Origin of the sequence: Vibrio eleionomae (assembly GCF_009874545.1) — a bacterium.
GTDB lineage: Bacteria > Pseudomonadota > Gammaproteobacteria > Enterobacterales > Vibrionaceae > Vibrio > Vibrio nitrifigilis.
In genome coordinates this window covers 1-55,982 of record NZ_WEKT01000030.1, presented here as the reverse complement: position 1 = coordinate 55,982, position 55,982 = coordinate 1, and the positions used below count along the sequence as shown (strand labels likewise).

The following is a 55,982-nucleotide window of genomic DNA, read 5'->3' as shown; positions in this document are numbered from 1 at the left end:
CTTTTTTGTCGCTTTAAAAAACAAGGTATTAAAATTCAATCACTGTTACTTAACAAAACTTTCATGAAAAAAAGTTACAAAAAGTATTTTCATTTCTGAGCAAATGTTGTACATTATCTCTCGTAGGGTACAGAGGTAAGATGTTCTATCTTTCAGACCTTTTGTTTCACGTTATTGGATTAGGCTGATTCAGCCGCCCCAGTCAGTTTTTGACTGGGGCGTTTTTTATTGTGCGCTATACCTTGCAATATATAGCTTTCGTGCTACCTTCATTTTTGATTTTATCCCACACCGTTCTCTTATTTTCTTTTGTCTATTGATTAACCAAGCCACTATTGTGGTTGAAATCCTTTCCAATTGATTCAAATAATAAACTGAATGAATTTGACAGTTTTGTAATAAAGCTTCATTCACAGTTTTATTATTTATAGGCGCAAAGCAAGATGCTTAAAAATAGTTCGTTAAGAGTTTAAGTTGTTTAAATTCAGTATGTTAATGTGCTTTCTTTTGGTGAGTATGGATCAAATTGGAACATGAGAGTTATTGAAATTTATGATGATAGGGTCAATGCTATTAAGGCAATAGTATTAATATCTCAACATTCTCTCCCTTTTCCCCGCTTCGGCGGGGACTTTTATATGGATCAGATGCATATACCTACGTCACTTCAAAGTGCTGTTTCAGCGAGACTGTATTCTCTTTTAGACAAGACGCTGATTTGAAGACTTAGTTATTCTACGTTGAACATCAGTCACACAGTCTAGGAACGAATAAAGCTCTGAATCTTGAACCTTGAGGTCAGTTGGGTATACAGATATAAAAAAACCTACCAGAGCCGGTAGGTTTTTAGAAAATCGTGTTATCAGTTTACGCTTGAGAGTCTTCATTCCCTTCACTGATGTTTTCGTCTGTTTCAGATTCTGTTACTTCCAGCATTGGAGCGTACCATTCATCTAAGCGCTTACGCAGTACATCAACACCCAAACCATTTAACGAAGAGAAAGCATCAATTTGTACGTCTCCAGCAAATAGTGCGGCCGCATCTTTACGAACTTTGAGTACTTGAGCTTTACGAGCGCCACTTTTAAGCTTATCTGCTTTAGTTAATAGGACTTGTACCGGAATAGCACATTCAATGGCCCATTGAACTAATTGTTGATCGAGATCTTTCATAGGGTGGCGAATGTCCATTAGTACAACCAAACCTTTTAGTGATTGGCGTTGCTGTAAGTATTCACCTAAAGATTTTTGCCATTTCTTTTTCATCTCAAGTGGTACTTGAGCAAATCCGTATCCAGGTAAGTCAACGATGTGGCAACCATCGGTAACGTGAAATAAGTTGATAAGCTGAGTTCGTCCTGGTGTTTTACTTGTTTTCGCTAAGTTTTTTTGATTGGTCAATCGGTTTAAAGAACTCGATTTTCCGGCATTAGATCGACCAGCAAAGGCAACTTCAATGCCTTCGTCTGCAGGTAGGTGACGGATGTCTGGGGCACTTGTGACAAAATGCGTGTTTTGGTAATGAATTTTAGCGCTCACTCTGATTACTCCATCTTGACGTTTAACGTCAGTCTTTCTTTATGGTCGACTTTTACCGCAAACCAATAAATATAATTGGTTGAATTAACATAAAAAATATTTAGCTATTTTTGTGTTAGAGCAATAAATATGGATTGCTCCAACGCAGAATCGCGCATTATATCATGACTATTATAAGAAATTATATGTATCGACTAATTCGCGGTTCGTGTTTGATGGGGGGAAGGGGACTAAGAAATGGAATCGTTCTCTCGACCTGATTTAATTCGGAGGCTGAATATCAAACTTTCAATATATGCACATTGATTCTTAATTTACTCATCATACAGTGAATAAACTTACAGACCCAATTATGGAAATGATTCGAATTATTGGCATATCATTCTGATAAATCGAGATTAATGGGGTAGTTGGTCTTGTTGTACAGGATAGGGCGAATTTAGAGTGTGCCAGTAGCGCTTCACCGGTTTCTCGGACTGAACAGGGAGTATTAGAAATCGGGTTATTAGCTTTATCTTGATACCGCTTCACAGGAAGTGAGAACCCTAAAAAAGAGTCTGAAGCATCGACATTGAATCGTTGGATTTAATGTTAATCAGATATTCTATTTAGGGAGAACATAGGATGAATTTCATTACCTGTTCTAGCAAGATTGCAACACTGACTTATATTTTGAGTTCCACTTTAGCCTTCGCAAGTAATCCGATTGTTAAGCATATATATACAGCAGATCCGGCGGCAGCCGTGTTCGATGATACGGTGTACATCTACACTGGGCATGATGAAGCTGATATTGATGAAAGCGCTTACGTAATGGACGATTGGCACGTCTTTTCTTCGCAAGATCTCGTGAATTGGACGGATCATGGTGAAGCTTTGTCTCTGGATGAATTTAGCTGGGCATCTTCTGATGCTTGGGCTGGCCAAGTGATTAAGCGAGGAGATAAATATTATTGGTATGTTCCGGTAAATAATGACGATGATGGGTGGTTTGGTATCGGGGTCGCTGTGAGTGATTCACCAACCGGCCCGTTCCATGATGCTATTGGCCAAGCGTTAGTCACGGATAGCATGACCCCCAACGAAACCCTTGATATCGACCCTACTGTTTTTATTGATAAAGATGGTCAAGCTTACCTGTATTGGGGGAATGCAACAGATGACGGCATCATTAAGATGGCGAAATTGAAAAGCAATATGATTGAGCTTGATGGGGATATCGAGAGTATCGACACTGATCAGGTGCCTTCTTTTACCGAAGCGCCTTATTTACATGAGAGAAACGGAATTTACTATTTATCTTATGCTGCTAGTTGGCCAGAACGTATTGATTATGCGACTGCCGATAACCCGATGGGGCCGTTTACTTATCAGGGGACGATACTTGATGCCGATGATGTCAGCTCGCCTACAAGTCACCAGTCTATTATTCAATATCATGATCAATGGTATTTGGTGTATCACAATGCTGATTTACCAGATGGAGGAGAGTACCGACGCAGTGTAGCGATGGACAAGTTGTATTATGACGATGAAGGAAATATAGAAAAGGTTACACCAACAACAGAAGGTGTGGGAACTGCAGGATTGTCGGGAGAGTATTTGATTAAAAACGAGCAGACAAACTTATGCTTACAACCATTGCATTCCAATGGCTACGACGGTTCAGCATTAGTGCAAAAGCCATGTGATGACTCCTTAACTCAACGTTTTATTTTCCACCACACCTTAGATGATAAATATCAGATTGAACATGAGACAACCCACAAGGTATTAGATATGGGGGATGGAGCATCCAATAATGGTATGGGCGCTGTATTGTGGTCAAATCATGATAGCTTGAACCAATATTGGAATTTGAAAAGTCTGTCAGAGGATGAGTCTGTATATGCCATTAATAATGCGCAAACAGGGCAAACTTTAGTCTCTTTACCCGTTAAGAGCCAAAAGCATCAGACGCAAGGACATTCGCAGCAGCAATGGCGAATAGTCCGTGCTGATACGGTGCAAATTGAACCGCTGAATTATCCTGATACGGTTTTATCCTACCGAGCAAATGGTGTGTGGTTAGAGTCTAGTCCTGAACCTGTGACATCAAGTGAGTTTCATGCAGTCCCAGGGTTGGCCGACGGCAGTGGCGTGTCATTTGCTTCAGTGAAGTTCCCTGGTTATTACCTACGCCACCGTAATTTTGCACTCTACCTTGAGTATGATAATGGTAGCGATACGTTTACTGAAGATGCGACTTTCTATCGTCGAAAGGGGTTAGCTGATGACAGTGATGTATCTTATGAATCCTATAATTATCCTGGCTATTATATTCGCCATCAGTACTACCAATTGAAGTTAGATTCTGAAAGTGACATCTCAGATAATTCGGATGCGACATTTATTGAAGTAAAAGAGTAGATCGGATGTAAATACTTGCATAGCGGCAGTCTTTCTGCCGCTTTTTATCTATTTTTATATCAATTTTTGGGAATTTGTACGTAAACTCTCCACTCTAATTGCGATTTCTGGTATGTTTCGCATCCCATTAGAGGAGCTCAGCTATGCACACTTGTCCTTTATGCCATCATGAAGAAAGTCAGGCATATTTTGAAGATAAATCTCGGTCTTATCTTCAATGTCCTCGTTGTCAGCTGGTCTTCGTGGATCCCGAACAGCGATTAACGTCTGAGAGGGAAAAAGCGTTTTACGATTTACACGAAAATAACCCTGCTGATGCGGGGTATCGTCGTTTTCTATCTAGGGTAGGTGACCCGATGATAAAGCGATTAGAGCCACAATCGAGAGGACTTGATTTTGGCTGTGGCCCAGGGCCAACCCTATCAATAATGTTGGAAGAAGCCGGACATCAAGTTGCGTTGTACGACATCTTTTTCCATCCTGATAGAAGCGTGTTAAGCGAAACGTATGATTTTATGACTGCGACAGAAGTGATAGAGCATCTGCATGATCCTCACACTGTGTGGCAGCAATGGTTGAATTTAGTTAAGCCTGGAGGCTGGATTGGTCTAATGACCAAGATGGTCAAAAACGTAGAGGCGTTTGCTGGATGGCACTATAAGAGCGATTTGACTCATGTGGTGTTTTTTAGTCGAGAGACTTTCCAGTTCCTGGCCGAGCGGGACAAGCTCGAACTTGAATTTATTGGCAATGATGTAATTTTACTGAGGAAGCCCCAGTAATGAGTCGCTCAAAGAAATCCAGAAAACCTGGAATGAATAGTAGTGCAGAGATTATCGTAACCCGTAACCGCAGTGAAGCGGATGTAGAAGGTCGTCTGCGCAAGAAACAGAAGAAGCAAAAAGGTCTTAAAGCTGGTAGTCGCCACTCTGACGCTGTTGCACATAAAGATCAACACGGTAAAACGGTGCGAGATCCTCGTCTTGGTAGCAAGAAGAAGATTCCATTGGTGGTTGAAGCGAAGAAAAAACCGACCAAACAGCAACGTCGTATTTCAGCAGAACAAGAACTGGAAATGTTGGAAAATGACGCGCAGCTCAATGTGTTGCTCGATCGTGTTGAAAACGGCGAGAAGCTTGGTGCTGGTCTACAAAAATACGTGGATGAGAAACTTGATCGTATTGAAGTTCTGATGAAGCAATTAGGTCTCTTCGATGAAGAAGATGATACTGAGGTAGAAGAACCAGAACAGCCAAAAGCAACGACTCATCTTACTCACACTGATGAAGAGTTGTTGGCTCAGTTTGAAGACGTCGATTTGAATCAATATAAAGACTAAGGTGAAGTAATGAATGTAACCCTATTAGCCACTATTGGTGCCATCATCATTATCGGTTTAGCGTCTTACGCGGGTTACCTTCTGCTGAAGTTGAAGAGACAGAAAGCATTACAGGCACACCATCAAATGTTAGCGATTGAAAAACGCAACGCGAACATCTTCGATAGTGTGAATGTTCTTTGTATGGCGGGTATCAATGGTCAATGTGATCTCTCTGAAGCTTCAATTCGAATCTATTGCATTATGGATTATGTTCAAGGTGAGCAGAGAGTTGAGGACTTCGACCAAGCTTATCCCGCTCTTTCTGAGCTTTACCATACTGTGAAAGATATGGCGCGTGGTGAAGAGCGCCAAGCTTTGCCTAAGCGTGAAAGAATGCAGCAGAATCTGGCCCGAATGAAAGCGGAGTCGCGTCTCAATGATGCCATTGTTGAAGAGCTTAAAGGTCTTCAACAGCGCATCGCTCCGTTGAATAATCAGATTAATATCCAATTGGTGTAATTCATAATAGGGCTCAATGCTCTAGATTTTGTCTGATTCAAATTAAGGTATCGGTGACTTACCAATACCTTCTAGTTAGTGATCAAGCTAGCAAATTCGAACATTAAGTCCTCATTTCTCTAATTTGCCACCTGATGTATGCACGTCATGTGGCAAAATATTTTTGTCATAGTTTTTTAGCGGAAAGAATTATCATGTCGTTGTCAGTCGTGCCAAGTCAGCAGATCGTTTGGGATCAAGCCATTTTAGACAAGTACAACTACTCAGGTCCTCGTTATACGTCGTATCCAACGGCGTTAGAGTTTCATGAGGCGTTTACGATTGCTGAATATGATATGGCGTGTACTGAATACCCAGAACGACCTCTTTCGCTTTATGTACACATCCCATTTTGTCACAAGCTTTGCTATTACTGTGGCTGCAATAAAATAGTGACTCGTCACCCTGAAAAGGCTGATGAATATCTTGATATCCTTGAGCTAGAAATTCGTCAGCGCGCATCGTTACTGCAAGGTCGGGAAGTGACGCAGCTACATTTTGGTGGTGGTACCCCAACATTCCTCAGCAAAGCACAGATCAGTCGGGTTATGGGGATCTTGCATGAGGAGTTTAATTTCTCTGGTGATGCCGAAATCAGTATTGAAATTGATCCACGTGAAATTGAGCTCAATATTCTCGACCACTTATACGATGAAGGATTTAATCGCATCAGTATTGGTGTGCAGGACTTTAATAAAGAAGTGCAAAAACTGATTAATCGAGAACAAGATGAACAGTTTATTGTTGATTTAGTTGATCACGCTAAAGAACTGGGTTTCCGGTCAACTAACTTAGACCTCGTCTATGGCTTGCCAAAGCAAACGGCAGAAAGTTTTGCTAAAACGCTACAGCGCATATTAGAAATTCGTCCTGGACGTTTGTCTGTGTTTAACTACGCTCATATGCCAAATATTTTTGCTGCTCAGCGCAAAATCAAAGATGCTGACTTGCCTCACGCTGAAGAGAAAATGGCCATTTTGCAGCAAACGATTGAGACTCTTACCGATGCAGGGTATCAATTTATTGGTATGGACCACTTTGCACTACCAGATGATGAATTGGCGATTGCACAGCGTGAAGGTCGTTTACACCGTAATTTCCAAGGTTACACCACTCAGGGTGATTGTGACTTAGTGGGGTTTGGTGTTTCTGCTATCTCCATGATTGGCGATGCTTATGCTCAAAACCAAAAAGATCTGAAAAAATATTACCAGCAAGTCGATGAAATGCGTCACGCACTGTGGAAAGGATTATCTCTTGATGGTGATGACTTACTACGCCGTGAAGTCATTAAGCAGCTTATGTGTAACTTTAAGCTGGATAAGCAGATGATAGAGCGTCGCTTTAGTATTCGTTTTCATGACTACTTCAAGCAAGATCTAGCGCTATTGCAAACCTTTATTGATGATCAGCTCGTGACCGTGGATGAACAGTATATTGAAGTGACATTGCGAGGGCGCTTGCTGATTCGTAATATCTGTATGTGTTTTGATAAATACTTACGCGCTAAGGCTCGTCAGCAGCAATTTTCGCGTGTTATTTAATGTTTAATATTTATAAAAAACCAGCACAAGAGTGCTGGTTTTTTTGTTGTTGCAGAACACGTTAAGGTAATAAAGATAATGCCTTATTTGCGACCTCTTTAGCCGCTTGTCCCTTGTTTTGTTTTTCTAGCACCTGAGCAAGTAATGCGTAATCGGACACGCTAGAGCGTAAAGATAACGCCCGTTCTAGATGGTGTTGAGCTTCTGACCATTTTTGTTGCTTACTATATAAACGAGCAGCAGCACTATGAGCTTCCGCATTATTATCGTCACGACCTAATTGCTTTAACAACAGAGTTAATGCTGGTTTGATATGGGCCTCATCGAGGTCTGCTAGCAAAATATAAAGCTCAGAGTTTGGTGCCTTCTTGAGCTGTTTGGTCATGAAATCAAAGGCAGGTTGGCCATTGTTAATTTCCAATATATGCTTCGCCATGCAAACCGCAATGGCAGGCTCTTTTTGAGCTTTTCGAGGTATTTGCCCCCAATGATCCCAAAGGTCTTCAACCATATTATGGCGAGTTGCTACTTGTGCTATCAAGCCTTGGTGAGCCTGAACAGTCAACTGCTGTTCTTCTTGCTCTGGTAGGTTGGTATAGCGGTGTAGTTTAGGGAGTAATTCGACTAAAGACTGCCACTTGCCAAGTTGAGCGTAAATACGTTTGAGAAGATTTAACAGGATGACATTGTTTGGATGATCTGCTTGTAATGACTGCAAAACATTCATTGATTGTTCCAATTCACCTTCGTTAAACAGTTGGCGAGCTCGAGTCAATGCTACGGCGAGAGTCGAGGCATTTTGCTCACTGGCGAGCGCAAGATAACGGTCGCGCTTTTTACGATCGCCAATGTTTTCAGCCGCTTCTGCAGCGATAAGATAGCAAAGTAATGGGTTGTCATGGTGTTTTGCCCAACGTATGACTTTTTTCTCCGCTTGCTTATAGTCACCTTCTAATAATTTAATAATCCCTTCATTGGTGAGGCGACGAGAGCGGCGCATTTTTCGCACACTAAACCAGTTCCAAGTATTAAATGTTGTGCTTAAAAGCTTTTTAACGACATACTCAAAGACGAAAATAATCGCTAACAGTGCTATAAATACAATCACTAATGTTGTGACACTCATTTCAATCGTTTTGTGAGCTATTGAAATCAGGACATAACCTTGCTGGCCAGAATATTCAGTCCCGACGAACAATCCAGCGCCCAAAATAATGAACAGAAGAATGGCTTTAATCATTGCTTATCTTCTCCTGTCATTGAGGTGACTTCTCTACGTAGGCGCTCACGAATAATGTCGGAAAGTTGCGCTTGAGACGAAAGAGTCGTTGGGTATTTGACAGTGACTTTTTGTTTAGCAAGCTCAGCTACTGTTGCCCTGAAGTTTTGGACTTGTTTATTATCTGAGTTAAAAAAGGATTGCGTCCATGTATTGGCCGTTTCGAGTGAGTTAGTGAATACTTCTTGTTGACGGTCATAAACGGCACGAATCGCAGTTTCTAGTTTCGCTTTCAGATTTTCTCTTAAGTAGAAGTCTTGTTTCGGTGATAGCAGAGGTACCACATTTCCATCTCGGCTTCGGAATGTAATGAAATTACCCGCAAAGTCTTTAAGTGATGTCAGCAAATTATGTTGCCAATCGTTAATATTTTCAGATACCACATCGTGTTTCTCTTCTTGCGCATCTGGAAGAATAGCGTTCGCTAGCGGTAGCTGATCGATTTTCTGTTCTAAGCTATTTAAACGTAAAACTAAGCCATCTTTATCGATTAACGGAATACCATGTAAGGTCGTAATATCATCTGCCATTGCTTGGCGTAAATTAACCAAACTTGGATCATTTAGTGATGCGATACGCTGGTCTGCACTTTCCATTAACTGGGTTGCAGTTTCTGGGTCGTGCTCAAGGTAGAGTTTGCGGCCAGCCATTTTTACTAAATAATCAGCTTCGGCTAATAACCAATCATTAGGGCGACGACCTTTTACATCCGCGACGGCCATTTGTAGGCTTTCAATACTTTTTTGTTGCTGCTTTAACGCGGTGTCGGTTTTGGTTTTGAGTAGATTCTCCGTGTCATCTAATGACTGTTGGCCTTTGTCTAACTGAGCTTTTAAGGTTTGCTGGGTTTCAAACAACTTTGCCTGTAAGTGGTCGATACGATTTTGATATTGGTGTTGCTGATATTGTGTGTAAGCAAACAGGCTGCCACCGATGACAATCGAAATGGCAATCGCTATGATTCCTAAACGACGACCACTGGCGTTGTTCGTCGGTTCTTTCTTGGCTGCAGAAGTAGTCGCAGCAGAATATGACGGTGAAGATGACTCAGTCGAAGAAGGGGTCACCTCCTGCTGATTTTCAGGTTCTTTTTGCGGATTATTGTTGTTACTTGTCATTGCTAGAGTCCTGTCGGTTAGGGCTGTAGAGCCGCCACTAAATCTGAATTATGAGCACTTCCGGTTGAGATGACGTCTATAAACCCCATACTTCGGGCTTGTGTTGCAATACGTTCACTAGGCACTAATAAACGTTGCTGCCATAACCAATTTTGGTCATCTCGATTAACTTGTGAAACAAAAAACTGCAGTTGTTGACCACTGGTTATCACCAAAGTATTTACTTTGGCATCACGCCAAGCAGCCACGGCCTTATGACTATCAAAAGGGCGATCTGTTCGCCTATATACCTCTTTATAACTGACAATGGCACCGTGTTGCGTCAAGGTATCGTAAATCACTTCGCGTCCGCCGTTACCGCGCAAAATCAAAACTTGGCATTTTTCAGCATGTTGCAATTGAGATAATTGGAGCAAGTGTTCACTATCGCTAATCTCTGGGTAGTGTACTTTGTGTCCACTTGCTTTGCTTAAGCTGCTCGCTGTTTTTTGACCGACGGCAAGGTATTGACAGTGGCTAGGCCAACTTAGCTTATTCTGAATGAGGTATTGGTGACTGTATTCAACCGCGAATTGGCTCACTGCAATAACAATATGGCTTCGTTCTAGAGCTTGAGGCAGTGAGGAAAGGTCGGGCCCTTCTTCTATATCTATTAATGGATGATAGAGAGCTTGTATGCCTTGTTGTTGGAGCTGCTTACACAGCTCCTTGCCCGCTGGTTCTGGGCGAGTCACCAATACGGTGTTCATTTACTCGTGCTCAGTATAAAGCTTGGTGAGGATATCTTTAGCGCCTTGCTCTAATAATTGGTTAGCTAAAGTAATTCCCATTTTTTCAGCATCTTGGCGTTGACCACGAATTTCTCCTCGAACAATCTTAGAGCCATCTGGTTCACCAACTAAAGCTCGTAACCAAAGTTCATCTCCTTGGATTTCTGAGTAGCTACCAATAGGTACTTGGCAACCACCTTCAAGGGTAATATTCATTGCACGCTCACAAGTCACACGGTCTGCCGTTTCAGCATGATTTAACGGGGCAAGTAGTGCTCGCAACTCCATATCATCTAAACGACATTCAATACCTACAGCGCCTTGACCAACGGCAGGTAATGATTGTTCTGGTTCGATAAAACTACGAATTCGTTCATCTAACTCCAGACGTTGTAGCCCGGCTGTTGCAAGAATGATGGCATCGTATTCGCCAGCATCTAATTTGCCTAAACGAGTGCCCACGTTACCGCGAAGTTCTTTGATAATAAGATCTGGGCGCGCTTCTTTTAATTGGCATTGGCGACGTAAACTACATGTACCCACTGTTGCGCCTTGTGGTAGTTCATCTACGTTATTGTAGGTATTAGAAACGAATGCATCACGTGGATCTGCACGCTCACAAATGGTGACCAATCCTAATCCTTCAGGGAACTCAACAGGGACATCTTTCATGGAGTGAACCGCAAGATCAGCGGTGCCTTCTAGCATTGCAAGTTCTAACTCTTTTACGAATAACCCTTTGCCACCAACTTTTGCTAGTGGAGTATCGAGAATAACATCACCACGAGTCACCATTGTGACCAACTCAACTTCTAATCCTTCGTGAGCGGCTTCTAATGCGTCTTTGACAAAATTAGCTTGCCATAAAGCGAGTGGACTTTTTCGGGTTGCAATTCGAATTGGGGTCGTGCGTGTCATGAGTTATCCATAAATCTAGAGAAAATTACTCTAATCCTACCATTTCATCGACCAAAAACTCACTACTAGATTTTAGCTGTCCATTTTCAAGAGGTGGTTTGTTTGCAACAAACAAAATAATGTGATTTGTATCTCGTTTGAAATATGCACTATATTATATCCAAGTGTCTTTTAGATGTTGGCTCATAAGGCTGGGTTAGGTATCTTAAGGCAGCTTGACGGGATAACCGATCAGCGTCGTGACTAATGGACTTAAACGACTACTAAATTAGTGATAGCCCTTTGGTATAACTTCGCTCAACATAGCTTTACCGTGATTGATTAAAGTGTTAAATTGATCACGTTTTATTGGCGCGTTTGTTCGTTTTATGAACGATGTATGCTTTGTTTGATGTACCAATCAGGATATTACCTTGCGGTCTTACACAACGACTTTAATTCAACGAGTAGATAAGCTGAACCAGCAACGAACAGAACGTGCGCTGGCGCTTATGAATTTGCAGAGTCAGCGTGTTTTTCATCTTATTCCGCTTTTGCTGCATTACAATCATCCGCAGATTCCCGGGTATTTTGATGCGCAGGTTCCTTGTGGCATTTATCAATTTGATTTTAATGAGACACAGCAACAGTTCGTTCAAGACCTACATCTGACCGCCGACACTCCTCTAGACCCCGTTCTCAATTGCGATATTCTTGCCCTATACACTATGGGTAGCACTTCATCTATTGGCCAAAGCATTTCCAGTGATTTGGATATCTGGGTGTGTGTGTCGGCTGATATGTCGTGTGAGTTACGTGAAAATTTAAGTAATAAATGTTTATTGATTACTGAATGGGCGAAAGGTCAGGGCGTAGAAGCGAATTTCTTCATTATGGATGAAGAGCGTTTTCGTCATGATCAATCGGATGCAATGACAGGGGAAAACTGTGGGTCTTCACAGCACCTTCTGTTACTTGATGAGTTTTATCGTTCAGCTATGCGTCTTGCGGGTAAACGTCTGCTTTGGCATATGGTTCCTCCAGAAATGGAAGAGTGCTACGACGATTACGTTAATGAGTTGGTCCGTCACGGATACCTTGATCGAGATGAATGGATTGATTTCGGTAAATTGACCGGAATTCCTGCCCAAGAATATTTTGGGGCGAATTTGTGGCAATTGTATAAAAGTATCGACTCACCTTATAAATCGGTATTGAAAGCGATTTTGTTGGAAGCGTATTCGTGGGAGTACCCACACACTCAATTACTGAGTGTGGATACAAAACGGCGTTTTTTTACTCACGAACCCGATTTGTACAGTATGGATGCGTATTATTTAATGCTCGAAAAAGTAACCCGTTACTTGGAGCGTATAGGTGATACGTCACGATTAGAGTTAGTAAGACGCTGCTTCTATCTGAAAACCCATGAAAAGCTGTCTCGTGAGCCTGGCGTCGGGTCATTACCATGGCGCAGAGCCGTATTGCAAGAATTGACGGCACAATGGCAATGGCCTTTGGATGTGATTCAGCACCTTGATAATCGCCGTCACTGGAAAGTAGAAGAAGTTAAAGTGATGCACCATGCATTGCTGGATGCTTTGATGCAAAGCTATCGTAATTTGATTCAATTTGCTCGACGCAATGACATTACTTCTGCAATCAGCCCGCAAGATATTTCAATTTTAGCTCGTAAGCTTTATGCGGCATTTGAAGTGTTACCAGGCAAGGTTACGCTGTTAAATCCTCAGATTTCCCCAGATTTACATGAGCCCGACCTCTCTTTTATTGAGGTTTTACCTGGATGCGCCAATAAACCGGGGTGGTATCTTTATAAGCAGCCTTTAGTGGCTAAGCGCATGATTGGTCAGCGCTGCTTAGAACAAAATGAATATTTAAGTAAGCTGGTGGCTTGGGCTTTTTTTAATGGTTTGATTACTGAATCGACTCGCTTACATTCTGTGATTAAAGATGCTCATCTAGATATTGATAAGTTCTATCAGATGGTTAGCGACTTACGTAACACCTTTTCTCTTAATAAACGTCGCCCGACAATGCAAGCTCTGGCGAGTCCATGTGAAATTAGCCAATTGGCGATGTTTATTAACTTTGAAAAAGACCCTACGGCGGATTTACAAAATAAAGCCTTAAAAGTCGACCTTAAACATGTTGATATTTTGAGCTTCGGTGAAGATCCTCAAAGTTTGATTGGCAGTGTCGATTTGGTTTATCGCAACTCATGGCAAGAAGTGCGTACACTGCATTTTCGTGGTGAGACTGCGATGATTGATGCGCTAAAAACAACGTTAGGAAAGATGCATCAGGATGCGTTGCCACCCGAGTCAGTCGATGTATTTTGCTACAGTAAGAATTTTCGCGGTGTAATGCGTAATTTAGTTTATCAATTACTGGCAGAGTGTATTGATCTGCGTTTGAAGCCAATGGAACAAGAGCAACGTCGCCGTTTCAAAGCATTGCGTATCGGCAAACAGATGTATGGTCTGTTCTTTGAGCGTCGCGGTGTCTCCGTACAAAAACTGGAAAACTCTGTCGATTTTTATAGCAGTATTTCTAGTAGTAAGCTCAGTGGTTCACCTTTATTGATGTTAGATAAAGAAGACGATTTTCATTTACCGGATGTTGTGGATGGGTTCGCAAGTGAAGGGTTAGTGCAATTCTTTTTTGAAGATACCGATAAGGGATTCAATATCTATGTGTTAGATGAAGTCAATCGTGTTGAAGTTTATCATCAATTCAGTGGTGAAAAAGACGAAATGATTGCTGCTGTGAACGGGTTCTACACGTCGGTAAAAGATGATGACAATATTGCCGCTAAGTTTATTAACTTTAACTTGCCACAGTATTACCAGATAGTTCACCCAGAGGAGGGTGATTCTTATGTGGTGCCATATCGGAATGACTCAGCGGTTTATTCCAAGCCAATTAAAGCGGTAAGTGCATAGAAATTCATAATATATAAATAAAAAAAGAGCAATTTAATGCTCTTTTTTTTTTGGTTAATCTTCCCACTCAATATGTTCACCAGCATGCTTTTCGCATTCGGTTTTTACCATGGTGATAAACTCAATGCCTGTTTTTGTGCATAGCCAATTATTTCCATCGTAGCGGAAATGAAAGCCGCCAGCCCTTGATGCAAGCCAGATCTCTTTCATTGGTTCTTGGCGGTTGATGATGACTTGACTGCGATCTTCAAACTCCAATGTAAGCACATTTCCTACGCTTTCGTAATCGATATCAGCCCCTGAGTTATCTATCATTTCTTCTAGGGTTTCTAGTTGAGCATCTACCAGTTGATGAAATTCAGTTTCATTCATCTTGTCTATCCTATTGCTTTTCCTGACTGTGGTGCGATTATAGGGGGCATTGATGAAATAATCACGAATTGCAAAATGAAAAAGACCATCACCGCGCTGTTTTTGTTATCCACACTGGTATTGGCTGGCTGTGGCCAAACTGGCCCACTTTATATGCCGGATGACTCTCAGCAGAACTCACAAACACAGTAAATTCAATACTATAGAGAAAGGAAAAAAATTTGGATTACTTCAATTATCAGGATGATGGCCAACTTTGGGCTGAAAACGTTTCGTTGACTCAATTGGCTGAGCAATATGGTACGCCGTTGTATGTTTACTCGCGCGCTACTTTAGAACGTCATTGGCATGCGTTTGATAAATCGGTAGGTGAGCACCCACATTTGGTGTGTTATGCAGTGAAAGCCAATTCTAATATTGGCGTACTTAACGCATTAGCTCGACTTGGTTCAGGTTTTGATATCGTATCTGGTGGTGAACTGGAACGTGTTATCGCTGCCGGCGGTGATCCTGCTAAAGTTGTTTTTTCTGGTGTCGGTAAAACTGAAGCAGAAATGAAGCGAGCACTGTCGCTCAAGATTAAATGTTTTAATGTTGAATCCGAGCCTGAGCTTGAACGTTTGAACAAGGTTGCGGCAGAAATGGGTGTGATTGCACCGATTTCACTACGTATCAACCCAGATGTCGATGCTAAAACTCACCCTTATATTTCGACAGGGTTGCGTGATAATAAATTTGGTATCGCATTTGAACGTGCTCCTGAGGTGTATCAATTAGCTCAAAGTCTTGAAAACCTTGAAGTGAAAGGGATTGATTGCCATATCGGTTCACAATTAACGGCGATTGAACCATTTATTGATGCGACTGACCGTTTGTTAGCTCTGATTGATAACTTGGTTGCTCAAGGCATCCAGATTAAACATTTGGATGTCGGTGGTGGCTTGGGTGTGGTTTATCGTGATGAATTACCGCCTCAACCATCTGAATACGCGAAAGCGCTGTTATCTCGTTTGGAGAATCACCAGCATCTCGAATTAATCTTCGAACCAGGGCGTGCGATTTCTGCAAATGCTGGCGTATTGCTGACTAAAGTTGAATTCCTTAAACACACAGAGCATAAAAACTTTGCCATTATTGATGCGGCAATGAACGATTTAATTCGTCCCGTACTTTACCAAGCATGGCAAGATATCGTACCTGTATCTCCACGTGAAGGAGAGGCAAAAGAGTATGATTTGGTTGGGCCAATTTGTGAAACGGGTGACTTCCTAGGTAAAGATCGCTCTTTGGTTTTAGAGTCTGGTGATTTACTTGCAGTTCGTTCGGCTGGTGCTTATGGTTTCGTCATGGCTTCAAACTATAACACCCGTGTTCGTGCGGCCGAAGTAATGGTGGATGGCGATAAGTCACACTTAGTTCGTCAGCGTGAAGAATTATCTAGTTTGTGGGAACTAGAGAGCATTTTGCCGGAGTAAATGACACGATATGCATTTTCATTTTTCTAAAATGCACGGATTGGGTAATGATTTCATGGTTGTGGACTGCATTACCCAAAACGTCTTTTTTTCTCCTGAATTGATCCGTCGTTTGGCGGATCGACATACTGGAGTGGGGTTTGACCAACTATTGGTGGTTGAAGCTCCCTATGATCCAGAAACCGATTTTCACTACCGCATCTTTAATGCTGATGGTAGTGAAGTAGAGCAGTGTGGTAATGGTGCTCGTTGTTTTGCGCGCTTTGTTCGTATGAAAGGGTTGACCAATAAGTTCAGCATTAATGTGAGTACGAAAAAAGGCAAAATGGTTCTACACGTAGAAAATGATGATCAAATTACGGTTAACATGGGTGTGCCAGAATTTGAGCCAACCAAAATACCGTTTAGAGCGAAACAGTCGGAAAAAACATACATTATGCGGGTTGCGGAACAAACGTTATTCTGTGGCGCTGTCAGTATGGGCAACCCACACGTCGTGACCGTTGTGGATGATGTCGTGACTGCGGCTGTTGAGACGCTAGGGCCGTTGCTTGAATCTCATGAACGTTTCCCTGAACGTGTTAATGCCGGTTTTATGGATATTGTTGACCGCTCTGAAATCAATTTGCGTGTTTATGAACGCGGTGCTGGTGAAACACAAGCTTGTGGTAGCGGTGCCTGTGCAGCGGTTGCTGTTGGTATTGTGCAAGGAATCCTTGATGAGCAAGTTACAGTTCATCTGCCTGGCGGTTCCCTCGTCATTAAATGGAAAGGTCCGGGTAAACCCCTGTTTATGACAGGTCCTGCCGTGCATGTTTTTGATGGCCAACTTTCTTGTTAATGAGGAGCAATTTTGTCTCAACCTCAAGCGGATGCGCTGACGGCGCAAGTAGTCGAAGAATATTTACGCGATAACCCGGATTTCTTTAAAGATAAACCGGAGCTAATAGACCATTTAGCACTTCCTCATCAGCAAATGGGAGCGGTATCGCTTGTCCATGTACAGATGTCTCGTCAGCGTCAGCGTATTGAAGAATTAGAAGAAGAAATTACGGCCTTAATGTCGTTAGCGGCAAACAACGATAAAACCTTTCATGAGTTTATGGAGTTACAAGAGCAACTTCTTAATTGTGAAGCTTTGTGTGAAGTGGTTGCCGCGATAAAAGAAAAAGCGCAAGAGTTAGGGCTAACTGCCTATCTACGTTTGCTCGATCATCGTTATGAACCTTTGCATATTAGCCGGGATAACTGGCAGCGCTTTGCGACTAACCACTTTAATGGTAAAGATGCTTATCTTGGGCGTTTACGAAAAAGCGATTGCCAGCGATTGCTTGGCGAGCATGTTATTGCACCAGAGCTAGGTTCATTTGTCGTGTTGCCATTAACTAAAGGTCAGCCTCAAGGTGTCTTGGCGTTTTCTAGTGCTGATGGAGGACATTTTCAGCCTCATATGGATACCTTATTCTTGCGCCATTTAGCTCTTGTGGTGTCACATTTAATAGATACATTACCTTGGCAATTGGCCGATGAAGAACGATTTAGTCAACCCTCTGCCTAACGCGTTGCAAGCTCCTCTTAATCGATTTTATGAGTATTTGAGGAGTGAGAAGGGCCTGAGTTTACATACACAACGTAATTACAAGCAACAACTTGAAACCATGGGGCATCATCTGTGTGACCTCGGTGTGAATAGCTGGTCTCAAGTTGATGCTGCATGGGTGAGGCAACTAGCCAGTAAAGGAATGCGTGATGGTATGAAGGCGAGTAGCTTAGCGACTCGTTTGTCATCATTGCGCAGCTTTTTTGATTTTTTAATTCTTCGTGGTGAATTAACGGCGAACCCAGCAAAAGGGGTCTCAGCGCCACGTAAAAAGCGCCCTCTACCTAAGAATCTTGATGTGGATGAGGTGAGTCAGCTTCTTGAAGTCAATGAAGACGACCCTTTATCTATTCGCGATCGGGCCATGATGGAGCTTATGTACGGTGCTGGGTTACGTTTAGCTGAAATGGTATCTATCAATGTCAAAGATCTTAATTTTGGCGCAGAAGAAATTCGTGTTGTAGGTAAAGGGGATAAGGAGCGCATCGCCCCATTCTCGGGTGAGGCTAAAGAATGGGTATCTAAGTGGTTGAAACTACGCAATGGTTTTGCGCACCCCGATGAGAAAGCCTTATTTGTCTCTAAGTTAGGTGTGCGTATTTCACACCGTAATGTACAAAAACGCATGGCGGAATGGGGACAAAAGCAAGCCGTAGCAAGCCACATTAGCCCACATAAATTGCGCCACTCATTTGCAACTCACATGCTTGAATCCAGCAATAATCTGCGTGCTGTGCAAGAATTATTAGGGCACGAAAATATTTCTACAACGCAAATTTATACACACCTCGATTTTCAACATTTAGCGCAAGCATACGATCAAGCACACCCGCGAGCACATAAGCACAAGAAACCGAAGGAGTAGCCATGTTCATCTATCGTAATCTGTCACCAATAAAGGCTATGACCTTTGATTTAGATGACACGCTTTACGATAACCGTCCAGTAATACGTCGGTTAGACCAAGAAGTTCGGGCCTGGTTATACGAATATCACCCCGTGGCGGCAACGCAAGATGAACAATGGTGGGGGAAGCTAAAACTCCAGTTAGCGGCTGATAATCCGTGGTTAAAAAATGATGTTTCTTTGTGGCGCTTCACTCAAATTAAGCAAGGCCTGATTGTACTTGGCTATAGTGAATCTCAAGCAGTTGATGCGGCGGAACAGGTTATGGTGCAAGTTAATCATTGGCGAAATTTAATCGATGTTCCACATGAAACACATCGAGTGATGCAAGCATTAGCGCAAAAAATCCCCTTAGTTGCGATAACCAATGGTAATGTTAGTGCAGATAAGATTGGGATAAGTCACTATTTTAAGGCTGTATTACGAGCTGGGCCTGATGGTTTTGCCAAGCCCCATCAAGATTTATTCGATAAAGCTCAAGGCATACTGAATGTGCCCAGGTCATCTATTTTACATGTTGGTGATCATCCAGTAACGGATGTCGTTGGGGCAAAACAAAATGGATTGCAGGCATGTTGGTTTAATGACCAATCGCAATCTGCGTTTGATACCACGCGTTTACGTTTGTTACCTGATTTAGAAATTCACCGTTTGGAGTCGTTATTGCTGCTAGTTAATTAATGTTCAGCTAATTAGCCTTAACGGATTTAAGCCATCGACGCTGAGACGGATAGAAAGATGCTGACAACTTCATTTGTTATTGAGTCCGATGCAACTCATCGTGAACTGCATAAAGCTTTGAAAGAGATATCTATCGCGGCCGATTGCGAGGTTCTTGTTCAGCTATTCTCAAGTCAAAGTCCCAACATTGTGCAGTCGATGGCAAACATCATTCTTGCCGTTTTCCCTCGTGCACATCTCATCGGTATGAGTACCACTCAGGTGATCCATCATGGCGATATCTTTAGTAATCAGACGTTAGTATCCATTAGTCAACTGCAGCAGACGACTTTAACCAGTGCGAAAGTATTGTATGGTCGAGACCCTGTTAGAGATGGTTATGATCTGATGAATCAGCTCGAACTAACGGATGATTCAAAATGTATTATCAGCTTTGCTGATCGAATGAATAATGAGAGCTATGAACGGTTTAAGGTTTTTGATCAGCGGGAAAAAGTTGTCCCTATTACGGGGGGGACATCGGTGCCTACTGAATACGGCCAATGGGTGTTATTCGGCAATCAATGTTATCAAAATGCCATTGTCGCGATTGCTCTCACGGATAAAACGCTGTTTTTTGAAGTGGGTGGCTATAAGCAATGGAATCCTATTGGGCGTTCGTTTCGAGTAACGAAAGCAGACGGTAACTTTGTTTCAGGCATTGATAATAAACCAATTGAAGACTTATACCGTTATTACCTCAATTACGGTGAACAGTTAGATTGCCAACTGTTAAAAAGCTTTCCTCTAGTAAAAGAAGGAAAAGAAGACCAAGACGTATACATTCCGCAAGTTTTTCGTGATGGGGCAATCCAATTTAGTAATCGATTGATGATTGGCGATGAAGTTAGGTTTTGTTTTGACCATCCGTCTTTGACATTGGAACAGGTGAAAATGGGTGCTCATCGGCTGAATGAACAAACTCCCGAAAAAATCTTTGTGTATAATTGCATTACCCGTCTGCGTTTTATTGAACACAATAAAGAGCTACAACCTCTGCAAGGTGTCACTAATATTTGTGGATGTTATTGTATGGGGGAGTTTTGGCATGATGGCTCTCATCAGCGAGTGATGCACCATAGTATGACGTACTTGGCTTTACGAGAAGGTGATGTGCAGCCTCACAGTGACAAACAATTCTTATCTGCCCCAAGTCGAGGAGTCACCGCTCCGCTGTTCAGTTTAATTCGGAATGCCTTTTCCGATATCGATATGCTCAATAAAGGTTTAGAGCAAAAAATACAGCGTCAGGCATCATTGCTGACAGCCAGTTATCGGATTGATACTCGAACCGCATTACCGAACCGCTCTGTATTGCAAGAGCATTTAAGTGGTATTCGTGATCATGAGCACTTACTCACTTTGAAAGTGACTAACTTCAGTCAAATCAACGAAAAATATGGTTATAAAGTTGGCGACAAGCTGTTATTAGATTTGAGTGTTCATTTTCAATTACACATCAATCAAAATATCAGTGTGGAATGTAAGTTGTATGCGATTGGCGTAGGCGAGTGGGCTGCGACCTTTTCTAGCCATAAAGACTCAGAGCTGATTCAAAAAGAATTTGATTGTTTTGTGGATGAACTCGAGCATGTCAATTTTGAACCCTATGGCTTACCTGAGATGGATTACTTGTCTATCTCGTTATGTGCAGGGTTAGTGAGTCGTCGTGATTTTCCCGGCCAAACGGCGGATGATCTATTGTTACGTTCTATTGAAGCTCGGCGTTATGCCTACAAAAATAATCTTCATTTTTGTAATGCACTTTCTTTAGTCGGACAAGATGAAGTGCGTCGTGAGCAACTAAAATGGCTATCTTATGTCAGCCGAGCTGTTCTTGATAATAATGTGCTGATATATAGTCAGCCGATATTTGAAGCGGGCACCCATAAGAAGGTTTCTCAAGAGTGTTTAGTTCGCTTGGAAGAGAAAGGCGAAATTATTTTACCGGGGCGTTTTTTACCTGTCATCGCGGGTACCCATTTATATACCCGACTTAGCCATCAATTGATCTCTCGCATTGGTGAATTTATGCGAGAAAGGGACGATTCTTTTTCGATCAATCTTTCACCGCAAGATTTAATGAGTGACCACACACTTGCCCATTTAGAAAATATGGTGAGAAGCTTGAATGCTCCTGGGCGATTTGGTTTGGAAGTGCTCGAGACTGAGCAAATTAAAGATTACGGGCGCATGATTGAAGTGTGTGATCATTTTCGTTCACTCGGGGCGAAAATTGTTGTGGATGATTTTGGCTCTGGTTATTCCAATATTGATGAAATCGTTAAACTTGAACCGCAAATCATTAAGCTTGATGGCAGCCTTATTAGAACCATAGACAGTGATCCTAAGCAGCGTAAAATTACCGAGCAGTTAGTGAAGCTTTGTCACGTGTTAGATGCTCAAACCGTGGCAGAATTTGTTCATAACGAGCAAGTGTGTCGAATATGTGAAGATATTGGTGTCGATTATTTGCAAGGATTCTATTTAGGAAAGCCTGCGCGGCTAGTTTGAGAATTTTAGTTTCCTTGCCAAGCGTGGCCACTTTTATCTGCTTTAAGCACCAGAGAGTAATGGTGTAAAAAAGATTCTAAAGCGTCGGCATTGTTATCTTCATCTTGTAAACGCATCAATAAAGCTGCGACCTCTAACGTGCATAAATTGCCGGGTTTTTGATTACGTCGTAGCTGATAGTGTGAGGTCAATGTTTGAGTAGGCAAAGAAACACAAGCGATATTTTGTAACCATGGGCTCTTACGCTTCATCTTTTTGGCTTCCTGCCATGTCCCATCTAACACAATAAAATGTGGGGTTTTGTTGTGCTGTTGACAGAATATTAATGCTTCCTCGACAGGAATACTTTCCTCATCAGGATACACGACCATTGAGTAGAGTTCAGTTTGATTAAGCTTCATCACTAATTCTTTATTTGGTTCAGTGCGTTGCCATACATATTGCTCACAAAAAGGCAGTGACTTTAATAGCCATTGTCCTGTATTTGTCTCTCGCTCTAGCTCGTTTTCGTGCATCAGTAAGGATAAATGGAGTGTGCTGTTGCAGTGAGGAATAACATCACAAATGCACTGATGTTGCAGACCGCAGTTAGCACAGCCTTCACTCATAGTTTTGCTCCTGAATTAACGGTATCGTCGTCTGAAAATAAGGTGACATCCGGAGAGGGTACCGTTGCAAGAGGTGACTTATCAAGTTGATAATGTCCAGACTTCATCTGTAATTGTTGCCATTGTTTCGAGCCTTCCTCGATAACGAGTAAATTGCGCCAACCGTGGTTAGACATATGGCTGACTTGAATTGGTGACATGGCGGAAAATTTGCTATTGAATTTCCATTGGTGATTGACGTTACTAAACAGCAACATTGTACAGCTGTTGTGTTCACAGATATCTGTTTTTACTACCAATTCAGGATTGTCATCACCATTGAGGTCATAAGTGAGCCAACGATAGTGGTGGCCTTCTAATGAGAATCGATGTGTGGCTTGATATTCACGTAGAGTTTGGTCAACTCGCTCCTCATATTTACCTGAAGAAGAGTACAGACGTTTACTCTGTGGTTTTTGTTCAAGCCCAAATGAGTCATGATAATCTTTATACAAAACGAGCCCACCGTTAGCAATCGGGTAAATGGTATTACCCACTTTCTCTTTTTTGGCAATTAGAGTGCTTTCATCGTGGCCAAAAATTCGTTGCGTAACTAAATATTGTTGTTGATGACGAGTCATGATGACTTGGCTTTGCTCAGTATTTAATACTTGCCAGAATCCCTTCTCAACCACATCCGGATCGCCATTACTGTAGCTATAGCGTGTTACTGCGGTGTGATCGTCTCCAAGTAGCATACTTACGGTAAACCCTTGGTTTTGAGTTGAGCTTGCGTAGTAGACTCCTGCCCACTCTAAACTGGCGTCGGAGTTACCTAAGACGGCACAACCTAAATAATTTTTATCTGCTACTTTTAGCTCGGCATGCCAACCGTATACAGCACCCGCATTTTTATTTTCACAACGTTCAGCGGTCAAACGCAGATCACCTTTATCTAACGTGTAGTGGCGTGTGTTGGCTGAGGTTTTTAACTCTTTTATGGTGAAGGTCTGTTGCTGTCCTGAGGCTGAATGAAGTACGAGGCCGGGCTGGGTAAATTGCAATGACCAAGTCTCTGGAGTTGCACCAAAAGATCGGGTAGATAATGGGTAAAATTTGCAGCGATTAGGTTCTTTGCCATTAAGGGTATTAATTTGAGTCACCACGAACCGAGCGGCATAGTCGCCGTTGTAACCAGTCTGACTTGGTGGCAGTAAATATCCTACCAGTTCACCATAAACAGGTTCATAAGGTGCTTTTTCTACTGATTCAACGCTTTGCTGAAGTGACTTTGGAATCTGCAAACGAAATTGTTGTTGGCTACCACATGGCGTGATGGTTTGTACACCTGAACCTGCCACAACCGAACCTCTTAAAATAAACGGCTGTGGTTGTATTGAAGCTGGGTCTTCTAATGTAGCAAGCTTTGGCTGCGGTGTGGTGGTCATTGATGAACAAGCAGCCAGTCCTAAGCTGCCCAAGGTGATGACTAGGTTTCTTAACGCCTTCATGTTATACCTTCCCTCGTTACTCCATTAGCTACGGATTTATTATGGCATATTGGTTATTTAAAACAGAACCAGATACATTCTCTATTGACACACTCCGGACACAACAAGTGTCATGCTGGGAAGGAGTTCGCAATTATCAAGCGAGAAACTTTCTTCGTGATGAGGTGAAAGAAGGGGATAAAGTGTTTATTTATCACTCATCTTGCAAAGAGGTTGGGGTCGCAGGGATCGCTACAGTGATAAAAGAGTCTTATCCTGACCATTTTTCTTGGGATCTTAATAGCGATTATTTTGATGTTAAATCAACACCGGAAAATCCACGTTGGTTTATGGTTGATGTGCAGTTTGAGCGTAAATTAAAACGAGTGATTACTTTAGCCGAGCTAAAATCATTGGCAGGATTAGAACAGTTACCTTTAGTAAAAAAAGGAAGCCGTTTATCGGTGATGCCTGTGTCTGAACAAGAATGGCAATTGATTTTAAAACAAGAGTAATGTGATGATAGAAAACAGCAAGCGATAAGCTTGCTGTTTTGGATTTTATTACAGTAAGTTATCTTCTAAGTATTTAGCAACCGCATCATCTGCGCTGCTACCGATACGTTCAATTTGTGGTAATGCTTGATGTACTTTAGGGTGGGCTGTGCCCATGACTAAACCTTTACCAGCCATCGTCAGCATTTCTACATCATTCATGCCATCGCCAAAAGCGATGCAGTTCTCAAGGCTAAGATTTAACGATTCAGCAATGATCTTTAAGGCTTCGCCTTTTGATACTCCTGCACCCATAACTTCTAGGCACCACGGTGAAGAAAATGCGACGCTTAACTTATCGCCAAATTTTTTGTTAATTTGTTCTTCATACTTAGCAAGGTGCTCATGGTCTTTATGAATACTCGTAAAGAAGACTTTTGCTACACCATCGGTAGGTGCTTGGTTAGAGTCAAAAGGGATAAAGTTAAAACCAGATTCATTGTGGTAAGCCGCAATTTCTTCGTCATCGTGGCTGAGATACCACTCATCATTACGATAGATATGAACATAGATCGTAGGATCGTCTTTAAGTATGTCGACTATCGATTGGACAAGCTCTTCAGGCACATTTTTGCTCAGCAGAAGCTGGTTGTTTTCGTTGTGAACACGAGCACCATTTGATGTGATCATAAAAGCAGGAATGCCAGCTATCTCGCGGATCCCTGACACATCAACATGATGACGACCCGTTGCAAAAACAAAAGTAAAGCCTTGGTCGTGAAGCGTTTTAAGTGTTTGTTTCGTTTCGGTGCTAAGTTGATGATTAGGGGTGAGTAGGGTGCCATCTAAGTCTGAAGCAACAATTCTATACTGTGGCGAGTGGTGTTCTGTGGTCATATAACCCTCATAGTGAAAGGTGTGGCCTAGACTGACCACAGCAATATAAATAAAAATTGAGTCATAGTGTACTGCATATAGGCAATAAAATGGGGTAAAGGTTTAACGAAGGTGTTTCCTCTATTCATCTGCCTGTCGATGTAAAAAATCTAAAATCGTGGTTAATACCTGATTGCGATATTCATCACTTTCGAACATCAGTTCATGGCGAGCACCATGAATAACTTCTAACTGAGTGTCTGGGTTGGTTTTAGCCAGTTTCGTCACGAAGCGAGTTTGTGCTTTATTATCCACAATTGAATCGAGCTCTGCTTGAACGACGAGTGTTGGTATTTTAATTTGGCGGGTTAATTGCAGGCATTGTTTGGCTGCCATTAAACCTTGCCAAACCCAGCGGGTACTTGGACCACCAAGCTTAAGCTCTGGTTTATCTTCATATAACTCTCTAAACCATTGATATCGTACTTTACTGTGAGTCAGCGGGTTGGTTTCAAATGGTCTTGGATAGTAACCAGAAAAGCCAGGAGCATATTTGGGCTGTACTGAGGTCGCGGTCATAATTTGTGTAAGAGGAATGGCAATTGGGCGCAATTGCCATGGAATATGAACACCAAACATAGGCGCAGTTAATGCCATGGCTTGAAATGGGTTCTCTGGGTGTGTTTGTAGATAGCGCGTTGCAATGGCTCCCCCCATTGAATGCCCGAGCAGAAACCGTTGCTGGTAATGTTCTAAAGCAAACAACTTGATGAGGGATGCGAGATCATTGATGTAATCATTAAATTCCCCCACATGCCCCATTTCTGGATTTTCAATTAGGCGTTGTGAGCTACCTTGACCTCGATGGTCAAAAGAGTAAATATCGTATCCAAGCTGATATAAATCGAAGAATAACTCTTGGTATTTCCACACCGACTCAATGCGACCATTAACCATTACAATAGCTTTGTCATGATTTTTATTCGTCAGACTACACCAATAAATTTTCGTTTTATCGGCTGAGCGATAGAAACCGTCATTTCTGGTGCTCCATAGCTGAGTGACTTCAGATTGCATTTTTTGCAAAAACTCAGATTCTTGAGTGAGGGTGTAGGAGAGAGCATTACTCGATGTCATGTATTGATCCAGCATAACCGCAATTAACCTTAGGATAAGCAACTGGGGAAGAAAAGCAATTGTAAGAACATGTTATTAATACAAAGATGGTAATGTCATTAAAATCGATGTATTTCATTTATCTAAGTAAATGAATTTTGTAAAACTTTGCTATTACCCCCTTGGAGGTAGGGATAACAATCGCTAGTATAGAGGCTCATCAATAAGAGATAAGTTCGCCCAGAGCTTTCATTATCATTTGCATTGTAAAGCTTAAAAGCTATTTGAGGTGACATGTATACCACTTATGTTGCGCGCCAGCCCATCCTTAACGCCAAAAAACATACGCTAGGCTATGAGCTGTTATTTCGTGATGGTGAAACCAACGCATTTCCAGAATATATGGATTCGGATCGAGCGACTTATCGTTTAATTATTGAAAATTTCCTCTCTATGGGACGTAACCCCGCGATTTCTCGCTCCCGGTGTTTTATTAATTTTCCATATAACAGCTTGATTCAACGTCTACCGCTTATTTTGCCTAAGGAACAGATTGTTGTTGAAGTTTTAGAAACATGTGAGCCTACCGATGAATTATTGGAAGCGATTAGAGAACTGTATTTAAAAGGGTATTTGATCGCATTAGACGATTTTGTTTATGGGCCAGAGTGGGAACGTTTTTTACCTTTTATCCATATCGTTAAATTGGATGTTCGAGCGCTTGGAATGGATGCTGCGTGCGAATTTGTAAGAACCCGGGGCGGTAATGGGAGTAAGCGAAAGTTTTTAGCTGAAAAAGTTGAGACCAAAGAAGAGTTTGAACAAGCAAGAAGCGCTGGTTTTAAGTTTTTCCAAGGTTTCTTTTTTAGTAAACCGGAGATGATTAAGCGTAAATACATCAGCCCTGAGCATGTCATTACTATGCAGTTGTTTAAAGAGGTCTGTCGAGAAGACGTCAATTTTAAACGAGTAGAAGAGATCGTGGCACAGGATGTAGCGCTCTCCTATAAGCTATTGCGCTTTGTGAACTCGATGTCGGATCGGTTAGCTGTCCCTATTTCGTCTTTTCGTCAGGCATTAGTGTATTTAGGGCAAGACCGTTTACGTATTTTCGTTTCACTCGCGGTTGCGTCTTACATCTCTCTACAAAAACCCAAGGAACTCTATAGCTTAGCGTTACAACGCGCTCAGTTTTGTCACTTAATGTCTCGTTATCGCCAATTTCAACAACATCAGGATCATGCTTTTCTCATTGGTTTGTTCTCGGTACTTGATGCGTTATTAGATGCACCACTCAATGAGTTAATTGAAGAGCTGCCTCTGACGGATGAAATTAAAAGTGCTTTGGTTGACCGAAAAGGAGCCATTGGTGCTTTATTAGACATTGAAGAATGTTATGAACAGGCCAATTGGCAACAAATCAGTCTGTTATGTCAAAAGCTCGGTATCAAAGTCGACACTGTGACGCATGAATTGACCGAAGCATTAAAGTGGAGCCAAGATATCCACCGTTTAGTTTAATGCCCGACACCTGTGTTGCAGGTGTCTTAAACGCCCTTTCTATTACCTCTCCCTTATTTTTACATCAATGAATTTTTTATGACAGTCGCGGTCTAGCTATCGACTTCAGACTATTATCAATTAGCATATATGGATATGTGAATATGAGGTCAGAACTATGCTGCCACACCAATTTTTTAAATTACTGGCCGATGAAACTCGCCTGCGTTGTCTTTTGTTAATTGCTGCTCAGCAGAGTGTATGTGTATGTGAACTGACAGAAGCACTTAATGAAAACCAACCTAAGGTTTCTCGTCACTTAGCGTTAATGCGCCAAAGTGGCATTTTGGCAGATGAACGACAAGGGCAATGGGTGTACTACAGAATTGCATCCGATTTACCTGGTTGGTTAATGGCGATTATTGCTGGTTTGTCTGAATCTGATTGTTTGAAAAATCAATATATTAAAGACCGGAAACGTTTAGATGAAATCAAGCGTCCGTGCTGCTCTTAGGGGAAGAAAATGGCGATAAAAGTTGGAATTAACGGATTTGGTCGAATCGGTCGTTTGGCGTTAAGAGCGGCATTTGATTGGCCAGAATTAGACTTTATCAGGGTGAACGATGCTGCGGGTGACTCAGAAACGTTGGCGCATCTCTTAGAATTTGACTCTATTCAAGGCCGTTGGCATCACGAGGTGACTGCAAATCTCGATTCACTTTGGATTGATGGGCATCAACTAGCCGTGACGCAAGAACGCGAGATCAGTGCTGTAGATTGGTCAGATTGTGATGTGGTGATTGAGTCTACAGGTGTTCACCGCAATATGGATTGTCTGAATCTGTATTTGAAGCAAGGTGTAAAACGGGTGGTTGTTTCGGCACCGGTTAAAGATGAACAAGTGGCGAATATCGTGGTAGGAGTGAATCACCATATTTTTGACCCTGCAATTCACCGCATCGTGACAGCCGCATCATGTACTACAAATTGCATTGCCCCAATTGTAAAAGTCATTCATGAAAAATTAGGTATTGAACAGGCGTCTTTTACGACGATTCATGACCTGACTAATACGCAAACCATACTTGATGCTCCTCATAAAGACCTGCGCCGGGCTAGAGCATGTGGCATGAGTCTGATTCCAACGACGACTGGCAGCGCGAAAGCCATTATTGAAATCTTTCCAGAATTGGAGGGAAAAATTAATGGCCATGCAGTTCGCGTTCCTTTGGCGAATGCGTCACTTACCGATATTGTCTTTGATGTACAGAAAGACACGAGTGCCAAAGAAGTAAACCAATTACTCCAACAAGCCTCTCAAGGAGAGCTAAAAGGTATTCTTGGGTTTGAAACTAAACCGCTCGTCTCAATTGATTATCGTGGCGATCAACGTTCAACAGTTGTTGATGCATTGTCGACCATGGTAGTGGGTACCCGCATGGTAAAAATCTATGCTTGGTATGACAATGAAATGGGGTATGCGACACGAACTTCTGAGCTGGTTCGTTTGGTTGGTATGGCTAATTAAGAGCTTTTTGAGCTTTAGGAACATGATGATCCTTAAGCTCAATGAACTAGGAAAACTCATGCGTAAGTGGCAACAAATGGACAGCCTGACCCGGCAATATCTACTGGTTACTTTTAATTACTGGAATTTTACAGTGACCGATGGGGCTCTAAGAATGCTGGTGGTGTTGTATTTCCACCAGTTGGGTTACGACACGTTACAGATCGCTGCATTATTTCTTTTTTATGAGCTGTTTGGTGTCGTCACTAACTTAATCGGTGGTTGGTTAGGGGCCAGACTTGGTCTTAATCGGACGATGAACATTGGGTTAGCGCTACAAATTGTGTCGCTTATTATGCTTGCAGCGCCCACTTCATGGTTAACCATGGTGTGGGTAATGGCTGCCCAAGCTCTATCTGGTATAGCAAAAGATCTTAATAAAATGAGTGCAAAGAGTGCAGTAAAAAGCTTTGTCACTCAGGATCAGCAAGGAACACTGTATCGTTGGGTGGCACTTTTAACTGGATCAAAGAATGCACTCAAGGGCTTTGGTTTTTTTGCCGGCGGTCTATTACTTTCTCTGATTGGATTTCGCGGTGCTGTGTTATTGATGGCTGCGATTCTTGCTGGTGTATTACTTGGCAGTTTAATTGGGTTAAAAAAAGACCTTGGCAAAGCTAAAAAGAAACCGAAATTTAGTGAGATTTTTTCTAAATCTCGATCGGTAAATATCTTATCTGCTGCACGGCTATTTCTGTTTGGTGCTCGTGATGTTTGGTTTGTTGTCGCTTTACCTGTCTACTTAGGGTCTGTTTTTGCGTGGGACTACATGCAGGTGGGGGGATTTATTGCCGTATGGGTCATTGGGTACGGTGTGGTGCAGGGCATAGCCCCTCGATTGACAGGAAAACATGCCAGTCATGTTCCCGATGGTAAAGCAGCATTGGGTTGGGCATGTCTTCTATCTGTTGTTACGATAGCGGTAGCATTAGGGATTACATACCAATGGTACATTCATTGGGTAGTGACGTTAGGGTTGCTGATATTTGGGGCCGTGTTTGCCATCAATTCATCGTTGCACTCTTATCTTATCGTTAGTTACGCGAGTGAGGATGGGGTTTCACTTGATATCGGCTTTTATTATATGGCGAATGCCTTGGGCCGCTTGATCGGAACCGTGCTTTCCGGCTCGTTATTCTTAATCGGTGGGTTAGCATTGTGCTTGTGGGCGTCGGTGGTATTTTTGCTCCTGACTAGTCTAATATCGCTGTGGCTTCCTCGTCACCAACAGCGAAAAGCCCTCGACTGAGGGCTTTGCTCTTCATAACTCATTGTGGAGAGAACAATGAGTAACGCGTTACACTAATAAATGTAATTATTATTGCAACCAGGCATTTAGCATCCAAACAAGTTTCTCTTGCTCGCGAATATAATCTCCCATTTGAGCTGCTGTGCCTTCATCACCAGCCTCTGCCGCAATAGCGAGAACATTTCGTTGCTGGCTAATTAATTGACCGAACCCTTTAACTAGCCCTGTTACTGTGCTTTGGCCATCAGTTACGTTCGTGTGTTCTTTAATTTCTGAGTGTTCGATATAACTAGAAAAGCTATGTAATGGTTGCGCTTCTAGTGTGCGAATGCGTTCCGCTATTTCATCGATTTTGGTTTGTAAATCAGTATAAATTTCTTCAAATTTTTCATGTAAGACAAAGAATTCTTTGCCCTTGATGTTCCAATGGTAGCCACGAGTGTTCATGTAGAACACTTGGTAGTTAGCAAGTAAGCGATTAAGTGATAGAGCCAATTGTTGACTTTGTTCTTGGTCTAAACCGATTAAGTTAGTATTCATAGCTCACCTCTTATTATCTGTAAGTGACTTGTTGCGTTTTGTCGATAAAAAGAATAGCGAGGATGTTGAATGAATAACAATGGAGTTTATTTATTGTTCCAATAGGTTATATCTATGTGTCCCCTTAACCTTACAACGCAGGATTCAGGACTTCATTTACAATTCTAGAGCGAACCTAATAATGGATGCGATATTGGGCGCAGTCAGTTAGCTTGCCGCTAATTCATTTTCGCTGAACCGCATCTTGGAAGGAATTGTGTATAGTTAGTGATGATTCTCTGAAAATAAACGAATAGGGGATGATGTTTACTTGTCACTGACAACAGTTTTACACACTAGGGAAGTAGGACTTTATAGTAATGGCATGCTATAAAAAGCGAGAAAAGGAATGGAAAAAGAAAATCGAGTTATATTTTTTGATTTATTACGCTGTGTAGCGGCAGTCGCTGTTATTGCAATTCATGTATTAGCACCATACCGAGAACAATTTGGTGTGATTCCTGATGGGGAATGGTTAACTGCTGTTTCTGTTAACGGTTCTACTCGCTGGGCTGTGCCCGTGTTTATCTTAATTTCGGGCGCGCTGTTGTTAAGTGATCATCGTCCTTTTGAGTTAAGCTATTATCTAAAAAGACGTTTAGGTAAGGTCGTTATTCCATTCGTAGTCTGGTCGGTTTTTTATGGTCTATTTTCTGGATTATCGGCGGGTGGGTTTGATAGCGATGTTGCTCAACAGACATTGGCGAATAGCCCTCACCATGCAACCTACTATCATTTAGGCTTTTTCTACTATTTTATTCCACTCTATTTTGTGATTCCTTTTTTGCAATGGCTTAATAAGCAAGTCGATGATGCCATTTGGGTCATTTTTGTTGGTATCTGGTTGGTGACTACCGTGTTATATCTCATGCATATAGATGGGCCATGGAGTACTGAAATATGGCTTTATACTGGCTATTTGCCATTAGGGTATCTGCTTTTTAAAAAGGTTCCTATTACGCCATTAACGGTGGTTATTGCAGTAGTTCTTGGGATCACGTCGCTCTATTTTACAGTGCATTCGGTTGTAGAACTGAGTGTCATGCGGGACAAATATTCAGTGGGGCGTTGGCTTTCCTATAAAACAATTAATGTGGTTTTAGCGGCAAGTATGATTTTTATCCTAGGTAGAGTAATCGCTCCGACGTTACCGCATAAAGCTCAACAGTGTATAGCGTTTATTAGTAAGTACAGTCTTGGTATTTATTTATTGCACCCTATTTTTCTGTGGCCAATGAAAGAGTTCGGTTGGTACCAAGGGCATCCTGGTTGGGTTATTCCCTTGTGGGTGCTTATTGCTGGTGCAGGTTCCCTTGCTATGAGCTGGATGTTTTCTCACTCTACGAAAACCAACTGGCTACTACCTTAATTTAGTTTAGGGGGGGCGGTTTTATATCTGTATGAGGAAAGATAATGAACGGGGTGACTGTCCGTATTCTTTCCTTTGGGCGCTTGGTCACATGGTATTTCGGTCATTTATATCTACACTTTCAATAGATAAGCCTTAGTTAGAGAAGTAGGGATGCTCAATACTAACAAGGGACGGGAGGAAAGGTATGCCTGAAATGGATCAAGTCGTTTTGAGAACGCACCGGCTCGAAGCCCTTTTAAAGCAGCAATATCACGCCCAAGGGAATGAACTAGAACAACTGATCGTCAGTTGCCAAGAGCGATTACCAAGTCACATTACCGTTAAACTTCATTTTATAGTGGGGATGTCACAAAAAATTGAAAGTGGTCACCAGACTCTCGATGAAAGTAGGGAGTTTTTTCTGGCATGTAAAGAGTGTGAAAAAGAATTAACACCCAGAAGTGGACGTTTTGTATGGAGAATTGCGCTATCTTTAATGACAGTAATGACACTCGCTGCTGTTCTGTTTTATTACATGCACTGGGACGAGCTTAATCAACACTTTGGGTTTTAACTTATTGAAATAAAAATACATATAGAGTTAATTAAAAATAAAAAAGGACGCTGCAGCGTCCTTTTTTATTTTTAATCACGGGAAATTAGTAAATCATAGGCAGTGTCATTAGGCCAACGATCACTGCAATCATGACTAATCCCTGTTTTTGAGATGAAGAAATCATAACACCGCTCCTTATTCACTATTAATAATATGAATAAAGAATAGCATTACTTTATTGTTTTAATCAAGTATTAAACTACATAATAGTGTAAACCACTCATTAAGTGGTAGGGATAAAGGATAAAACCCATGACTTTTCATATGTTTTTGAATTGTTTTTAAAGTGTACATTGTGCTGATAATTTCTTCTTTTTGTATTTTAAGTTTATGATTTATATTTAATTATTTAAGTTAATGGTATGTTCTAAATATGGTATTTTGTGATTTTTAGCTACTAGGGGAGGAATGGTCTAATTTTTTTTATAAACATAGGGTTTATGTAATAAATACTATGTTTAGTGATAATAATTATCATATGTCAATTGTAAATGGGAAATGATTTTCTAATATAGAAATCTTGATGGTGATATTCTTTGTTGGCACAAAAGCAAACGGTTGCCTGTATTTTTGTTTTTTAATTTATTGTTTTTGTAGTATTTTTTATATGTTGTTTATATTTAAAATAAGATTTTTTAGGTCTATAATGTGGTTTTTTGGCTATTATTATTGTTTTTATAACGATTATGATGTCAATTCTCATTGAAATGGTATTTTTATCTATTTTTCTTTCTTTAGGTGAGCTTGGGTTAAATTGTAATCATTTCAGTTATATATCTAGATCGAAGTTTTTTTCTTCTTTACTGGACTTATCTTTTCTCATCTCTACACTGGCGACATTAGTATAAAGAGGCGTTATGAGCATGTGGAGCTGGATTTCGGTCGCACTATCTGGATATATCAGCATTTATTCATATAAAAACAAGGACTTGCAGCAGTCTCTTGTGTTCCGCTTAGTCAGTCTGGGTTTACTGTTTGTTTTATTACTCAGTGAAACTCCAGCAAGTTTTGCTCCTGGGAAATGGATTCTTGCGAGTTTACTTGTTTCTATGGTGGCGGATGTACTTCATTACTTTAAGCAGTATTCTCGAATCAGTTTTATCTCTTTTTTAGCGGCACAGATACTTGTTAGTGTCGCTTTTTGGATGCAGTTATCTGGATCTATTGTTTGGTGGATGCCCGCTTTATTAATCGCTACTGGTATTGTTGCGTTTTTTCTTCTTCTCCCTCAGCTTGATAAGCTCATTTTCCCGGTAATGATCATGGGAGGAGTTTTGATTCAGATGGCTTGGGCAGCTGGCCAGTCTTGGTTAAGACTAAGCACGCCATCGGCACTTTGTGGCTTTCTGGGGGCGTTACTTTTTATGGTGTCTTGGGTAATTTTAGCCATCCATGAAAACCGCCAACCAATAAAGTGTGGTGAATATTTGGTTTCTGGTACTTATTTGCTCGCGCAGTGCTTAATTGTCGAAGCTGTTTTGATTTATAACTGAGTTACATCAAGTTAATGTTGTCATATTCGGAGTACCTTGAAGAGTCCTATTATCTCTTAAGGAGCTTTAAACATGGCTAACGTCCATGCACATAAAGTGCTAAACCATCTTGAAGTAAACCCTTCTACGGAAAGTGAGCTTAGAACATGGATTGCGCAGCAATTTGGCGATAATGTCCACTTCAATACTTGTAAATGTGAGAACCTGAATACAGATACACTATTAAGTTTTCTACAGCAGCACGATAAAGTGATTGTTGAAGACGGGAAGTGGCATCTAAACCGCGCTCAGATCTGCCAGCATGACTGATTTATACTTTTAATTTTTGCCCAGTATTTATGCTGTTACTTGGGCATAACTTGCCCTCATTGTGATCGAAATATTTAGACTCTGTTGCTATACTGCGCCCAATTATTCGTTTTATTGAGGTGTTATGGAAATTCTATCAGCAGCGACCATGCTATTTTTGATCATGGATCCTCTCGGGAATTTACCCGTTGTCCTGTCTATTCTTAAGCATTTCGACAAAAAACGACGTCGTATTATCCTAATTCGTGAGCTAAGTGCAGCATTGGTGATTTTGTTGCTGTTCTTGTATGCGGGAAAATCAATTCTAGGCTTCTTGCATGTTCAACCTGAAACCCTAAGTATATCGGGTGGGGTCATCTTATTTATTATTGCGATTAAAATGATCTTTCCGAGCGCTGGGAGTATTACTGGGTTAGCCGCTGGCGAAGAGCCATTCATCGTACCTATGGCTATTCCTATGATCGCTGGGCCATCGGTTATCGCTTCTTTATTACTGCTTTCAACTCAGTACTCTAACCATATGTTTGAGCTGTCTATTTCTGTGTTGTTAGCGTGGCTTGGCACATCTGGTATCCTTATGTTTTATGGGTTCTTTCACAAGTTACTTGGTGAGCGAGGGTTGAAGGCTGTAGAAAGGCTTATGGGGTTGCTCTTAGTCATGATTTCAACTCAGATGCTACTCGATGGTGTGAAAAGTTATATGGACCTTCAGTAACGCTATATACCCAAAATAAATAAAGCCCGGTACCGGGCTTTATTTATTTTGGGATAGCGATATTAAGACATGTGCTTTCGCCGAATATCCAGTAGGGCAAAAATACCAAATATGAGTATTGACCACTTTTCCCAGCGACTCATGGAAATTTTGTCACCGAACGCCCCAATAAAAATCAATGCTTGAAGACCATGCATCATAAACAAAAACACAGTCATGATGTATAGCGCCCAAGCCGCTTTCCCGGGGAAAGGCATGACTATATTAAGAATGAGCACTAACCAAACAAGTGCAATGGCTGTTTTAGCGATCCAAATGAGAGCTTTCATCCTACATTCCTTTCGTATAAACGATAGCTCACCTGACCTGCTGATTTTTCCCGGTAAAGCTCCCAGTGTTCAGGTAGCTCAGGTAAGGCTAACTCACGTTCACATTCAATATAAATCATAGCGTAATTGGCTAACCACCCATTGTTTTCTAACAACTGAATCGTTTCCTCAAGTAAGCCTTTGCGAAAAGGGGGGTCAATAAAGACTACATCATGGGGCGTGCCTTTTTTCGCCAAGTATTGCAAAGTATCTGTTTGATGAACTTCAATATTTGTTGTCTTTAAAGCGGTGATGTTTTGACTCAACTGCTGATACGCTTTAGGGTTTAATTCCAACATAGAGACGTGGTTAGCTTGACGAGATGCAGCTTCGAAGCTTAAACCGCCTGAACCTGCAAAAAGATCAAGACAGTTTGAGCCTGCAATATCTTGCGCTAGCCAATTAAATAGAGTTTCCTTGACTCGATCGGTCGTTGGCCTTAATCCTTGAGCATCATGGACAGGGAGTTTTCTTCCTCTCCACAACCCACTGATTATGCGTACGTGACCTGTTGGTGATTGGGCAGCAGATGGTTTTTGCTTAGGACGTCTTGCCATAGATTTTTTGACCGCTCATTAAGTGTTACTATAGCCATCCTGCCAGCGATTATGGCTGGAAATGGACAGTTGAATGAAAAAAGTATGGCAAAGTGTATCAAGTGAGAGCAAAAGTTTTCACTGCTTTGTCATTTTTTCTTTTCTTTAGAGGGATAATTCTCCAAGAAAAGAGTCATAGTTAGTTAAGCAAATCTAGGATATTCCCTGATGACAGAAAAAAAGAAGCGTGGCTTACTGTCGTGGCTCGGCTTTGGCGATGAAGAGTCTGGCCAGACACAAACAACCGAAGTAGAAAAAGACGAACAAGATCAACCGGTCGTTGATGAGCCATCTGAGTCTGAAGATACTCTTGTTGCAGAAGCAGAAGCAGAAGCAGAAGCAGAAGCAGAAGTAATTGAAGAGCCTGAACATGAAGTGGTTGAAGAACCTAAAGCAGCCCGTATTCAGGAACAAGAGAAACCGACGGAAAGCTTTTTTGCTCGTTTAAAACGTAGTTTAAGTCGTACTAAAGCCAATATTGGTGCTGGCTTTTTTGGCCTGTTTAAGGGTAAAAAAATCGATGATGACTTATTTGAAGAGTTAGAAGAACAGCTATTGATTGCTGATGTGGGCATGGATACCACAATGAAAATTATCGATAGTCTGACAGAAAAAGCATCGCGCCAAGAATTAAAAGATGGCGAAGCATTATATGGATTGTTAAAGGAAGAGATGGCTGACATCCTTTCTACCGTTGAACAACCTTTAGTTATCGACACAGAAAAAACACCTTACGTCATTCTTATGGTTGGTGTTAATGGGGTAGGTAAAACAACAACCATTGGTAAATTGGCGAAACAATTTCAAGCGGATGGCAAGAAAGTGATGTTAGCCGCTGGGGATACATTCCGTGCCGCCGCTGTCGAACAGCTTCAGGTTTGGGGTGAACGTAATGATGTGCCTGTTATTGCGCAGCACACAGGGGCTGATAGCGCTTCAGTGATTTATGATGCGATTGAAGCGGCTAAAGCGCGCCATTATGACGTGGTCATTGCCGACACCGCTGGTCGTCTGCAAAATAAAGGCAACTTAATGGAAGAGTTGCGTAAAATTGTTCGTGTGATGAAAAAAATCGATGATTCAGCACCTCACGAAATCATGTTAACGCTTGATGCGGGAACTGGCCAAAATGCGATTAGCCAAGCGAAGTTATTTACCGAAGCAGCACCTTTAACCGGGATTACTCTAACTAAACTAGATGGTACTGCAAAAGGTGGTGTTATTTTTGCCCTAGCTGATCAGTTCCAAATTCCAATTCGTTATATTGGTGTGGGTGAAGGAATCGATGATCTTCGTCCATTCGAAACTCAAGAATTTATCGATGCGCTGTTTAGCCGCGATGAATAACATTAAAAATTAAATACTTAATGAAGGTATTCCTAAGGTAGGTTCAAGAGGAATAATGCGTGATTAAATTTCAACAAGTAAGTAAAGCCTATCGAGGCGGACGTCAGGCACTGCAGAAGGTAGATTTCCATCTACGCCGGGGTGAAATGGCGTTTCTAGGTGGGCATTCAGGTGCAGGGAAAAGTACCCTGTTGAAATTAATCTGTGCGATTGAAAGGCCAACGGACGGAAAAATCAGTTTTAATGATCACGATATAACACGGATTCCTAATCGTGATATTCCTTTTTTACGTCGTAATATTGGTATTGTATTTCAAGATCACCGCCTGCTGATGGATCGTACGGTGTTTGAGAACGTGGCTTTGCCAATGAGAATTGAATCTGCGAGTGAAGCGGAAATCAAACGGCGTGTTTCTGCAGCGCTAGATAAAACGGGATTGCTTGATAAAGCACGCTGTTTCCCGACACAGTTATCAGGTGGGGAACAGCAACGAGTTGGTATTGCTCGGGCTGTGGTTAATCGTCCGACTCTATTGCTTGCAGATGAGCCTACCGGAAACCTTGATCCAGAACTGTCGAACCGAATTCTACGATTATTTGAAGAATTTAATCGAGCTGGAGTCACCATTTTATTGGCGACTCACGATATTAACTTAGTGAATTCTCGTCCTCAATATCGTCACTTAGAACTGAACCAAGGTTTTTTGAGCGAGGTCCAAGATTATGGCCAATAAAAGATTAAAGCGTAAAGAGCCTAAGTCTAATCCTGGTAAGCGCATGAAAACGGATGGCTATTTTACTGTTCAGATAAAACAGGCTAAAGCGGCATTTAATAAGCTTTGGCAACGTCCGATGGGGAATATCCTTACGCTTGCGGTTATCTCTATGGCGCTCACTTTACCAAGTTGTTTTTATCTGATTAGTAAAAATATCTCATCTGTTGCTGCTAGCGTAGCCAGTTCTTCGCAAATTAGTGTGTACCTTGAAGAAGGCACGCCCGAAGCAAAAATTATGGTCATCAAAGATGAAATTGAGCGAAGGGATGATGTCGATAAAGTGGAATATATTTCGCCACAACAAGGGATTGAAGACCTGAGTGCGAATGCTGGATTCGAGCAAGCGATTAGTTTGCTGGATTCTTCTGCTCTGCCAGCTGTGTTGATTGTGAATCCCAAAGTCACTCAAAAACAGCAAATCAAGTCGATTGCCCTGGATATACAAAAAAACGCCAGTGTAACAGACGTGAGGCTTGACGAGGATTGGCTATCTCGTCTTGATGCCATTCGCAACCTAGCCAGTATTTTAGTGGTCAGTCTATCTATTCTGATGCTTGCTTCTGTATTTCTCATTGTAGGGAATACGCTGCGCTTTAATGTGCAGTCGAATAAAGAAGAAATACAAACCATGAAGCTGATTGGAGCAACCGACAGCTACATACTAAGGCCTTATGTATATTCTGGTATGTGGTTCGGTATTTTAGGGGCGATCATCGCGTGGGTAATGACGGCTATAATTACTTTATTGCTGAATAACGCAGTAGAAAAATTAGCAGGGTTATACGACAGTCATTTCCAACTATTGGGATTAGGTTGGGATGAATCGTTATTATTATTGATGATGGGAACCTTTATTGGATGTGTGGCTGCTCGAGTATCCGCGAACCGTCATCTCAAAGAAATAGACCCCATTTAGAATAGAAAATACGGACAATATGTTAACAAGTGTTGACTTGTTTATTATAATTGTTTATGCATAATAACTTCTAGTGCTTGAACTCTATTCATTTTAGGTTCAGCATAGTTGAGTTAAAGTGGCTCCAGATCAGAAATTGATGAGGAATTGAATGACTAACCAAGCGTATCCAATGGCTCTAGTAACGCAAGATAGCCTAGACAGCTATATTCGTTCAGTGAATAGCTATCCGATGCTAACAGCTGACGAAGAGCGCTCACTCGCAGAGCGGTTACACTACAAAGGTGACATTGAAGCAGCGAAAGGACTAATCCTTTCTCATCTTCGATTCGTTGTTCATGTGGCTCGAGGTTACTCTGGTTATGGTTTGCCTATGGCAGATTTGGTTCAGGAAGGTAACATCGGCCTGATGAAAGCGGTAAAACGTTTTAATCCGGAAGTAGGTGTTCGACTCGTGTCGTTTGCCGTCCACTGGATCAAAGCCGAAATTCACGAATACGTGCTTCGTAACTGGCGTATCGTAAAAATTGCAACGACTAAAGCACAACGTAAATTGTTCTTTAACCTACGTAAATCGAAAAAACGTTTAGGTTGGTTCAACAATGGTGAAGTTGAGACTGTTGCAAGAGAATTAGGTGTCGAGCCTTCAGAAGTACGTGAGATGGAATCTCGCCTAGCTGCGCAAGATGCGACGTTTGAAATGTCAGCAGACGACGATGAAAATTCGTCTTACACAGCGCCAGTGCTGTATCTTGAAGACAAAGACTCTGACTTGGCAGACAACGTTGAGGCCCAAAACTGGGAAGAACACACTAATCAGCGTTTAACCGCAGCATTAGCAACGTTGGATGAACGTAGTCAACACATCGTTCGTTCAAGATGGCTTGATGACCAAAAAGCGACATTGCAAGAACTTGCCGATCATTATGGTGTTTCCGCTGAACGAATTCGTCAGCTTGAAAAGAATGCGATGAAAAAGCTTAAAGAAGCAGTGGGTGATATTTAAGTTATCCACTTTATAGAATGTGAAGGCTGAGATTTAACGATCTCAGCCTTTTTTATTGCCGATCGATATGTGCATGACTGATCTCAATATTGGTGAATTGGATCGAAAAATAGTGATCAGTAGGGGGGGTAAATCTGTGGATAACTCTGTGACAAATTTATTTATGAGTTGTCATCAAACAGGGTAAATAAAGGGCTGAAAGCGATTTTTTGAATGGGGATATGTTTTCTTTTACACACAGCTAAATAAGGATCATTACTAGATGTTGTGGATCAAAGATCAAAAAAACACTTTATCAACGCTATCCACAGTTTTATCCACAAAATGATCCTAAAGTAGCATAAGTGGATAACCTTATTGAGTACGTGTACTTGTTAGCCATTGGATAGGTTACAATGCAGTCAATATAACAACCCAAGATTACAAGGCTTTTCAAATGGACCAATTTCAACATATCGATGTATTTAATGCTCATAAAATGATGGAAGAAAAAGGGGCGGCTTTAGTTGATATCCGCGATCCGCAGTCTTTTCATGTGGCTCATGCTGATCAATCTTTTCATTTAACGAATGATACGATTGTGGAATTTATGAATGAGATTGAATTTGATCATCCGGTTCTTGTCATTTGTTATCATGGCAACAGTAGTCAGGGTGCTGCTCAATATTTAATAAACCAAGGTTTTGAACAGGTATATAGTGTTGATGGTGGTTTTGAAGCTTGGCATCGAGCAGGCTTACCCGTAATAAAAGGTGAATAATTTATGATAAAACTGGTCACTCTAAACAATCCTCGTGTTGCTCAAGCTTTTATTGATTATATGGCAAAGCAGCAGATTGATATTCAGATAATGTCTGAAGGAGATGGGCAGTTTTCATTGTGGTTATCTGATGATTCACAATATTCGGCTGTGGTTGATGAGCTAAATCTATTTATCACTCATCCTGATGATCCAAAGTATCAAGCGGCATCCTGGGAGATCGGTCATGATCAATCACCGCCCTTTAAATATCAATCTCCAAGCTTGATCTCGATGATCAAAGATCGAGCAGGGCCTGTCACCCTAATAATCATGGTTGCGTGTATAGCTATTTATCTACTGCAGATATTGGGGTTCGGACGCGCTATTTTTTCTCTACTGCATTTCCCTGCTTATACATCTCAGCAATGGCAGTTATGGCGCTGGGTCTCTCATGCATTATTGCATTTCTCAGTTATGCACATCGCTTTTAACCTACTGTGGTGGTGGGATCTTGGTGGTTCAATTGAGAAAAAGCTTGGCAGTGTTACCGTAGCAAAAATATTTGTGGTATCCGCAGTTATCTCAGGTGCTGGGCAATATTGGGTTGATGGTGCAAACTTCGGGGGATTATCTGGAGTGGTTTATGCTTTGCTTGGTTACATATGGGTGATCAGTGTTCGAGCTCCGCATCTTGGAGTGAGTCTGCCTAAATCAATTGTTATATTTATGCTGATTTGGTTAGTACTTGGCTATGTGCAACCTTTTATGGCTATCGCAAATACAGCACACTTGGCTGGATTACTTGCTGGTGGATTACTTGGCTTGAGTGACGCTTGGCGTCATCAAGCCAAATAGATTAAGCCGTTCTGTTGCTGTTTTATTGATACATATATTTGGTAAAAAGTAAGTCGGCGATGATACGGCGCCCGGTCTCTGGTAGTAAGATGTTATTTAGTTTTTCTACCAGCGTCTTACGTAAATCTTCTCGCCCCGAGAGTGACTTGATCGTGTCTGCACTTTGCTCTCCTAATAATTCAACCACTGCATCACGGATTAGGGGCTGATGTTTTTCTACAATAGGAAGATCAGCCTCATTAGCGACCATGATATCAATGCGTACTTGGATATAACCGAGTTTTTTACCTTTGGTGTAAAAGTTAGTGGTGAGATCGGGTTCGAGCGTAAAGTATGCAAGTTTGGGTGGTTGTTCTTGCTCAGCAGAGGCACAGAAAGGTGCGAGCAAACTTAAAGTAAGTATCACTGGGGTTAGAAAACGTTTAAACATATTGTTGTCTTTTCTTTAGTTTGTTTACGATATTCGAAAGGCTCGAGTCTTGTTACAATAAGTGCAACAATCCATTAAATAAAATAGTGATAAGCCCAGTTATGGTTGCTAGAAGTGATCTCTGGCTTCACCTATGACGCTATGTTGTCATATAGAAATATTAGTATGAATAAGTTTACTTCGCTCTACCTATATTCGCTACATTACGTTAGCTGGTCTTCACCCAGTATGTTCACATTTCCTGATGAACAGAGTAAGAAATGGCTGTTGGAAAAAGGCTCATTATCACGTTTATTAGCCAAACAATGTAACCAACTTAATGTTAATTTGATAAATAATCAACAAGTTGCGCATAAAAATTTATTAGATAATGATGTTGCCCCTCTCAATACCTCAGAAGATTGCTGGGTTCGAGAAGTTGTGCTTTTAGGTGATGATGAACCATGGGTGATTGGCCGTACCCTTATTCCTGAATCAACAATTCGTGATTCACAGCATGATTTATCTAACCAAGGAACAACTCCTCTAGGATTAACGGTTTTTAGTGCGGATAATGTGAAACGTGATGGATTGGAAGTAGGGTGGGCCGACGTTGACGGTAAGCCTTTATTAGCTCGACGTTCACGTTTATGGATGGATCACAAACCAATGCTAGTCGCAGAACTCTTTTTACCTCATTCCCCTATTTATACTCAGGAGCCTGTTTAGATGACCTTTGCTAAAGCACGCGCATATTGGCAGTTAATGCGTATGGATCGCCCAATTGGTTCACTGCTTTTGTTATGGCCAACCGTTTGGGCATTGATCATTGCAGCAAAGGGCTTACCAGATTGGAAAGTGCTCATTGTTTTTGTTCTGGGCGTTTTTTTAATGCGCTCTGCTGGCTGCGTAATTAATGATTTTGCCGATCGCAAAGTCGATGGCTTTGTGAAAAGGACACGTAACAGGCCGTTACCTTCAGGGGTGGTGAGTGCGAAAGAAGCGGTATTCTTATTTGTTACATTATCCATCATTTCATTTGCTTTAGTGTTGACCATGAACGATTTAACCATCAGGTTATCTTATTTTGGTATCGTGCTCGCTTTTATTTATCCGTTCATGAAACGCTATACCTACTTACCTCAGCTATTTTTAGGGCTTGCTTTCAGTTGGTCGATTCCTATGGCTTGGGCTGCGCAGTCGGGTGAACTACCGATGATGGCTTGGTTTGTTTTTGTGATTAATGTGTTGTGGACTATTGCTTATGACACCCAATACGCGATGGTAGATAGAGATGATGATCTCAAGGTTGGTATTAAATCAACGGCCATTCTATTTGGTCGTTTTGATAAACTGATCATAGGCTTACTGCAGTTAGCAACACTGGCCATGTTGATTGGTTTAGGCTGCCAGTTACACTTAGGTGTTATTTATTATTGGGTTCTGTTAGTTGCTGGTGGTTTGTTCGTGTATCAGCAGCATTTAATTCGCCATAGAGAGCGTGATCCTTGTTTTGTTGCATTTTTAAATAACAATTATGTTGGGATCGCAGTTTGCATCGGTTTGTTGATTGCTTACTTAATTTAACCGTTTTATTGTTTATAACAAAGCCGCTCATTTGAGCGGCTTTGTCTTTTTATGCATAAGTGATTCATGTCATTTAGAAAATCGTGACAGTTACATATCCGTTAGCTCAGTTTGATAAATACTCTCCTGAATAGTCAATCTGACTTCCGGATAAAGCAAATGGTATAACTCTTTCGCAAAGCTTAAGCTTTGCTCTTGTTGGCTATTTCCTTCTTGGTCTATATATCCTTGTTGCTTTAAAGTAATGAATAAACTAGCAAACACACCCTTATCAAAAAATTCAGGCGCATTAATGCCATGCAGTCGGCCCAAACGTTGCGCGACTTCTTGGCTATAGCGTTCTAAGTTTGCTTTACCCAGTTCTGGATGTTTGACCAATAGATTTAGCGTAATTGCATAGCGCTGCAGTGTCTCTGATGTTGTACGACCTAACAGCATCAAAGTTTGAGTATTACTTTGATTTATCTGAACTTGGTCGCCAGATACCGTCATTAATTCCTGTCTCTCTAATTCATCAATATAAGCATTAACCACAGATTCTAGCTCATCGTTTTGATAGTGGATGAACAGCTCTTGTTTAATGAAAGGATAAATATGCTTTACGGTTTTAAATATTTGCTGTTTTGACACCCGTTGATGACGAATGATGATTTGAGCAATGAGAGATGGCAGTGCCAATAGATGAATAACGTTATTACGATAATAAGTCATCAGAATAGATTGGCTGCGATCAAGGGAGATGATATCCCCGATTTTGTCCGATTCAATGATGAACTTATCCAACGACTCGGCATGGCGCACCAAACTTACGGCATCCTCTTTAGGTACTGTACAGGTGTTCGAATAAGGAACATTGCGCAATAAATCCAAATAACAGTCGATTTGCCGAACCAGGTTATCGCGTGATAACGCTCTTTGGCGAGAGGCAAGGAGAGCTGTGGCGCATAATGTCATCGCATTAGCTGCCGCTGCGCTATTGATACGCGTCATCATTGTATTGGCTAACTCATTAACCGTTGGCGTCATCCATTGAGGTTTACTTGTTCCCATCGGATCAATATCTTGGGTCCAATCAGGTACTCTTTTATTCAAAAATTGATTAAGTGAAATAGGTTCACCGAAGTTAACGTAGCCTTGGCCAAAATTGCGCAGTTTTCTTACGGTACGTAATACGAGGCCAGCATTTTCTTTCTCTTTGCGACTGCCTTTCAATTCTTTTGCGTAACTGCCTACTTCCATAACGTGTTCATAGCCAATATAAACGGGTACTAACGTCACCGGACGATTTAGCCCCCTTAGCATGGCTTGAATTGTCATTGCGAGCATGCCGGTTTTAGCGGGTAATAAACGGCCAGTTCTCGAACGACCTCCCTCACTAAAATACTCAACGGAATAACCTTTGGTGAACAGCTCTGCTAAATATTCTCTAAAGATAGTAGAGTAGAGTTTATTGCCTTTAAAGCTGCGGCGGATGAAGAAAGCACCACCACGACGAAACAGTGGGCCAGCAGGAAAAAAGTTAAGATTAATACCTGCAGCTATATGTGGAGGGACTAGCCCTTCATGGAATAAAACATAAGACAGCAGCAAATAGTCCATGTGGCTACGGTGACAAGGTACGTAAACAATTTCATGGCCATCTTGAGCGAGTTTACGAACTGTCGCTGCATTATTGATGTTTAAACCTTGATAAATACGGTTCCATAGCCATCCAAGTAAGCGATCGCCTTTTTTAACTAAGGAATATGAGAATTTGGCTGCAATCTCATCGAGAATCTTCTGCGCTTCATGACGAGCTTTTTCTTCTGAGATATTTTTACTCTTGGCTTCATCTGCAATCGCTTTTCTGATCGCCGGAGAATTCATTAACCTTTCAAACAGTTGATAACGTTCGGGCAGGTTAGGGCCGGACGCAGCAAGTTTTTGACGTGAAAAATGGATGCGGGCGACACGTGCTAGCTTTAATGCAATCGCTTCATCTGTTCCGTGGTTATCTGCCATATAGCGTAGGGATACGACGGGGCTGAACCTAACCATACAGTCTCGACCTGAAGTGAGTACTACTTTGGCTTTTTGTCCTGAACGATAGGCTCGTAAATAGGGTTTGTGTTCACCTTCTTTTCCCGGTTTTCTACCCCATAAAACAGTGGCAGGAATCACTTGAACATCAAGTTCAGAGTCTACTTTATGTTGTTGTAGTAACTCAGAGAACAGCTGAATTGATGTTGTTGGTATATGATTATCTGCTTTTCTTAACTTAGGGCGAGAGCCAATAAATACATAACGTTCATACTGATGGTCATTAATCTCTAGCGGTTGTAGCGGATCGGGGAGTCCAGCCTCAATTGCGAAGCGCTGAAGTGTCACTAAATCTACATTGGAACGAAAAGGTAGTGCGTAAACGATCGGCTTGGTAACATTGATCCCTAAATCATCAATGGGCTTTGATGGAATAGCATTTCCTTTCACCAATATCTTTAACGGTAGGTTGAGTAATGAACGAGTTAAGCTGTGTCCAGAAGACATAAGAGTTCTGAGCCTCAAGAAATAGTCGTAAGTTTTAAGCGTTCCATTTTTGTATATTAAACAAACATTCACCATCGATGTGGTTGAGAGATAGAACGCATCACTGATTTATAATTGTTGAGTTTTAAGAATAACAGAGCTGGTCGAACCTGTTAACTTAATTGATGATTCGAGCGTCTAATCATAATGATAAATTTGCAAATAGCCTTGGAGCACCTGTGAGTACAAAAAATCCACAAGGGTTGAAACGTTTAATTAAAGCGAGTCGATACTCTGTTCAGGGGTTAAAAGCTGCATTTAAAAACGAAGCAGCTTTTAGAGAAGAAGTCTTATTAGCTTGTATTTTAATCCCAATCGCATGTTGGTTGGATGTGACTCATGTTGAACGTATCTTAATGATTAGTTCGCTACTCATGGTTATGGTTGTTGAACTACTCAACAGTGCAGTTGAAGCCGTGGTTGATCGTATTGGTAGTGAATACCATGAACTGGCTGGTAGAGCGAAAGATATGGGGTCGGCTGCTGTGCTGATTATGATGGTCATCACGGCTTTTGTTTGGATTGATATCCTCTTTATCTAAAAAATGAGCAATTGGCTTTGCATTTAACCAAATACTGGATATACTCACAGGCAACTGTATAAACAGACAGGTGAATTATGAAGCCGTTAACGCCACGCCAACAACAAGTCTTCGATCTGATTAAAACTAAAATTGAAGAGTCAGGAATGCCGCCAACTCGCGCAGAGATTGCCCGTGAGTTAGGATTTCGTTCTGCTAATGCAGCGGAAGAACACTTAAAAGCACTTGCTCGTAAGCAAGTGATTGAGATTGTCCCTGGTGCCTCTCGAGGTATTCGTATTTTGTTGGATACTGCAGCCAATGATACTCCAGAAGAACAAGGTTTACCTCTTATTGGTCAGGTTGCTGCAGGCGAACCTATTTTGGCTCAAGAACATGTTGAAGCACATTACCAAGTTGATCGTGCAATGTTCCGACCTAATGCTGATTTCTTGCTTCGTGTTCATGGCGAAAGTATGAAAAAAATTGGCATAATGGATGGTGACTTGTTAGCTGTGCACAAAACGCAAGATGTTCGTAATGGTCAGGTTGTGGTGGCTCGTGTTGAAGATGATGTCACAGTGAAACGCTTAGAGCGCAAAGGCTCTACGGTGTTACTACATGCAGAAAATGACGATTTCGCACCGATTGAAGTTGATCTCACTTGTCAGCAGTTAACGATTGAAGGGATTGCCGTAGGTATTATTCGTAATACTGACTGGATGTAAAATCTTCTTGAGATCTATTCTCAATAACTTGTAAATCTAATTGATATTCATTATCATCTTTCTGTTGCCCTATAAGGAAGATGATAATGTGTGCTGCTTCAACTCCTACAAATAAGCGTTATCAGATCCCAACCAATCTTGTACAACCGTTATGGTTGCGTAGTCGAGAAAGTTTGGTTGATAACGGACTTATATACGATCCTATCGCAGCGACTGCTTGTCAGCGTTGCCAACTCGCCCCTGATTGCCTTTCTGGTGACATCGATCAAAAGCAGTTATTGCATGCAACATTAGCCCAAGTGTGTGATCAGCAGGTACGACATTTCTTAGAACTACATCCGGATGGCTGGATTGTGAATGTCGGTGCGGGGTTAGATACTCGATTTTATCGGATTGATAATGGGCGCTGTCATTGGGTCGAGCTTGATATCACAGAGAACCTTTTGTGGCGGCAAAAGCTTTTTCATCGTAGTGAACGGTATCAGCATTTCTCCGGCAGTGTGACTGAGTTAGATTGGTTCGATGATCTGCCTGTGCCAGAAAATGCGCCGATTCTAGTATTATGTGAACATGCTTTATTAGATTGTGATGCCGAGCAAGTGGCTCATTTTATTCATGCTCTAGGATTCAATTTTTCAACGGCGACTGCTTGTGTAGTATTGGCTGGTGACAAAACATCGACTAAGCTTGGCCAAAAATTGGGCTCAGGTATTTATCAGCATGGATTTGATTCTGTTTGTAATGCAATGTTGAAATGCTTGCCTTGGTTAAAGTCCGTATCAGCACTATCTCCTCTTGATAGGCATTGTACACGTTGGAAACTGTGGCAACGCACACTGCGTAAATTAGGCCGATATAAACTGCGTTTTACTCCAGTTGTTACAATATTGCGTTGGTAATCAAGCTCTACAATATTTTTAAATGACCTTAAGGTTTGCGATGCAGAGCGCTATCAGTGAGCAAAGGTCGGTCACGTAGGAGTAATAGCTCCTACGTAGAGTGACTCTATTTGCAAATCCGTTCCTCCTAAAGAAATGAATACATTCTTGCTGAAACAGCATCTTGATCTAACTTGGGGATAGAGCATTAGCATTAACTTAGTTACACTTTGCCTTCTAACAAAGAGGGCAAAGTGTGCAATTCATTCTTCAAACGTTATCAAATAGGACTGTTCATCGACAGGTACTCTGGCTTGCAGTACCAATGGTTTTATCCAACATCACTGTTCCACTATTAGGTTTAATTGATGCGGCTGTTATTGGCCATTTAGACCATGCTTGGTATTTAGGTGGGGTTGCTTTAGGCAGCACGATGATCAGTGTTACGCTCTGGCTACTTGGCTTTTTGCGGATGTCTACCACGGGGTTAACCGCTCAAGCCGTCGGTAGTGAAGACCCAAAACAGTTGATTCGAGTTTTGTTGCAAGGGCTTATTATGGCAATCGGATTTGCCACAGTCTTTCTCCTATTTCACCGAGTGATCGCTGATCTCATTTTTCAATGGAGCGATGCTAGTGAACACGTCAAACACTACGGCTATCAATACTTCACGATTCGAGTATGGAGCGCCCCAGCTTCTTTAGCTAATTACGTATTACTGGGATGGTTATTAGGTACACAAAATGCGCGCGCTCCAATGTGGATGGTGATCATTACTAACCTTGTTAATATTGTTCTCGATTTACTCTTTGTTGTTGGCTTGAATTGGAAAGTGGAAGGCGCCGCCTTGGCTTCTGTTATTTCTGATTATGTTGGAACCATATTTGCGCTGATATGCGTTGTACGTTATTGGATTTCACACCATCTTCCATCTCCAAAATCCGTATGGGGGCAGGTGAGTCATGGTTTAGTGCGTTTTATTAAATTAAACCGTGATATTTTTCTGCGCTCGTTATGTTTGCAAGTGGTTTTTAGTTTAATGACTTTTCAAGGTGCAGCTTTGGGAGACAAGACCGTTGCTGCTAATGCGGTATTGATGAGCTTTGTCATGTTCATCTCTTATGGAATGGATGGGTTTGCTTATGCAATGGAAGCCTTGGTCGGAAAGTCAATTGGAGCGAAGAGTGAACACCAATTAAAAGAGGCAATGATTGGTACCGTATTTTGGAGCTTACTGATATGTGCACTGCTCACCATGGTGTTTGGATTATGCGGTGATGGATTAGTAGGATTGATAACCGATATTCCTAACGTGCATCAACAGGCTATGGAATTTATGCCTTGGCTGGTGGCGATGCCGTTGGTTTCCATGTGGTGTTATTTGCTGGATGGCGTATTTATTGGTGCAACTAAAGGAAAAGAGATGCGCAATAGTATGTTTGTTGCAGCAGCGAGCTTTTTTATTCTTTTCTGGTCGACCCAAAGTTGGGGAAATCACGGATTGTGGTTATCGATGTTAACCTTTATGGCAATGCGGGGGCTGACTTTATCTGTGGTAATGGCACAGCAGTGGAAAGCACAGCGTTTCTTAGTGTAACGGATAGAAAAATGCAGCGAAAAAACGCTGCATTTTTATTGGTTACTTGGGAAATGTAAACTTCAGAACAAGCGATTTAGACCATTCAGTGCAGCAACACGGTAAGCTTCAGCCATGGTGGGGTAGTTAAATGTCGTGTTTACAAAATATTCAATGGTATTCGCTTCCCCTTTCTGTTCCATGATTGCCTGACCAATGTGAATAATTTCAGAAGCTCGTTCGCCAAAGCAATGGATGCCTAGGATTTGCTTGGTTTCTCGATGAAAAAGAATCTTTAAGCTACCAATGTTTTTCCCAGCGATTTGTGCTCGCGCTAAATGTTTAAACGAAGAACGTCCTACTTCGTAAGGAACTTTTGCTGCTGTCAGTTCTTGTTCTGTCTTACCCACAGAGCTTATTTCTGGAATGGTATAAATACCGGTAGGAATATCTTCGATCAATTGGCTTGATGCTTCACCAAACGCAATATCTTGTGCGACGAATCGCCCTTGATCGTAAGCTGCACTGGCTAGGCTCGGGTAGCCAATGACATCTCCCACCGCATAAATATGTTCAATGTTAGTTTGATAGCTTTTATTTACCTGCAGTTGCCCGCGTGAATCAGGTTCTAGGCCAACGGCAGACAAATTAAGTTTATCGGTATTTCCTGAGCGACCATTGGCAAACAAGATACAATCGGCTTTCATTTTTTTGCCCGATTTTAAATGCACAACTACGCCATCTTGGCTACCTTCAACTGTTTGATACATCTCATCATTACGAATGATAACGCCACTATTCCAAAAGTGATAAGAGAGAGCATCGGAAGTTTCGTTATCCAAGAAAGAAAGTAAGCGATCACGAGTATTTACTAAGTCAGTTTTTACACCTAAACCACGAAATATCGACGCATATTCACAGCCAATAACACCTGCACCATAAATAATAATGTGGCGAGGGTCGTGCTCTAAACTCAAAATGGAATCACTGTCGTAAATCCTTGGGTGAGAGAAATCGATATCTTTGGGTTGATAGGGACGAGAGCCGGTTGCAATCACAAAGTGATCGGCACTGTACTGCTCACTACTGCCATCTTCTGCCGTGATATTGATAGTGTGTTCATCGACAAAGCTTGCTAAACCGAATAGTAAGGTGCATTGGTTTCGGTCGTAGAAACCTTGGCGTAGACGAGTCTGTTTATCAATAACACTTTTGGCGTGATTTAAAATGTCAGAAAACGAAGCGTGCAAGCTGGTTTTATTTTTACAAAAGAGAGGGTTGTTATTAAATTCAATAAAACGGCTTACTGCGTGACGTAATGCTTTCGATGGGATAGTTCCCCAGTGAGTACAACCTCCGCCGACACTGTGTTCTTTTTCTATCACAGCAACGCGTTTCCCTGATTTCGCTAGCCCCATCGCAGCACCTTCACCGCCTGGACCACTGCCAATTACAATCACGTCAAAATGATTATTCTGTGCCATTGAAAATCCCTTCGTTATTGTTGTTAATATTTTGTATTAATAGTGTAACTTACCTTATTCCTAAGTGGCACTAAGCCTTGCTGACAGAGTGGAAGGGATCACGTTGCGTGATGTTTTGCCACGCGGTCATTGTGCGAATACTTTTATTTAAAGAATAGTGTAAAGCGTGATGGGATGCTTTTTTGTGAGCAAGGTTTTCGGCTTGATCGAACAAATCGGATGTCTTTTTGTTAGGGTGTGTTTTGATGCTTAGACAAAATGGGCAATCAGGTTATAGTATGGAGCAGAGAGAGTTAACTGAGATTGTAGTTTCTATGAAAGCGACCGGAGTTCGTGCCCAGCAGAAAGAGAAAACGCGTCGATCATTAATTGATGCGGCATTTAGTCAGTTAAGTGCTGAACGCAGTTTTTCAAATTTAAGTTTGCGTGAGGTAGCTCGAGAGGCTGGAATTGCACCTACATCTTTTTACCGCCATTTCAAAGATATGGATGAGCTTGGGCTGACGATGGTGGATGAAGGTGGCCTATTGCTGCGTCAGTTGATGCGCCAAGCGAGGCAGAGAATTGTCAGAGAAGGCAGCGTTATTCGTACATCCGTGGAAACTTTTATGGAATTTATCTCTAACAGTCCGAACGTATTCCGACTGTTATTGCGCGAGCGTTCTGGTATTTCTGCTGAATTTCGTGCTGCTGTAGCTAGAGAAATCCAGCATTTCTCTGCTGAACTTGCTGAGTATTTGATTGCGACGGGAATGAGTCGTGAAGAAGCTGAAACACAGGCTGAAGCATCAGTGACTTTGGTATTCAGTTCTGGAGCAGAGGCATTAGACTTGAGCCGTCAAGAAAGGGATGAACTTGCTAGTCGGTTAATTAAACAATTACGGATGATTGCCAAAGGTGCGCATTGGTACCGTAAAGAACGTGAACATCACCAAAGAAAAGGCGAATTGCATGTCGAAGCAAAATGACACATCAAATCATGGTTCTGAACGTAAGACCTTAGTCCTCGCTCTGATTGCAGGGATGTGTGGGGATTATATTTTATCTTGGATAATGATGAGCGAAGTGACGTTCTCAATTTTTCCATTAATAGCACTCGTACTGTCAGTGCAGGCCTTATATCAAGAATATTTACGTAATCCAATCGCTGAAGATATTCCTTTGGTTGGGTTAGCATGTTTTTTTGTGGGGGCGGTAGGACATTCTGCTTTTATTAAAGCTCAATATCCACAAGAAGGAAGTAACTTTTTATCTTTGATTATTTTGATGGTTCTAGTTTTATGGATTGGGAAAAAATTAGGGTTTCTTACTCCGAAGAAAAAAGATACCGACTGAGTTAAATAAATTGACTATCGTATGACCAATAAAAAACGAGCACACAGTGCTCGTTTTTTTTATTTGAATCCAATAGTTATTACCTAACCGGACATTATTTTGCCTAAATTACCAAATTGATACCGAATTGATACCAGGCTGATACTGTATTGAGTTCGACATATCTTTAACGTTGTGATTTCACACATTAAAAATAAGAAGGATTTTATTTATGGCTCATGGTGTTCTTAATCGAGAAGATTTGAATAATATTATTTTAGGTGCTCATTTCTATGCATCCGGGGGAGGTGGTGCACTAAAAAATGGTCAAGCATTGCTAGATAGAATTGATGATTTGTTTAAAGAAAAATCAAATTCAGAAATTCGAGTTAAGTACATTGATATTGATGAAGTTAAAGATGAGGATTGGCTTCCTGTTTTGGCTGCCATGGGCGCACCGGAACAGTTTTTGAAAAAAGGATATGGCAGTTCTCCTGTTACGTCATTTGAAGCCTTAGAAGAAGTTTTAAAGAAGGAATTTTCTGCGTTATCTCCTGTTGAAACTGGCGCTATTGCATATGGTATGAGCCTATTGGTCGCTGCTTATAAAAAAATCCCAATCATCAATGGTGATGGAGGTGGAAGGGCCTTTCCATGCTTACAATTATCGACGTTTTCTAATCCCCAACTCAATGCGCCAATCCCAGTATCCCCTTGTGTCCTGACCTCCGAGGATTCGCTAAAAGACAATGGTGGCGTGTTAACTATCCAATGTAATTCAAGTTCTGATGTCGATGCTATGACGAGAGCGATTATCAGTGAATCAACCAGTTTTGATCAGCGTGCATCACTGTCGTCATTCGCCATGAAAGGCTCCCAACTAAAGCAGGATAATGCTGCGGTACCCGATATGTTGATGAAAGCAAAAGATCTAGGAAAAAACATTAAAGTGAGTGTACAAGAGAGTGGTTCTTGTTTCGATGTGATTGAGCGTCTTCCTGGTGCTCAGTGTGTTATGAAAGGAAGATTAGTCAGCATTACAGATAAAACTGAAAATGGATTCGATTGGGGTGTTCAAGAATACCAAAGTGATAATGGGGATAAATATTTCGTTATTTCCCAAAATGAAAATTTGCTTCTTTGGTCTGATAATTTAGGTACACCAATAGCAATGGCCCCTGATTCAATTTGTTGTTTTTCTAGTGATGCATCGTTAATAAGTAATGATGAGATAATGGAAGTATGGGAAACAACACCAACTGATTATCGATTAAGAAATATGGCAATTTATACTGTTAATTGTGCTAAACAAATTGATCAAAAATGGTTCCATGATAATTTCGCGGAAATATTTAAAAAGTTTAATTATTTTGGTGACTATCATTCACCAATAAAAATCACGAATTAATAATGGATATTATTAAATGAAATTAAAAATTATTATTCCAGTTAATACCAAAGAATTTACTGATCAAATTTCTGATAGTGTTGATAAATTTAGAACTGAAAATATTACGATTGATCTAGAACATATAGATCATGGTTCTTCCTTTATCGAATCTCGAATTGATTTAACGAATAATGCCCCTTATGTGGTTGAAAAAGTCATTCAAGCGGAAAAAGAGGGATACGATGGGGTATTTGTTACTGATATGGATATGTGTGGGGTCGAAGCTGCACGACAAGCGGTAACCATTCCTGTTATTGGGGGATTTCGGGCAAGTTTTTATACGGCGATGCTCTTGAGTCAAAAGGTCTCCATTCTTACAGTTAGTGATGTGGTTGATCTGCAAAATGAGCATGTAAGAGCGTTTGGAGTAACAGAAAACCTAGCATCGATACGACCACTAGACCAAAGTGTTAATGACCTTAAAGGCAGTACATGCCACGAAAGAAAGATAATCTTACATGATTTGTTTAAGTTAGCCTGTAAAGCGATAGACCAAGATGGTGCTGATAGCATTATGTTTGGGTGTACGGGGTTTACTGGGTATGCCAAAAAGCTCAGTAAGAAGCTAAGTGCTAAGTACGGTGTGTATGTGCCTGTGATGGATCCAAACCGTTGTGCTATTAGTTACTTAATCATGTTGGTAAAAAACAAACTATCTCATAGTGGGGTGAGTTATCCATATATCTCATCTGCTGAATGAAAGAAACGAGCTACCTAAAAGCTCATTTTTATTAGCTATAAATACATCTTTTACTTTGTATCTGTAACGTAATAAAAACTCACAGGGTAAGTAAATTTTTACTTTTTGGCTTACTCTGTGACATTAGACAATACTGATAACTACCTCTACTTAACAATAGCTTTAGTATCAATATTGAAACAATTCTGAATATTTTATCATTTGGTTTATTCTATTAATGAATATTAACATTAACTA

56 protein-coding genes are annotated in these 55,982 nt (G+C 41.3%); 40 read left to right on the top strand and 16 right to left on the bottom strand.

All coding sequences use genetic code 11. From position 1 onward, the window contains the following. The first annotated feature begins 140 nt into the window (after positions 1–140). On the top strand, positions 141–188 hold the full coding sequence (spfP, locus tag F9817_RS24605; protein WP_438356636.1) for a small protein SpfP: 48 nt from the start codon (positions 141–143) through the stop codon (positions 186–188). 679 nt (positions 189–867) lie between these two features. On the opposite strand, the gene yihA is transcribed toward spfP, so the two are convergent. Then, positions 868–1,539: a ribosome biogenesis GTP-binding protein YihA/YsxC gene (gene yihA, locus F9817_RS15100; protein ID WP_161157000.1), complete on the bottom strand. Its 672-nt coding sequence runs from the start codon at positions 1,537–1,539 to the stop codon at positions 868–870. Between the two features lie 624 nt (positions 1,540–2,163). On the opposite strand from yihA, the gene F9817_RS15095 reads away from it, so the two are divergent. The 5 genes from F9817_RS15095 (at position 2,164) to hemN (ending at position 7,371) form a co-directional block, all read left to right on the top strand. Beyond that, on the top strand, positions 2,164–3,948 hold the full coding sequence (locus tag F9817_RS15095) for a family 43 glycosylhydrolase (protein WP_161156999.1): 1,785 nt from the start codon (positions 2,164–2,166) through the stop codon (positions 3,946–3,948). 143 nt (positions 3,949–4,091) lie between these two features. Beyond that, the gene (locus F9817_RS15090) at positions 4,092–4,730 is read left to right on the top strand and encodes a class I SAM-dependent methyltransferase (RefSeq protein ID WP_161156998.1); all 639 of its coding nucleotides are present in this window, start codon (positions 4,092–4,094) and stop codon (positions 4,728–4,730) included. Continuing rightward, complete coding sequence (gene yihI, locus F9817_RS15085) at positions 4,730–5,287, top strand: Der GTPase-activating protein YihI (protein ID WP_161156997.1); 558 nt, start codon at positions 4,730–4,732, stop codon at positions 5,285–5,287. Before F9817_RS15090 ends, yihI begins: the two co-directional genes overlap by 1 nt. Before the next feature lie 9 nt (positions 5,288–5,296). Then, a complete protein-coding gene (locus F9817_RS15080; protein ID WP_161156996.1) occupies positions 5,297–5,788 on the top strand; it encodes a DUF2489 domain-containing protein in 492 nt (163 codons plus the stop codon). A gap of 194 nt (positions 5,789–5,982) precedes the next feature. Continuing rightward, positions 5,983–7,371 (top strand): oxygen-independent coproporphyrinogen III oxidase, encoded by a 1,389-nt coding sequence (gene hemN, locus F9817_RS15075; protein ID WP_161156995.1) that lies wholly within the window; start codon positions 5,983–5,985, stop codon positions 7,369–7,371. A gap of 61 nt (positions 7,372–7,432) precedes the next feature. Here hemN and F9817_RS15070 read toward each other — a convergent pair whose 3' ends face one another. The 4 genes from F9817_RS15070 to hemC are packed head-to-tail and all read right to left on the bottom strand — an operon-like array spanning position 7,433 to position 11,456. Next, positions 7,433–8,611, bottom strand: coding sequence for a heme biosynthesis protein HemY (locus F9817_RS15070; protein ID WP_161156994.1), 1,179 nt, complete (start codon positions 8,609–8,611; stop codon positions 7,433–7,435). Beyond that, on the bottom strand, positions 8,608–9,768 hold the full coding sequence (locus F9817_RS15065; RefSeq protein WP_161156993.1) for a uroporphyrinogen-III C-methyltransferase: 1,161 nt from the start codon (positions 9,766–9,768) through the stop codon (positions 8,608–8,610). The genes F9817_RS15070 and F9817_RS15065 overlap by 4 nt, the downstream gene beginning before the upstream one ends. A 17-nt stretch (positions 9,769–9,785) precedes the next feature. Next, on the bottom strand, positions 9,786–10,517 hold the full coding sequence (locus tag F9817_RS15060; protein WP_161156992.1) for a uroporphyrinogen-III synthase: 732 nt from the start codon (positions 10,515–10,517) through the stop codon (positions 9,786–9,788). After that, entirely contained in the window at positions 10,518–11,456 is a 939-nt protein-coding gene (hemC, locus tag F9817_RS15055; RefSeq protein WP_161156991.1) for a hydroxymethylbilane synthase, read from the bottom strand. 413 nt (positions 11,457–11,869) lie between these two features. On the opposite strand from hemC, the gene F9817_RS15050 reads away from it, so the two are divergent. Then, entirely contained in the window at positions 11,870–14,398 is a 2,529-nt protein-coding gene (locus F9817_RS15050) for a class I adenylate cyclase (RefSeq protein ID WP_161156990.1), read from the top strand. 54 nt (positions 14,399–14,452) lie between these two features. Here the strand turns inward: F9817_RS15050 and cyaY are convergent, their stop codons facing one another. After that, positions 14,453–14,770 carry an iron donor protein CyaY gene (gene cyaY / locus F9817_RS15045; protein WP_161156989.1) on the bottom strand — a complete coding sequence of 106 codons (318 nt, stop codon included), beginning with the start codon at positions 14,768–14,770 and terminating at the stop codon, positions 14,453–14,455. A gap of 75 nt (positions 14,771–14,845) precedes the next feature. On the opposite strand from cyaY, the gene lptM reads away from it, so the two are divergent. The 7 genes from lptM to F9817_RS15010 are packed head-to-tail and all read left to right on the top strand — an operon-like array spanning position 14,846 to position 21,985. Beyond that, positions 14,846–14,962: an LPS translocon maturation chaperone LptM gene (gene lptM, locus F9817_RS24540; RefSeq protein WP_408063536.1), complete on the top strand. Its 117-nt coding sequence runs from the start codon at positions 14,846–14,848 to the stop codon at positions 14,960–14,962. 29 nt (positions 14,963–14,991) lie between these two features. Then, the gene (gene lysA / locus F9817_RS15035) at positions 14,992–16,245 is read left to right on the top strand and encodes a diaminopimelate decarboxylase (protein WP_161156986.1); all 1,254 of its coding nucleotides are present in this window, start codon (positions 14,992–14,994) and stop codon (positions 16,243–16,245) included. Between the two features lie 10 nt (positions 16,246–16,255). Next, positions 16,256–17,086: a diaminopimelate epimerase gene (dapF, locus tag F9817_RS15030; RefSeq protein WP_161156984.1), complete on the top strand. Its 831-nt coding sequence runs from the start codon at positions 16,256–16,258 to the stop codon at positions 17,084–17,086. Positions 17,087–17,098: 12 nt separating this feature from the next. Then, positions 17,099–17,803 carry a DUF484 family protein gene (locus tag F9817_RS15025; RefSeq protein ID WP_161156982.1) on the top strand — a complete coding sequence of 235 codons (705 nt, stop codon included), beginning with the start codon at positions 17,099–17,101 and terminating at the stop codon, positions 17,801–17,803. Next, complete coding sequence (gene xerC / locus F9817_RS15020; RefSeq protein WP_161156980.1) at positions 17,772–18,710, top strand: tyrosine recombinase XerC; 939 nt, start codon at positions 17,772–17,774, stop codon at positions 18,708–18,710. The genes F9817_RS15025 and xerC overlap by 32 nt, the downstream gene beginning before the upstream one ends. 2 nt (positions 18,711–18,712) lie before the next feature. Continuing rightward, positions 18,713–19,432 carry a 5-amino-6-(5-phospho-D-ribitylamino)uracil phosphatase YigB gene (yigB, locus tag F9817_RS15015; protein ID WP_161156978.1) on the top strand — a complete coding sequence of 240 codons (720 nt, stop codon included), beginning with the start codon at positions 18,713–18,715 and terminating at the stop codon, positions 19,430–19,432. Positions 19,433–19,489: 57 nt separating this feature from the next. Next, positions 19,490–21,985 carry a bifunctional diguanylate cyclase/phosphodiesterase gene (locus F9817_RS15010; RefSeq protein ID WP_161156976.1) on the top strand — a complete coding sequence of 832 codons (2,496 nt, stop codon included), beginning with the start codon at positions 19,490–19,492 and terminating at the stop codon, positions 21,983–21,985. A 5-nt stretch (positions 21,986–21,990) separates the two neighbouring features. On the opposite strand, the gene F9817_RS15005 is transcribed toward F9817_RS15010, so the two are convergent. Beyond that, positions 21,991–22,593, bottom strand: a complete 603-nt coding sequence (locus tag F9817_RS15005; protein WP_161156974.1) for a tRNA-uridine aminocarboxypropyltransferase — start codon at positions 22,591–22,593, stop codon at positions 21,991–21,993. After that, positions 22,590–24,083, bottom strand: coding sequence for a hypothetical protein (locus F9817_RS15000; protein ID WP_161156972.1), 1,494 nt, complete (start codon positions 24,081–24,083; stop codon positions 22,590–22,592). Before F9817_RS15000 ends, F9817_RS15005 begins: the two co-directional genes overlap by 4 nt. A gap of 41 nt (positions 24,084–24,124) precedes the next feature. Between F9817_RS15000 and F9817_RS14995 the strand changes: the two genes are divergently transcribed. Further along, the gene (locus F9817_RS14995) at positions 24,125–24,577 is read left to right on the top strand and encodes an EVE domain-containing protein (RefSeq protein WP_161156970.1); all 453 of its coding nucleotides are present in this window, start codon (positions 24,125–24,127) and stop codon (positions 24,575–24,577) included. A gap of 48 nt (positions 24,578–24,625) precedes the next feature. On the opposite strand, the gene F9817_RS14990 is transcribed toward F9817_RS14995, so the two are convergent. Further along, positions 24,626–25,453, bottom strand: coding sequence for a Cof-type HAD-IIB family hydrolase (locus F9817_RS14990; RefSeq protein WP_161156968.1), 828 nt, complete (start codon positions 25,451–25,453; stop codon positions 24,626–24,628). A gap of 120 nt (positions 25,454–25,573) precedes the next feature. Beyond that, positions 25,574–26,569, bottom strand: a complete 996-nt coding sequence (locus F9817_RS14985) for an alpha/beta fold hydrolase (RefSeq protein WP_161156966.1) — start codon at positions 26,567–26,569, stop codon at positions 25,574–25,576. 273 nt (positions 26,570–26,842) lie between these two features. On the opposite strand from F9817_RS14985, the gene F9817_RS14980 reads away from it, so the two are divergent. From F9817_RS14980 to arsJ, 4 genes are all read left to right on the top strand, one after another. Then, complete coding sequence (locus tag F9817_RS14980) at positions 26,843–28,069, top strand: EAL and HDOD domain-containing protein (protein WP_161156964.1); 1,227 nt, start codon at positions 26,843–26,845, stop codon at positions 28,067–28,069. Between the two features lie 157 nt (positions 28,070–28,226). After that, positions 28,227–28,562 (top strand): metalloregulator ArsR/SmtB family transcription factor, encoded by a 336-nt coding sequence (locus F9817_RS14975; RefSeq protein WP_161156962.1) that lies wholly within the window; start codon positions 28,227–28,229, stop codon positions 28,560–28,562. A gap of 9 nt (positions 28,563–28,571) precedes the next feature. Further along, positions 28,572–29,576, top strand: a complete 1,005-nt coding sequence (locus F9817_RS14970) for an ArsJ-associated glyceraldehyde-3-phosphate dehydrogenase (RefSeq protein ID WP_161156960.1) — start codon at positions 28,572–28,574, stop codon at positions 29,574–29,576. A gap of 58 nt (positions 29,577–29,634) precedes the next feature. After that, the gene (arsJ, locus tag F9817_RS14965; protein WP_161156958.1) at positions 29,635–30,864 is read left to right on the top strand and encodes an organoarsenical effux MFS transporter ArsJ; all 1,230 of its coding nucleotides are present in this window, start codon (positions 29,635–29,637) and stop codon (positions 30,862–30,864) included. Between the two features lie 69 nt (positions 30,865–30,933). On the opposite strand, the gene F9817_RS14960 is transcribed toward arsJ, so the two are convergent. Further along, positions 30,934–31,404, bottom strand: coding sequence for a Dps family protein (locus tag F9817_RS14960; RefSeq protein ID WP_161156956.1), 471 nt, complete (start codon positions 31,402–31,404; stop codon positions 30,934–30,936). Between the two features lie 388 nt (positions 31,405–31,792). Between F9817_RS14960 and F9817_RS14955 the strand changes: the two genes are divergently transcribed. The 5 genes from F9817_RS14955 to F9817_RS14935 all read left to right on the top strand — a co-directional run bounded on the left by F9817_RS14955 (position 31,793) and on the right by F9817_RS14935 (position 35,927). Continuing rightward, the gene (locus F9817_RS14955) at positions 31,793–32,812 is read left to right on the top strand and encodes an acyltransferase (RefSeq protein ID WP_161156954.1); all 1,020 of its coding nucleotides are present in this window, start codon (positions 31,793–31,795) and stop codon (positions 32,810–32,812) included. A gap of 187 nt (positions 32,813–32,999) precedes the next feature. Then, positions 33,000–33,368 (top strand): DUF4145 domain-containing protein, encoded by a 369-nt coding sequence (locus tag F9817_RS14950; protein WP_161156952.1) that lies wholly within the window; start codon positions 33,000–33,002, stop codon positions 33,366–33,368. Between the two features lie 899 nt (positions 33,369–34,267). Continuing rightward, entirely contained in the window at positions 34,268–34,903 is a 636-nt protein-coding gene (locus F9817_RS14945; protein ID WP_196124005.1) for a lysoplasmalogenase, read from the top strand. A 72-nt stretch (positions 34,904–34,975) separates the two neighbouring features. Beyond that, the gene (locus F9817_RS14940) at positions 34,976–35,212 is read left to right on the top strand and encodes a YecH family metal-binding protein (RefSeq protein WP_161156950.1); all 237 of its coding nucleotides are present in this window, start codon (positions 34,976–34,978) and stop codon (positions 35,210–35,212) included. Positions 35,213–35,336: 124 nt separating this feature from the next. Continuing rightward, entirely contained in the window at positions 35,337–35,927 is a 591-nt protein-coding gene (locus F9817_RS14935) for a YhgN family NAAT transporter (protein ID WP_161156948.1), read from the top strand. A gap of 62 nt (positions 35,928–35,989) precedes the next feature. Here the strand turns inward: F9817_RS14935 and F9817_RS14930 are convergent, their stop codons facing one another. Beyond that, entirely contained in the window at positions 35,990–36,256 is a 267-nt protein-coding gene (locus tag F9817_RS14930; protein ID WP_161156946.1) for a DUF1145 domain-containing protein, read from the bottom strand. Next, on the bottom strand, positions 36,253–36,852 hold the full coding sequence (gene rsmD / locus F9817_RS14925; protein ID WP_161156943.1) for a 16S rRNA (guanine(966)-N(2))-methyltransferase RsmD: 600 nt from the start codon (positions 36,850–36,852) through the stop codon (positions 36,253–36,255). The genes F9817_RS14930 and rsmD overlap by 4 nt, the downstream gene beginning before the upstream one ends. Before the next feature lie 207 nt (positions 36,853–37,059). Between rsmD and ftsY the strand changes: the two genes are divergently transcribed. The 6 genes from ftsY to glpG all read left to right on the top strand — a co-directional run bounded on the left by ftsY (position 37,060) and on the right by glpG (position 42,533). Then, positions 37,060–38,238 carry a signal recognition particle-docking protein FtsY gene (ftsY, locus tag F9817_RS14920; RefSeq protein ID WP_161156941.1) on the top strand — a complete coding sequence of 393 codons (1,179 nt, stop codon included), beginning with the start codon at positions 37,060–37,062 and terminating at the stop codon, positions 38,236–38,238. Between the two features lie 59 nt (positions 38,239–38,297). Then, positions 38,298–38,972, top strand: a complete 675-nt coding sequence (ftsE, locus tag F9817_RS14915) for a cell division ATP-binding protein FtsE (protein WP_161156940.1) — start codon at positions 38,298–38,300, stop codon at positions 38,970–38,972. Further along, positions 38,962–39,930 carry a permease-like cell division protein FtsX gene (gene ftsX, locus F9817_RS14910; protein ID WP_161156938.1) on the top strand — a complete coding sequence of 323 codons (969 nt, stop codon included), beginning with the start codon at positions 38,962–38,964 and terminating at the stop codon, positions 39,928–39,930. The genes ftsE and ftsX overlap by 11 nt, the downstream gene beginning before the upstream one ends. 151 nt (positions 39,931–40,081) lie before the next feature. Then, positions 40,082–40,936 carry an RNA polymerase sigma factor RpoH gene (gene rpoH, locus F9817_RS14905; protein ID WP_161156936.1) on the top strand — a complete coding sequence of 285 codons (855 nt, stop codon included), beginning with the start codon at positions 40,082–40,084 and terminating at the stop codon, positions 40,934–40,936. Positions 40,937–41,372: 436 nt separating this feature from the next. Further along, complete coding sequence (gene glpE, locus F9817_RS14900; protein WP_161156934.1) at positions 41,373–41,696, top strand: thiosulfate sulfurtransferase GlpE; 324 nt, start codon at positions 41,373–41,375, stop codon at positions 41,694–41,696. Between the two features lie 3 nt (positions 41,697–41,699). Then, positions 41,700–42,533 (top strand): rhomboid family intramembrane serine protease GlpG, encoded by an 834-nt coding sequence (gene glpG / locus F9817_RS14895; RefSeq protein ID WP_161156932.1) that lies wholly within the window; start codon positions 41,700–41,702, stop codon positions 42,531–42,533. A 22-nt stretch (positions 42,534–42,555) separates the two neighbouring features. Here glpG and F9817_RS14890 read toward each other — a convergent pair whose 3' ends face one another. Further along, complete coding sequence (locus tag F9817_RS14890) at positions 42,556–42,963, bottom strand: flagellar basal body-associated protein FliL (protein WP_161156929.1); 408 nt, start codon at positions 42,961–42,963, stop codon at positions 42,556–42,558. A 165-nt stretch (positions 42,964–43,128) separates the two neighbouring features. Here F9817_RS14890 and F9817_RS14885 point away from each other — a divergent pair, with 165 nt between their 5' ends. Together F9817_RS14885 and ubiA are read left to right on the top strand one after the other, a co-directional pair. Further along, positions 43,129–43,671 (top strand): chorismate lyase, encoded by a 543-nt coding sequence (locus tag F9817_RS14885; protein ID WP_161156927.1) that lies wholly within the window; start codon positions 43,129–43,131, stop codon positions 43,669–43,671. Beyond that, entirely contained in the window at positions 43,672–44,529 is an 858-nt protein-coding gene (gene ubiA, locus F9817_RS14880) for a 4-hydroxybenzoate octaprenyltransferase (protein WP_161156926.1), read from the top strand. A gap of 90 nt (positions 44,530–44,619) precedes the next feature. Here ubiA and plsB read toward each other — a convergent pair whose 3' ends face one another. Further along, a complete protein-coding gene (gene plsB, locus F9817_RS14875; protein WP_161156925.1) occupies positions 44,620–47,055 on the bottom strand; it encodes a glycerol-3-phosphate 1-O-acyltransferase PlsB in 2,436 nt (811 codons plus the stop codon). Positions 47,056–47,273: 218 nt separating this feature from the next. On the opposite strand from plsB, the gene F9817_RS14870 reads away from it, so the two are divergent. From F9817_RS14870 to dinF, 4 genes are all read left to right on the top strand, one after another. Further along, entirely contained in the window at positions 47,274–47,636 is a 363-nt protein-coding gene (locus F9817_RS14870) for a diacylglycerol kinase (RefSeq protein WP_161156924.1), read from the top strand. Positions 47,637–47,713: 77 nt separating this feature from the next. After that, positions 47,714–48,343, top strand: a complete 630-nt coding sequence (gene lexA / locus F9817_RS14865) for a transcriptional repressor LexA (RefSeq protein WP_161156923.1) — start codon at positions 47,714–47,716, stop codon at positions 48,341–48,343. An 86-nt stretch (positions 48,344–48,429) separates the two neighbouring features. Continuing rightward, on the top strand, positions 48,430–49,242 hold the full coding sequence (locus F9817_RS14860; protein ID WP_161156922.1) for a class I SAM-dependent methyltransferase: 813 nt from the start codon (positions 48,430–48,432) through the stop codon (positions 49,240–49,242). Positions 49,243–49,477: 235 nt separating this feature from the next. Beyond that, entirely contained in the window at positions 49,478–50,818 is a 1,341-nt protein-coding gene (gene dinF / locus F9817_RS14855) for an MATE family efflux transporter DinF (protein ID WP_161156920.1), read from the top strand. Positions 50,819–50,880: 62 nt separating this feature from the next. On the opposite strand, the gene sthA is transcribed toward dinF, so the two are convergent. Beyond that, positions 50,881–52,281, bottom strand: a complete 1,401-nt coding sequence (gene sthA / locus F9817_RS14850; RefSeq protein ID WP_161156918.1) for a Si-specific NAD(P)(+) transhydrogenase — start codon at positions 52,279–52,281, stop codon at positions 50,881–50,883. 314 nt (positions 52,282–52,595) lie between these two features. On the opposite strand from sthA, the gene fabR reads away from it, so the two are divergent. The 4 genes from fabR to F9817_RS14830 all read left to right on the top strand — a co-directional run bounded on the left by fabR (position 52,596) and on the right by F9817_RS14830 (position 55,745). Beyond that, on the top strand, positions 52,596–53,249 hold the full coding sequence (fabR, locus tag F9817_RS14845) for an HTH-type transcriptional repressor FabR (protein ID WP_161157001.1): 654 nt from the start codon (positions 52,596–52,598) through the stop codon (positions 53,247–53,249). Next, positions 53,233–53,616: a YijD family membrane protein gene (locus F9817_RS14840; protein ID WP_161156916.1), complete on the top strand. Its 384-nt coding sequence runs from the start codon at positions 53,233–53,235 to the stop codon at positions 53,614–53,616. The genes fabR and F9817_RS14840 overlap by 17 nt, the downstream gene beginning before the upstream one ends. Positions 53,617–53,827: 211 nt before the next feature. After that, positions 53,828–55,003, top strand: a complete 1,176-nt coding sequence (locus tag F9817_RS14835; protein WP_161156914.1) for an S-methyl thiohydantoin desulfurase family protein — start codon at positions 53,828–53,830, stop codon at positions 55,001–55,003. Between the two features lie 16 nt (positions 55,004–55,019). After that, positions 55,020–55,745, top strand: coding sequence for an aspartate/glutamate racemase family protein (locus F9817_RS14830; protein ID WP_161156912.1), 726 nt, complete (start codon positions 55,020–55,022; stop codon positions 55,743–55,745). The last annotated feature ends 237 nt before the right edge of the window (positions 55,746–55,982 follow it).

Bases quoted from the DNA above. Each gene is read 5' to 3' on its own strand.
- hemC (WP_161156991.1), bottom strand. From the start codon at position 11,456: ATGACACGCACGACCCCAATTCGAATTGCAACCCGAAAAAGTCCACTC.
- F9817_RS14955 (WP_161156954.1), top strand. From the start codon at position 31,793: ATGGAAAAAGAAAATCGAGTTATATTTTTTGATTTATTACGCTGTGTA.
- F9817_RS15005 (WP_161156974.1), bottom strand. From the start codon at position 22,593: ATGAGTGAAGGCTGTGCTAACTGCGGTCTGCAACATCAGTGCATTTGT.
- arsJ (WP_161156958.1), top strand. From the start codon at position 29,635: ATGCGTAAGTGGCAACAAATGGACAGCCTGACCCGGCAATATCTACTG.
- F9817_RS14975 (WP_161156962.1), top strand. From the start codon at position 28,227: ATGCTGCCACACCAATTTTTTAAATTACTGGCCGATGAAACTCGCCTG.
- F9817_RS14935 (WP_161156948.1), top strand. From the start codon at position 35,337: ATGGAAATTCTATCAGCAGCGACCATGCTATTTTTGATCATGGATCCT.
- yigB (WP_161156978.1), top strand. From the start codon at position 18,713: ATGTTCATCTATCGTAATCTGTCACCAATAAAGGCTATGACCTTTGAT.
- F9817_RS15060 (WP_161156992.1), bottom strand. From the start codon at position 10,517: ATGAACACCGTATTGGTGACTCGCCCAGAACCAGCGGGCAAGGAGCTG.
- F9817_RS14890 (WP_161156929.1), bottom strand. From the start codon at position 42,963: ATGTTTAAACGTTTTCTAACCCCAGTGATACTTACTTTAAGTTTGCTC.
- F9817_RS15080 (WP_161156996.1), top strand. From the start codon at position 5,297: ATGAATGTAACCCTATTAGCCACTATTGGTGCCATCATCATTATCGGT.
- cyaY (WP_161156989.1), bottom strand. From the start codon at position 14,770: ATGAATGAAACTGAATTTCATCAACTGGTAGATGCTCAACTAGAAACC.
- F9817_RS14835 (WP_161156914.1), top strand. From the start codon at position 53,828: ATGGCTCATGGTGTTCTTAATCGAGAAGATTTGAATAATATTATTTTA.
- rsmD (WP_161156943.1), bottom strand. From the start codon at position 36,852: ATGGCAAGACGTCCTAAGCAAAAACCATCTGCTGCCCAATCACCAACA.
- F9817_RS14860 (WP_161156922.1), top strand. From the start codon at position 48,430: ATGTGTGCTGCTTCAACTCCTACAAATAAGCGTTATCAGATCCCAACC.
- F9817_RS14985 (WP_161156966.1), bottom strand. From the start codon at position 26,569: ATGACATCGAGTAATGCTCTCTCCTACACCCTCACTCAAGAATCTGAG.
- F9817_RS15000 (WP_161156972.1), bottom strand. From the start codon at position 24,083: ATGAAGGCGTTAAGAAACCTAGTCATCACCTTGGGCAGCTTAGGACTG.
- hemN (WP_161156995.1), top strand. From the start codon at position 5,983: ATGTCGTTGTCAGTCGTGCCAAGTCAGCAGATCGTTTGGGATCAAGCC.
- glpG (WP_161156932.1), top strand. From the start codon at position 41,700: ATGATAAAACTGGTCACTCTAAACAATCCTCGTGTTGCTCAAGCTTTT.
- sthA (WP_161156918.1), bottom strand. From the start codon at position 52,281: ATGGCACAGAATAATCATTTTGACGTGATTGTAATTGGCAGTGGTCCA.
- F9817_RS14995 (WP_161156970.1), top strand. From the start codon at position 24,125: ATGGCATATTGGTTATTTAAAACAGAACCAGATACATTCTCTATTGAC.
- F9817_RS15010 (WP_161156976.1), top strand. From the start codon at position 19,490: ATGCTGACAACTTCATTTGTTATTGAGTCCGATGCAACTCATCGTGAA.
- plsB (WP_161156925.1), bottom strand. From the start codon at position 47,055: ATGTCTTCTGGACACAGCTTAACTCGTTCATTACTCAACCTACCGTTA.
- F9817_RS15090 (WP_161156998.1), top strand. From the start codon at position 4,092: ATGCACACTTGTCCTTTATGCCATCATGAAGAAAGTCAGGCATATTTT.
- lexA (WP_161156923.1), top strand. From the start codon at position 47,714: ATGAAGCCGTTAACGCCACGCCAACAACAAGTCTTCGATCTGATTAAA.
- F9817_RS14885 (WP_161156927.1), top strand. From the start codon at position 43,129: ATGAATAAGTTTACTTCGCTCTACCTATATTCGCTACATTACGTTAGC.
- F9817_RS15070 (WP_161156994.1), bottom strand. From the start codon at position 8,611: ATGATTAAAGCCATTCTTCTGTTCATTATTTTGGGCGCTGGATTGTTC.
- ftsY (WP_161156941.1), top strand. From the start codon at position 37,060: ATGACAGAAAAAAAGAAGCGTGGCTTACTGTCGTGGCTCGGCTTTGGC.
- lptM (WP_408063536.1), top strand. From the start codon at position 14,846: ATGAAAAAGACCATCACCGCGCTGTTTTTGTTATCCACACTGGTATTG.
- F9817_RS14940 (WP_161156950.1), top strand. From the start codon at position 34,976: ATGGCTAACGTCCATGCACATAAAGTGCTAAACCATCTTGAAGTAAAC.
- ftsX (WP_161156938.1), top strand. From the start codon at position 38,962: ATGGCCAATAAAAGATTAAAGCGTAAAGAGCCTAAGTCTAATCCTGGT.
- F9817_RS14980 (WP_161156964.1), top strand. From the start codon at position 26,843: ATGTATACCACTTATGTTGCGCGCCAGCCCATCCTTAACGCCAAAAAA.
- F9817_RS14840 (WP_161156916.1), top strand. From the start codon at position 53,233: ATGTCGAAGCAAAATGACACATCAAATCATGGTTCTGAACGTAAGACC.
- F9817_RS14960 (WP_161156956.1), bottom strand. From the start codon at position 31,404: ATGAATACTAACTTAATCGGTTTAGACCAAGAACAAAGTCAACAATTG.
- F9817_RS14945 (WP_196124005.1), top strand. From the start codon at position 34,268: ATGAGCATGTGGAGCTGGATTTCGGTCGCACTATCTGGATATATCAGC.
- F9817_RS14970 (WP_161156960.1), top strand. From the start codon at position 28,572: ATGGCGATAAAAGTTGGAATTAACGGATTTGGTCGAATCGGTCGTTTG.
- F9817_RS14830 (WP_161156912.1), top strand. From the start codon at position 55,020: ATGAAATTAAAAATTATTATTCCAGTTAATACCAAAGAATTTACTGAT.
- rpoH (WP_161156936.1), top strand. From the start codon at position 40,082: ATGACTAACCAAGCGTATCCAATGGCTCTAGTAACGCAAGATAGCCTA.
- F9817_RS14930 (WP_161156946.1), bottom strand. From the start codon at position 36,256: ATGAAAGCTCTCATTTGGATCGCTAAAACAGCCATTGCACTTGTTTGG.
- yihI (WP_161156997.1), top strand. From the start codon at position 4,730: ATGAGTCGCTCAAAGAAATCCAGAAAACCTGGAATGAATAGTAGTGCA.
- glpE (WP_161156934.1), top strand. From the start codon at position 41,373: ATGGACCAATTTCAACATATCGATGTATTTAATGCTCATAAAATGATG.
- F9817_RS14990 (WP_161156968.1), bottom strand. From the start codon at position 25,453: ATGACCACAGAACACCACTCGCCACAGTATAGAATTGTTGCTTCAGAC.
- F9817_RS15095 (WP_161156999.1), top strand. From the start codon at position 2,164: ATGAATTTCATTACCTGTTCTAGCAAGATTGCAACACTGACTTATATT.
- dapF (WP_161156984.1), top strand. From the start codon at position 16,256: ATGCATTTTCATTTTTCTAAAATGCACGGATTGGGTAATGATTTCATG.
- fabR (WP_161157001.1), top strand. From the start codon at position 52,596: ATGAAAGCGACCGGAGTTCGTGCCCAGCAGAAAGAGAAAACGCGTCGA.
- F9817_RS15065 (WP_161156993.1), bottom strand. From the start codon at position 9,768: ATGACAAGTAACAACAATAATCCGCAAAAAGAACCTGAAAATCAGCAG.
- xerC (WP_161156980.1), top strand. From the start codon at position 17,772: ATGAAGAACGATTTAGTCAACCCTCTGCCTAACGCGTTGCAAGCTCCT.
- ubiA (WP_161156926.1), top strand. From the start codon at position 43,672: ATGACCTTTGCTAAAGCACGCGCATATTGGCAGTTAATGCGTATGGAT.
- F9817_RS14950 (WP_161156952.1), top strand. From the start codon at position 33,000: ATGCCTGAAATGGATCAAGTCGTTTTGAGAACGCACCGGCTCGAAGCC.